Genomic DNA, 57671 nt, shown 5'->3' with positions numbered 1-57671 from the left:
TGCAATCAAAATTAGGTCAGTAAATCAGGATTTTCAAGTCAATATTATGGAGCCAATTCAGCCACAACAGCGCCGCGTCGCCGATCGAGTGTTTCAAGAATCCCTCGATCAGTTGGAGGATATCTTACAAGAAATTTCAACTGAGGAAGAAGAAATCTCACCACTCCCCCAACTGCATACTACTAGTCTCAGTGAAGTCGAACTCGCTCAAGACTCGATCGCTATTGATTTAGCGGCCCTTGAGGACGCAGTTGCTGATATTGAACAATATCTTGAAGAAAAGACAAAAATCCAAGAAAAGTCATGAGTTTAATTCCTGCACAGACGCGATTAATCGCATCTCGACTCTTGACTCATTTGCCGTCGAGCTTCGTATAACATTAAAGCAGCTGCGATCGCCACATTCAAAGATTCTACCCCAGGACTCAAAGGGATTCTGACTTGTTTATCTGCGATCGCTAATAAATCTGCCGACAATCCAGCACCTTCATTTCCCAGTAAAATCAGACTGGGTTTGCGCCAGTCCACATCCCAATAAGTTAAAGTCGCACTGGGTAAGGTTGCCACTACCTGCATTCCTGCTTGTTGACTTTGTTGAACTGTAGCTTTTAAATCTTCGGTTACGGCCGTTGCTAGGCGAAACCATTGCCCTGCTGAAGCCCGAAGAACTTTTGGACTGTCTAAATCTACACTATCTCCACTTACCCACAAACCTGATGCTCCCACCGCCGCCGCACTGCGAATCATTGTCCCCAGGTTTCCCGGATCTTGCACCGTTTCTAAAGCTAGGACTAAACCAGTTAATGGTAGTTGAGTTTGACTATCCCTTCGTTTTGCCGTTGCCACTACACCATCTGGTTGGACTGTAGTAGCGATCGCATTTAATACTTCCTCGCTGACAATTTCGGTGCGATCGCTTTTAGCACAAGCTTCTTCCCAGAGTGACAAGTGGGCTGCTTGCCAATCTGGAGTACAACATACTGTTTCTAGTGGGTAATTAACCGCACAAGCTTCTTCTAACAGGTGCGTCCCTTCCAGCAAAAATAACTGCTGTTTATGTCGCTCCTTGGTGGAGTGGAGTTTGCGAATTTGCTTAACTAGAGAATTTTGTAAACTGGTCAACACTATTTTATATTTTGGATTTTGGATTAATCTAAAATTGGCAATCTAAAATCCAAAATTGATGATATGCGGAACCCGGGACTTGAACCCGGAAGCCTTGCGGCACTAGAACCTGAATCTAGCGCGTCTGCCATTCCGCCAGTTCCGCTGGCACTTGTCTTTATCGACAATTTTATGATTGTGGCGTAAAAATTTATCTTTGTCAAGTAAAAATAGAAAAACTCGTGAAAAATCTGAAATTTTTCACGAGTTTTTCTGCGGATTAGGTCGAATCAAAATATTAACTGAACTGTACAGCATTGATTTTTAGAGAACACTTAAGTTATTTTACTGAGTATTTAATTTTGCTTAAAACTACTACTTATTCGCTCTTTTTTGCTAAATTTTTTTAAATCTCAAAAAGCTTGCTGTCACTCATTCACAGCCTTTATTTTTCCTCAAAAAGCAATTTTTTGATGGAAGATGTTGCCTCAAAACGTGGACAATTTGAATCTTTACTGTAGAATCAAAACCAACTTCAAACATATAAAATACGTATTACTTTTGGAGGTAGGCTTATCAATCCTTCTACCAGCTTACCAGATGCAAAAATTGCTCCCGAAGCAGACTCCTCAGTCTTGCAAATTTGGGGCGGGCATCCTTTGCGAGGTCATGTGAAAATTAGCGGGGCAAAAAATTCAGCACTGGTAATCATGGCTGGAGCCTTGCTTTGTCCAGGCGATTGTCGTATCCGTAATGTCCCCTTATTAGCGGACGTAGAGCGGATGGGTCAGGTGTTATCGGCTTTGGGTGTACGTTTAACCCGGCAAGGCGATATTTTAGACATCAACGCCAGCGAAATTAAAACATCAAAAGCTCCCTACGAACTAGTTACCCAACTGAGGGCGAGTTTTTTCGCCATTGGAGCTATTCTTGCCAGATTGGGAGTAGCGCAGATGCCCTTACCAGGCGGTTGTGCTATTGGGGCAAGACCAGTTGACTTGCATGTGCGCGGACTGCAAGCAATGGGGGCTGAGGTGCAGATTGAGCATGGCATTTGTAACGCCTACGTCCCTGGCAGCAGCCGGAGATTAAAAGGTGCGAAGATTTACTTAGATATCGCCAGCGTTGGAGCGACGGAAAACTTGATGATGGCGGCTACCCTGGCAGAGGGCGAAACCATTATCGAAAATGCTGCCAGAGAACCAGAAGTAGTTGATTTAGCTAACTTCTGTAACGCAATGGGAGCGAAAATCAAAGGGGCGGGGACTAGCAGGATTATTGTTGAAGGAGTCCCCAAATTGCATTCTGTTGATTACAGTATTATCCCCGATCGCATTGAGGCCGGGACATTTTTATTGGCAGCAGCAATTACCCGTTCCGAACTTCTTCTTTCGCCAGTGGCTCCAGAACATCTTATCCCAGTGATTGCCAAGCTGCGGGATATTGGGGTGACAATAATTGAGGATAAGCCTGAACACTTACACATTCTGCCAGCAGAAACCCTCAAAGCCACGGATATTGAAACTCAATACCATCCGGGTTTTCCCACAGATATGCAAGCGCCATTCATGGCTTTGCTGACATTGGCCGAAGGCGACAGCGTAATTAACGAATCCGTCTTTGAAAATCGCTTGCGTCATGCATCAGAGTTGAATCGCTTGGGGGCAGATATTCGTGTCAAAGGTAACGCTGCTTTCGTTCGGGGAGTGCCGAAATTATCTGGCGCACCAGTATTAGGCACAGACTTACGAGCATCAGCCGCGTTAGTTATTGCCGGACTAGCGGCAGAAGGACAAACCACAATTCAGGGATTACAGCACCTCGATCGCGGCTACGATCGACTTGATATGAAGTTGCAGCAATTGGGAGCTAAAATCCTCCGTGTGGGCGAAACATCAGCAGATGCCGAAATCGCTGCCAGCATCACTAGCCTTTCAAGTTGAAATTGATAGGTTGAGACTGACGGGGAAACAAGGGAAGAGAGAAATCTAAACGCCAACTTCCGGCGCTCAAAATTTCGGGGAGACAAGGTAAAATTTTCTCCCCCTGCTCTCCTGCCCACCCTGCTTAAATCGTTATACTAACTGTGGGTGGCTGTTTATTTAACCAGCCAGATTCCATAGTTGTGTTTTTTATAGCTTGTTGCACTATGTCTTTCTTCAAAACCCCTCTAATTGGTTTAAAAGCTGACTCATTTCGTCATCCATTAGACCTGGAAGCTACTAAAACGCTCAAGCAAATCCCAGGCATAGATATGTTGGTGCGAAATTGGCTCGGGCCAATGGCAGAGCAGGTTTTCTATGTAGAAAATATTGCTTCCAGCATTCTGGTGGGTGAAAAACAACTACCAGATTTACACAAGCTATTGTTAAACGCTTGTGAAATTCTGGATATAGAACCTCCCCAGTTGTACGTCCGGCAACATCCGGCTCCCAACGCCTATACTTTTGCTGTGCGGGGTAAGCAGCCCTTTGTGGTGATACACACATCCCTAATTGATATCCTCACCCCAGAGGAAATCCAGGCAGTAATTGCCCACGAGTTAGGACATCTCAAGTGTGACCATAGCGTTTACTTAACCCCTGTAAATTTATTAATATTAGCTGCGGCGATTGTGCCCAATGTCGGAACCTTCGTTGCTCAAGCGATACAGGCACAGCTTTTAGAATGGGTACGTTGTGCTGAGTTTACCTGCGATCGCGCCGCATTACTAGCAACCCAAGACCCGAAAGTTGTGATGTCAGTGTTGATGAAGCTGGCGGGTGGTTCCCCGACTTTAGCGCCACAACTGAATCTCGATGCCTTTGTTGCTCAAGCCCGCGCTTATGATGACATTAGCAAGACCGAATTAGGCGAAATGGTCAAAGCCGCCCGCACAGCCCAATTAACCCATCCAGTGCCAGTGCTACGGGCACGAGAAATTGACCGTTGGGCAAGCAGCACAGAATATCAATCTTTAATCCAAAGTCATGGATTGAAGTCTACAAGTAATGAAGTTGCACCCAAAGGTGGCTGGCGAAACTGGTAGAGTTACTAATGCGATCGCAATTAGGAATATTTCTTCAGATAAGCTCTGGGCGATGTCTACAACATAGACGAGGAGGATAGAGATTTAATTATGCGCTTATCACCTATTTACAAGCAAAAATTAGCAGAAGTTAAACAAGAAGGAATTCAAGAAGGAATTCAAGTAGAACGTCGTAATCTGATAGAGAATTTGTTGCGAGTTCGCTTTGGTTCGTTAGATGCAGAACTAAGAGTAATTACAGAAGCTTTATTGACATTATCTCCAGAGGAATTTACTCCTTTATTACTGCAACTATCCAGAGAAGAATTATTAGAAAGGTTCCTTTAAAATAACTCAGTTACTAATAAATCGAACAATCGGATTAAAAAACATCCCATTGCTTAACCTACAGCCTCTACCATGACAGTTGTACCCAACGACCATCGCTTTCAACCCATAAATCTCTTTGAATACGAAAAGCTAGCAAAAGAGCATCTGTCTCAAATGACCCTCGATTACTATAGCAGTGGTGCTTGGGATGAAATCACATTACGAGATAATCGTGCTGCCTTTGAGCGAGTCAAGTTACGACCTCGGATATTAGTTGATGTTAGCGATCGCAATCTCACTACTTCCATTTTAGGACAACCCCTGCAACTACCTTTGTTAATTGCGCCGATGGCTTTTCAATGTCTAGCCCATCCAGACGGAGAGGTGGCTACGGCTCTAGCCGCCGCATCAGCTGGTATAGGTATGGTATTAAGTACAATGTCCACCAAGAGCATTGAAGAAGTGGCGACTGCGTGTGATAAATTTCCAGATTCTCTACGATGGTTCCAGCTTTACATCCATAAAGACCGAGGATTAACTCGTGCTTTGGTAGAAAAAGCCTATAAAGCTGGCTACAAAGCACTTTGTCTGACTGTAGATGCACCTGTTCTCGGACAGAGGGAGAGAGATAGACGTAACGAGTTTGCTTTACCCCTAGACTTACATCTGGCTAATCTTGCCACCATCTCAGGGCTAGATATTTCCCATGAAAAAGGCGAATCTGGGTTATTTACCTATTTTGCCCAACAGCTAAACCCAGCAGTAACTTGGGACGATTTGGAATGGTTGCAATCTTTGTCTCCACTACCTTTAGTTATCAAAGGAGTTTTACGGGAAGATGATGCTGTGCGGGCTGTAGAGTATGGAGCGAAAGCAATTGTTGTTTCCAATCATGGTGGCAGACAACTCGATGGTGCGATCGCTTCTCTAGATGCCCTAGTTGAAATAGTAGCAGCAGTGGATGGTAAAGTAGAAGTGCTGCTGGATGGGGGCATTCGCAGAGGTACAGACATTCTCAAAGCTCTGGCATTAGGAGCAAAAGCAGTACTAATCGGACGACCTATTTTATGGGGACTAGCAGTAGCAGGACAAGTCGGTGTATCTCACGTCATCTCACTGTTACAAGATGAGTTGAATATAGGGATGGCACTTAGCGGCTGTGCAAAACTACAGGATATTAACCCTAGTTTATTGACCTTACCACGTCTTTAAGTCTTATATTATGGTTATTAGAGCTATGATTCCAAAAAAACTTTGAGAATTAACTTTCAAAGTTGTGACAAAATCCCTTAACTAGAGTATGATAGTTAAGTTGGATGTAATGGGCGGGTGGCGGAATTGGTAGACGCACCACACTCAAAATGTGGCGGCCTTACGGTCATAGGAGTTCGATTCTCCTCCTGCCCACTATCAAGTAAATAGTAAAGAGGTTATAAATTATGCGCCTCAAAACATGGGAATCTCCCCGTAAAGAAGGCAGAAATGACAAAGGGAGAGGTGGTTCTGCTAGGAAGCGACAACTCAAAAAGCAAAGGCAAATGTTACGGCAAAGGCTCAAAGAAGCTAACAAACTAGAGAATAACAAAAATAATAGAGCCGGGGAAGATAAGTTTATCTTCCCCTTCTTTTTTGAGTTTTTATTTCAGAAAGAAATCAAGCTTAGGTATTTTTCAATACATAGACAAAATTGAATCTGTTGTAACATGGGAAGATTACGCTAAAAATTTATTAGCAATTATTTAAAATATACTAACTGAAATTCAACCTCTTAAGCGCATACTTATGTATCAAAATCAGCAAACTGAGTGGCTGATATCTTGACTTTTCCAAGCAAAAATTACGTAAAATATGTTACTCAGTGACAAGTTTTCTATAAGAATTTATCGCAATTGTAATGCTTACATAAACTAATCAAAAATTAATTATGAAGAAAGTATGAATTTTGTCAACCAACCTCTTAAATCCTTAGCTTAAAACAGTAAGCTAGGACACAACAGCAAGTAAATCTAGTATTACTGACTTAAGCCAAAAGTATATTAAGAACGCAATTGCACCTCCACGTGTTAACTTCCAATGATGAGACAAGCCTACAAAAAGTCAGGAGTCATCCAATCCGAATTATTCAATATTTGGAATGGTCTATGTAATCTATGGATTTTTTTCTTGGACACAGGAGTTATTGATGGTGGCAAGAGTGCTTCTACCTACTAAAAAAGTGCTTGATTTTCCTATTACTGCTTTACGCTTTGACCTTCAGATACAAACAATACTGAAGTGGGCAAGTAGGCGTGAAAGCAAAAGTGTGTATGTAGCCAATGTACACATGCTCATTGAAGCTCATTGGAATCCAGAATTTGCTGCCGTATTGCGAAATGCAGATATAGTTACTCCTGATGGTATGCCTCTTGTATGGATGATGCGAAAAATGGGCGCGTCTCACCAAGACCGTGTAGCCGGGATGGATATCTTTCTAGCATTGTGTCAGCGAACTCAAACACAAAATCTTAGTATTTTCTTTGTCGGTTCCCAAACAGAAATTCTCTCTAGGATGCAAAAAAGGTTAGAGAAGGAATTTCCACAGATGAAGATTGCGGCGATGGAGCCTCTACCCTTTCGTCCCCTAACTGAAACTGAAGATGAAGCTTTGGTTAAAAAGATTAATTCTAGTGGTGCCAGTGCCGTCTTGGTATCGCTGGGATGTCCTAAGCAAGAAAATTGGATAGCTCAACATAAGGGTAAGATACAAGCTGTGATGATTGGACTGGGTGGAGTTTTTCCAGTTTATGCAGGAATTCACAAGCGTGCGCCCCGCATAATTCGAGACTTAGGACTTGAATGGCTGTATCGATGGATTCAAGAACCGCGCCGACTTTGCAGCCGCTATGCTAAAACCATTCCACTATTTCTATGGCTGGCTACAAAACAACTACTATCATCAAGTCGGATTGCAGCAGTCTTCCTTCACGAGACTGGGGATTAAGAAAAAGTGAAAAGAAATAATCTAGTTGCCCCTAGCTTTGATATTCAAAGCTAGGGGCAGCTTTTTGAGCTTAAATTTCATCATCAAGTAAAACAGATTTTAGATGCAAAGAAATGGCGACCCTCGTTCATTACTAGACGATACAGCCCAAACGTTGATTCAATACTTCACCCCAAAGCGGTGAAATAGGCTAAATGCAGCGATTCCGACCAATCCATATCCTGGTGTAAGAATACATTATCTTAAATAAAATATAAAAGTACTTGACACAAACCCAGGATTAACTGCTATATTAACTAGAGTAAAGTCGTTGGGGCGTAGCCAAGTGGTAAGGCAGCGGGTTTTGGTCCCGCCATCCCTAGGTTCGAATCCTAGCGCCCCAGTAAATCTAAAGACAGGCTGTCATGCCTGTCTTTTAGAGTTTTTATTAAATTAGTTAAAAATACATCTCAATCAATTTGATTAGTAGGTATTACTTATCTGGTGATTTGAGAGCTTGATCCAGAGTTTGGCGAGCCTGTTCTGCTTTAGATCGCGCTTCTTGGTAACGCACATTAGCTTGGGCAAAATTTTTGAGGACTTTAAAACCTTCCTTGAGTCGAGTAATTTCCTCTTCAGTCACCGAATCATCGGTGAACAGAACGTCAACCGCTTTGCGAATTTCTAACGCTTCAGATCGTGACTCTTGAACTTTTAGCTTGAGTGTAGCTAGGTTACTTAAAACCTGGACAGCTTGTGTAATGGTATCCTCACCGCTAGCAGTATCAATAGGTGACTCTTTAACCTCAATTAATTGTTGAGGGCCAAATCCTTCTTCTAGTTCCGTGGGTAGCTTACCTGCATCCATCAGTTCCATCAGTTGATCCATTGCTTTATCACGGGCTTTGGCTGAATCTTTTCCAGAAACAGTAAGGATAATTTCTGGACTTTGAGCGAGAGTATATTGAACCATATTTGAGCAGAAAATTTGCTGGTTAACCAAGCTGAGGGAAACAATTATAACATGTTGCGTGTCAGGTCATTTGTTGGTTTATCTGTTTCGATGTCGGGTTGCCAAATTGATGTAATTTCATGCTTCATTCCTACCCGTGCTAAGTCGATCAAAATAAAACTTTATACTTAAGAATAGGGTAATAAGTTTCAACAGGAGGGGAGAGCAATGGCTCCCAATCCCACCATCATGCAGGCTGTGGAAAAACTGGGCTACCGTGTCACCGTTGGTGATGTGGCAACCCAGGCAGGATTGAACGTCGCTGAAGCTAATCAAAGCTTGTTGGCCCTGGCATCTGATGCTGGCGGACATTTGCAGGTAGCGGATTCAGGTGATATAGTTTACCTTTTTCCTCAAAATTTTCGAGCAATTTTACGTAATAAATACTTCCAGTTACAATTGCAGGAATGGTGGAAAAAGGTCTGGAGTGTACTGTTTTATCTGATTCGCATTTCTTTTGGAATTTTCTTAACTGTTTCCATCGCTCTGATAACTGTTACTATCTTTATTATCATTACTGCTGCCAATTCAGACCGTAACGGTAATAGTCGGAGCAGTAATTCTGGTGGTGGTGGTTTCTTCTATTTTCCAAATTTATTCTGGTATCTTAGCCCAAATTATGAGACTCACTACCAGGAACGACTACGTGGAAGCCGAGAAGAAAGCAATCTGAATTTCTTTGAAGCCATATTTTCATTTTTGTTTGGCGATGGGAATCCTAACGCCAACTTAGACGAACGTCGCTGGCAAGAAATTGCTACGGTGATTCGGAGTAATCGTGGCGCAGTGGTAGCAGAACAAATTGCCCCATACTTGGATGACATTGGTGAAGGATATACAAGAGAGTACGAAGATTACATGCTGCCCGTTCTGACACGATTTAATGGGCAACCGGCGGTAAGTCCCGAAGGACAAATTGTTTATTACTTCCCAGAGTTACAGGTGAGTGCAGTTAAAAAGCGCCGTCATTCAATCTCACCTTACTTGGAGGAATTGCCTTGGCGTTTTAGTGCCGCAAGTTCAGGGCAAATTATGTTGAGTGCGGGGTTGGGTGTACTAAATTTTGTTGGTGCTTTAGTATTGGGAAGTTTGTTGAGAGATGGCACTGTTGCTGTCCAATTGGGTGGACTAGTAGCTTTTGTGCAAGGAATTTATTGGCTGCTATTGGCTTACGGAGCAGGTTTCTTAGCCATACCGTTATTGCGTTATTTCTGGATTCGGTGGCGTAATCCCAAAATTGCCGATCGCAACCGCGATCGCCTTTCTCGATCGCGGCTATTGGCAGATCCTGATGCACCTTTGCAACAAAAAATCAACTATGCCCAACAATTTGCCACAGAAAAAGTCATTAGTAAGGAAGATTTAGTGTATTCTAGCGAAACTGACTTACTCGACCAGGAAGTTGAGCGTTCTGCACAGATTGATGCTGAATGGCAACGACGGTTAGACGAGTCATAAGCAATTCGCTCAGTCAAAAAATCTGGCTTAAAAAGGAAGTCTAATAGTAAATGTACTGCCTAGCCCTGGTTGACTTTTAACTTGAATACTACCTTTGCGTGCGATCGCTAATCCCAATCCCGAACCGCCAGAGATGCGAGAGCGATCGCCATCAACTCGGTAGATAAGATGGGTTTCCCCTGATTTCTCCACCTTGAGGTTTTGATAGTGCTTGTAATTCTTCCCAAGTGTAGTGACGGGGTAGTTCAATTGGTTTGTCATTGGCTCCTAATCTCAATCCAATTGTTGGCTGGAGTTCTTCAATGAATTCCTCGGTGTAAAGAGCTAGCTGATTACCTGCAACGCCACCAACGATCGCTCCTGCAACCCCAGCGATCGCAGCACCAACTTTACCACCAATAGAGTGACCGAGTGCGGCTCCTGCTATGCCACCTCCCACAGCGCCTAAACTTGTGGCTATGGGATGAGAATCTGTTCCATCTGAGCCGATTTGTTGAGATTCAATCTGCTGTTCATCGTTTGTCATCATGTTCCTCCTTGTGATTTCAAGCGTTCAGCTATGCTATCGCCAACGCGCAACGCATTCGCCATAATCGTTAATGTCGGGTTAGCACCTGAATTTGACGGAAAGAAACTACTATCTACTACGTAGAGATTATCAACATCATGAGTACGGCAATTGATGTCAAGGACTGAGGTTTTAGGATCGTTGCCAAATCGACAAGTACCGCATTGATGAGCAACAGCTTGTTCAGGTAAGTTGGTGCGGGGGTAAAGGCTAAATGGTAGGGCGTGTTTAGCGGAGTGAGGGATTGATTTTAATACAGATGTCCAACGATGGATTAAGCGATCGCTTGCTTCGGTATTATTCAGTGTATATTCAACATGAATCTTGTCACCCACGACGCTAATCCGATTATTTGGATCTGGTAAATCTTCTGTTTGCAACCACCAGCCCACCGATCTTTCCGCAAGCAAATGTCGCTCATACTGAGGAATCAATTTTACAAACGGAGCCATAAGTGGTGGAGCCTCTGCGGGAATCATATCGGCTAGGACATTGCCCGTATTTTGCACCATCCCCATCGGATAAGGAAAATCCGGCTCTCCCCAATAAAAATCGTTGACGGCGATCGTTTTTTGAAAGTTGGCGCGATTCACTTCTAGATGTATGGAAACGATCGCAGTTTCCAACTGTTTCATGAAATTCCGCCCCACTCGATCGGAACTGTTTGCTAATCCATTGGGATGCTTGTCGTTAGCAGACCTTAATAACAAAGCAGCTGAGTTGACAGAACCACAGGCAACAACCACAATATCACCTGCAAACCAATGCCTCTCCCCGGTAATTTCAGTTTCTACACTTGTCACCTCTCGTCCTGATTCGCTGGTGTGCAACCGCAAGACTTTGGCATTAGTTAAAAGGGTGAAATTAGCATACATTTCGCGGGTGGGACGAATGGCATTGACATCCGCATCGGCTTTGGCATCTACGAGACAGGGATATCCATCAAAGGTATCGCAGCGAATGCAGGGGCTTTTGGTGCGATCGCTTTCATTGAGTTTTAATCCTAATGGTAGATGAAATGGGTAATAGCCTAGTTCGCGGATGCCGTCAGCAAGAGACTGCATATCCGGCTCATGACTCACTGGCGGATAGGGATATGGTTCGCTACGAGGTGGTTCGGTGGGATCTTCTCCTTCTTGACCATGCACGTCATACAGCTTTTCTGCCTGGGTGTAGTATGGCTCAAAGTCTGAGTACTTGAGCGGCCATTCTGGAGAAATTCCTCCTTTGTGAATTACCCTTTCAAAATCTCGCTCTCGTAATCTAATCAGAGCGGCACCGTAGAGTTTGGTATTGCCGCCAACCCAGTAGCCTGTCTGTGGTTGAAAGGCAATACCATCTTTGTTATACCATTCCTCATCTGTGTGATAACGATGCTTTTGATAGACCTCCTGTGGACTCCAGTTAGCTTTTTCTCTGGGCAAAAAGTCGCCTCGTTCTAGCACTAGAATTTTTTTACCTGTGGGTGCGAGGCGGTGAGCTAGTGTACCTCCACCGGCTCCCGTACCAATGATGATGATGTCGTAGTGTTCTGTAATGTTCATTAATATATGCAGGAGGTTGCAAATTATTTTTATCTCTGCTTTCTTCTCAGTGTTCTCCGTGCCTCTGCGGGTTGAAAGTGATTTATTGAACCACAGAGGCGCAGAGAACACAGAGAAAAGAAGAATTATTGTCCAAAAATTTTACCCATCTTGAAAGGGCTAGCCCTAACTTAGTGCTTGCTACTAACTTGAGGCGATCGCTGAATCAAATCAACTGTACCACGCCGTAAGTCATCAACAGTTGGCATCTGGTTCAAGCGCATCAATTCTGAGATAGCTGCTGTTTCTCAATAGCGATGGCTGGTTGCAACTGCCAAGACTTGATTGTTTTTGATGTAGAAAGCAATCAAGTCTTGTTTTTGCAAATCCCCATCCACAACTATTTCATCCCAACTTTGGGCGTGTCCAACATAGCGCAACGAAAATTTTAATTGCATTGTCCAGAAAAAGGGAAGCCCTCTAAATTTGACTGCTTTCCCTGCCATGTTCTGGGCTACAATTCGCCCCTGCTGTGCTGCGACTCGCCAATGTTCAACGCGAATTGATTCGCTTGTGCGCCAATCGGGATAATGGGCAATATCGCCTGCGGCGTAGATGCCATCAGCTGCACACAAGTATTCATTCCCCTACATCCGCTTCCCTCACAAACTTGCAACCGAGCCACCATCTACCCGATAGTTAGAACCAACCACAAAGCTTGATTGCTCAGAGCAAAGGAATGCAATCACAGCCGCTACTTCTTCGGGTTTACCACGTCGTTTGAGTTCGATGTGAGGGCGCTGTTCATCAAGAAAACTATCAACTGCCTCATCAAAGCTGACACCCAGTTCTTTTGAGCGCTTTTCCATCATTGCGTCAGTCATTGAGGTGGCGATATAGGCAGGAGAAACTGCATTTACCAGTACGCCATCTTTTGCATAAGCTTTAGATAAGTTTTTAGCAAGATTCAGTACAGCCGCTTTGCAAGCACAGTAGGGTATCTCTTCTGGGTAGGGTTGTAGTGCATCTTCCGAACTGATGAGGATGACTCTTCCCCAACCAGCTTCACGCATCGCTCCGATAAAAGCGCGACAGGTGCGTACCGTCGCCATCAAGTCCACGTCAATTGTCTTATACCACTGCTCATCACTCAGTTCGAGGAAATCTCCCGTAGCACCTGTAATTCCTGCTGCATGAACCAGAATGTGAACTGTTCCGAAACGCTTAAGAATTTGCTCTTTGGCAGATTCAATTTCTTTAGGCTGAGTGAGGTCTGCTTGAACCGGAAATATTTCTCCAAACTTTTTCAGTTCCTCAGCCGCCTGCTGAAGACTTTCTGAAGTCTTATCGACAATAGTAACCTTTGCACCCTCAAGAGCTAGCAGTTTAGCTGTCGCTTTACCAATGCCGGAATCACCTCCAGTAACTACAGCGACTTTACCTTTAAGACCAAGATCCATAAGCTATTTCTCTATTTTTTAAATTATGAACAATTTATGCCAAGCCCATTAATTGAGAAACATTCAGATAATTTTTGCTTGCACGCTTTACTTTATGTCACAAATTTTGAGTTTTCAACTCATCAATGGTATATATCCCAAATGATAAATTCAGCCTTTGGACATAGGTAAACTTGGAAAACAATTGTTTTAACTGAGATTTTTAACTAAGAAATGGGAAAAACTTTGGCATAACCCATTGTGACAAAGGCATTCTCAATCTAAAATTTTAGATTCTACATGTAACTCAGTGCATATTTTGATATATAAAAAATAGGTAAAATCTTATAATTCATTATTTTTAAGCAAATAATTCAATCGATCGGTTATTTCTATAAGCGAAAAAGACTTTTAATAGAAACGATCGCTTGAGTAAATTAACATAATTTATTAATTCAAACATTGTTTTAATACTAATAAACTATATCTATAGTTTGAGGTATATTATAGGTTATTCAATAATAATTATGTTTATACAAAATACCTGAAACATTATACTTAATAGCTAACGACAAACATCTTTTAATAAAAAACATAAGTATACTTTTAGAGCAATTTTGTATTTACTTGAACCTGCTATCTATCGACAGTAACCAAGTTAAATAAGCTAGAGATTATTATGGCTAAAACCATTGAGATTTACGACGATCGCTTGCGTGCTATTGTATCTTTAGATGCTTCACTCCAAAAACTAGCCAACGGTGCAGTTCATAGTGAGGGGCCAGTTTACTTTCACGAAAACAACAGTGTTGTGTGGAGTGATGCTCACGGCAACCGCCTGTTACGTTGGAGTCCTAATGACGATGTGAGTGTCCTACGCGATCCATCTGATTATCAAAGCGGTAATTACCGTGACTTAGAGGGTCGCCTAGTTGCGTGTTCATCTGGTTTGCGTGCCATCATCCGCCGCGAACACAATGGTGAGTGGAAGGTTTTAGTCGATCGCTACCAAGGCAAACGGCTGAACAGTCCAAATGATTTAGTAGTGAAAAGTGACGGTACAATTTGGTTTACCGATCCGCCTTATGGCATCACCGAGCCAAATCAAGGTTACGGTGGCGAACAGGAACAACCCGGAAATTTTGTATACCGCTTTGATTCAGTAACAGGTGAGATTTATCCAGTAGTAACGGATATGGTGCGTCCTAATGGGCTGGCTTTCAGTCCAGACGAAAGCCTCCTGTATGTTTCAGATACAGCTGCGTTTAATATACCTGGGGGGCCTCATGACATCTGCGTGTATGAGGTCGTGGGCGTAGGCGTAGCCCGTCGTAGACATCGCTATTTGACGAATGGCCGTGTGTTTGCAGTCATCGATCCAGGACAACCTGATGGATTTCGGGTGGATAAGTACGGTAATGTTTTTACTAGTTCTGAAGATAGCGTGCAGATATACGCCCCCGATGGGACTCAGTTGGGAAAAATTCTTGTACCGGAGACACCCACTAATCTGACTTTCGGTGGTAAAGAAGGCGAACGCCTTTTTATCACAGCCGGTCATTCCTTATATGCTATCGACCTTAATACCCGTGGTGTACAGCAATGATTTATAAATTTGCGACTGGTGTAGCGATCGCTTTTTTTCTCGGTTCATTTAATTTCCCACAGCTAAGTCCACACTTGTTAAGTTCACTCTCTCCTGTGTATCCTGACGGATTTCCCGGATTGGCACTTTTACTGCTAAGAGTTAGCCTTGGCTGGTTGTTTATATTACATGGCTATCCCAAGATAACGCATCTTCAACAGTGGGCTGAGTCTCTAAAAACGCCTGTCGTTCTTTGCTTTTTATCAGCTGCATCGATGGTAGGTGGCGGAATTTTTCTAATTATTGGATTCCTGACACTTTTAGACACTTTGCCCATTCTCTGCTCAATGATTTTTGCGATATATTTAGACATTTCTGGAAGTAAACCTTTTGTAGCTCAAGATCCATACTTAATTCCAGAAGACCAGTATAAAGGCCCTTTAGGCAAAGGTGAACCACCAAGTTGGGAAAAAGCGTTTATGTACTGCGTCATGCTAATTGCGATCGCGGTTTTAGGCCCTGGTGCTTATTCCCTAGATACTCTCATTTTTGGACAGTAAAGTAGTGAGTGGCTAGGAAAGAGTATACGAATAGCTTGACTCAAGCTTTGAGATTCTGCATTACAAAATTTTACTACATCGGTAATTTTGCACGTATTTCGTCATACCCCCTACATTAGTATAATAAATGTCAATAATCTATGATATTTGATTCATTAACTTAGGAAATCAGCAGTGCTACCAAATAAGCGGACTCCCACAAACCCAACTCAACGCTGGAAAATTTTACAACTTTTTGGACTGGTAAAACACAATCCTATGCTAGTTTCACAGTGGTTTTTATGCTGGGTAGTGGTGGGGACTGTTTGTGGTCTATTTGCAAGTTTGTACTGGAATATTTTGGAACTGATGACTCACCAACTAGAAAAGGTAGAGGGCGTGAGTCTGCTAATTGTTATGCCAATAGCTGGATTAATTGTTGGTTTAGTAATTCATTTTTTAGGCAATCCTGGGGAAATTGCTGTCATTGTCGATAATATCCATTTTCGTGGTGGACGTTTGGATATACGAAAAAATCCGGCAATGATTCTTGCTTCTTTGGTGAGTATCGCTGCTGGGGGTAGTGCAGGGCCAGAAGCGCCATTAGTACAGATTACAGGTTCTTTTGGTACATGGGTAGGCGATCGCCTCCGTCTCCAGGAGGAAGACCTGAGAACCATGAGTTTAGCAGCAATGGCGGCTGGCTTTACCGCTTTATTTGGCGCACCATTAGGTGGGGCAATGTTTGCGCTAGAAATTCTTCACCATCAGCATATCATCGAATACTACGAAGCTTTAATGCCAGCTATTGTTTCTAGTTGCGCTAGTTATTTAGTATTTGCCTTCATCACCCATTTGGGAATTGCCCCCACATGGCATTTTCCCGAATATAATTTACAGAACATTGATGATTTTGCTTGGGCTATCCTATTCGGAATCATTGGCGCTGTTGCAGGCTGGATTTTTATGGCTATTTTTCAAGGCTGTGACAGACTGTTGGCGATACTTCCCATTCCTATTTATGTACGCACCACATTAGCAGGATTGGGCTTAGGTACTTTAGCAGCCTTCTTACCCCTAACCCGCTATTTCGGACATGAAGAATTAGAGTCAGTCTTAACTACTAATTTTTCAGTTGTTTTTCTCTTAATTTTAGCCTTGGGTAAGATGGCATCTATCAGTATGACAGTCACAGGTGGGTGGCGTGGTGGTTTCATTATTCCCTTATTTTTTACTGGTGCTTGTATTGGTAAAGCCATTGCAATTTTAATTCCGCAGGTGAATCCTGCACTAGCTATGATCTGTACAATGGCAGCTATTAATGCAGCAGTAACGCGTACACCTATAAGTACAACTTTGTTGTTATCAAAACTGACTAATTTTAGCCCTTTTACTCCAATCCTTTTTGCTAGTTTGATTGGGTTTTTTCTCGCACCAAAAGTTCCCTTAATAGCTTCTCAACTTAAATCACAGCAGTCTCTTGAGGAAATATAAATGTCGCAAATATTATTTTAATTGGTATTAGTTTTGAAACCGCTTAAGTAAGTCGGCAGAAAAAATGATAACTATCTAACGAAAAGTTAAATAGGACTGTACTCGTTAAATTGGAAAGGTTTGTACTACAAAAACCTTTTATCGAGATTGCTGAAAATATACCTAATATTCTCTCACGATTAGTAATCAATTAGCAAAATTGTATGTCCGTCAGGGTCTTTAACTAAACAACCTTGCTTGTAAGGCAATGAGCTATTTGTAAACTGTACAATCCCTGGTGATATAAACTGAACTCCATTCTGCCGCAGTATCTCTACCACCTGCTCAATGTCATTGACAACAAGCTCAATTTGCATGTGTGCAATATCGCAACTTTTCCAGTCACTCGGTATAGGACGACCTTTTCCAGGCACGAGATAGTCTAGCAATTCAATCCCTAAGCCGCCTTGAGCGGGTCGCAGTGATGTAATTCGGACTGTGGCTCCTGGCAAATTATCTAAGCTCGTTTGGGTTGCACGCCAGTTAAGATTGCGGCTATCGACTTGCATTCCTAGGAGGTCGCGGTAAAAGTATATATTCTCCTCGGTGTTAGAAACTGCGTAGGCGTAGCCCGTCGTAGACATCGCACTATGGTCGATTCCCAAAAACAAGCGATTCGTGTCCTGATGCCACTTGTCTTGTCCCTTATCGGTAGGAAACCAAATTAACTCTAAATCATGACCATCAGGGTCTTTAAACTTAAAGGCGCGGACACCACCAGATGTTTCATTATCGGATAGGATTGTCTGCGGAGCAACTGAAATGGGTTCAATCGGAAATGAACACACTTGTGCATAAGCGCGATCCATATCACTCACCACAATTGCGAAATGTTGAAACCAAATGTCATTACTTTGAGAATCTTTGGGGATGGGTTTTCCCTTAATATTGAAATACTCCATCAACTCGATGAGTTCATCACCTAGTTGCAAGGTGACGATGCGAATTTTTGCCTCAGTTATTCCTTGCAAGTCGCTGTAATCTTGTCCTTCAACTGTGATATCAGAAACTAATTTAAACCCCAGTGCTTGCGTGTAGAAATCAACAGAGCGGTCGCAGCTTGTCACCGTTAATCCAATAGCTCGAATTTTTTGTACCTGTACAGAGGTTTTACTAGGCATATTCATCAACCAATGCTCCTTTTACCAATCTCTACTCCCCTTTATCTTCATCTCCCAACATTTTCAGTAATTTTCTCGCAGCGAGAAGACCCACGACTCCTGCACCGACTATTTCCACCGCTTGCACCACTTTTTTCCCGACATCATGAGGATCGAGGTGGTGGTGAAAAATCTCTTCATCCACCCATTCAGTTGTGGCTTTGAAGTCATGAATTGCTGTTGGTAAGAGCGTTAAATAAGTGCCTTGACGGATTAAATGCGCGGTTTCGCCTGAAACTTCAAAAACATTGAAAAGGTTAGCAGCAGCATGATTTATCCCTAATTTCAAAAGGGTTCCTCGGATGTTAACCTTAACAGGTTTGAGTTCTTTCCCAAGAGCGATCGCTTTCAAATTATGGGCAATATTAGCTCCTTGCTGATAAGCTACTTGAGCCGTAGGTGGTAGCGAATTATCCTGAACTGCTGCACAATCACCACCGACAAACACTTCTGGAAAGTCAAGCAGTTGCAAGGTGGGAGTCACTAAGGGGCGATCGTGACGATCCCGATGTTCTTTAGGAATTGGCAAGTCTTTAATTAGTGGATGGGTAGAAGTGCCAGCAGTCCAAACTGTAGTATGTGTTGCTAATGTCTCTATTTTATCCTTATGCTTATATTGAATTGAGTTAGCAAGAATAGCAGTCGCTTCAGCTTCCACAATTATCTCTATTGGCACAGCACGTTTCTTCAATTCCCGTTCTGCAATTTCACGCAATGGGTTATTAATATCAGCATCGAGGATTTCTTTACCATGATTGAGCAGTACTACGCGAATTTCACTTGAATTACCTCCCAAGGCGCTATACCAATGTGGGAGAAAATCAGCTAAAGTGGCTGCCATTTCCACACCACTAGCACCACCACCAACTACGACTACTGTTAATAGTTGACGGCGTTGTTCTGAATCTTCAGCTTTAATTGCTTTTTGTAAACAGTCACGTAAATGTCTCTCAAGAGCGATCGCATCTGCTTGCGTCCAGAAAGGAAAGGCATTAACATTCGCACCCTCAACCTGATGATAGCCAGTAACACTCCCCAAAGCTAATACTAAGTTGCTGTAGTTATAGGAGTTTCCTGAAGTTAATTTGACTTCCCGTTGATGCAAGTCTATCGATTCTACTGTATCTTGCACAAAGATGACACCACTACCTTTAAGTAGTTCCGAAAAACGCGGGACTACCTGAAAATGATCCATCTCGCCATCGAAATATTCATATAGTAGCGGCTTAAAGCAAAAACGCTCGTCTTTATCAATCAAGATAACAGAACGAGGATAATGTTCGTGAGCTAGGTGTAAGGCTGTAAATAGACCGGCAAAACCACCGCCGACAATCACAGTTTGATAAACTGGGCTGTTCATAAAATCCCTCGTAAATCTTGTGAAATTAGAATATTTAATTAATCAAAGCTTTGCTAGATGAATAAAAACAAAGCTATCACAATAGCGCTGAGGAACACAGCCAATGCAATAGCGTATTCAACTCTGCGACTAAAAAATCCGACAGCAGCAATCAGAGCGATCGCTAGCCCAATAATGCCAACATATTGCTCTTTTTGTAACCCGCGTGCAATTAGTGGGTCATTACCTGGTGCTGGAGTTTCTTGAATTGTTTTTGGGGCGCGTTCTGAGGCTGGGATCTCTTGTAAGAATAAATTCATCAAATTACTCCTTAAAACAATGGGATTTCTGATTTTTTTTATGTCCGCCAAAGATAGATAAGCGAGAAAAGAAAGACCCAAACTACATCAACAAAATGCCAAAACAGAGTAGTCGCACTTGTACCGAAGTGAGTCTGATTATAGTTGCCTGGAATGAATGAGCGAATCAGCATAATTATCTGAAGCACAACACCAGCCAGAACGTGTAGACCGTGGAAGCCTGTTAGTAAGTAAAATGTCGAACCAACTAACCCTGTAGTAATCTTAAAATCGAGACTTTTCCACTCAATTAACAGACCAACTAAGAAGTAACTTCCCATTGCAATCGTTATCAGCCATAGCCAGCGAAATTTACTAAGTTGATTACGCTTGAGGGCATTTTCTGCTGGTTGAATGACAAAGCTACTAGAAAGTAATACTACCGTATTAATAACCACAAGTGTAGACAATTCCGGCCCAGAAATACCCGGTGGTAGCCAGTTATTAGTAGTCAGTCGTAGAGCAACATAAGTAAAGATAAAACTCAAAAAGATAATGCTTTCTGACAGCAGGAAAATGGTAAATCCGAACATTCCTTTACCATGATGATCTTCATGAGTACCGCCACCACTTGGTAGGAAGCGCTGTAACCAATTTGGCAAGCGTCGCCGCCACAAATCAAAACGGATAGGACTTTCATCTATATGACGACGTTGCATAATTCTAGGGACTGGGGATTGGGGATTGGGGACTGGGAATTGGGAATTGGGCATTGGGTATTCTCCTTGTCCCCTTGTCCCTAGTCCCTAGTACACCACGGCGTAAATAAAGCTACCATTTCAAATCAACGAAAGGCTTACGCTGTATTCATTTTGAATTTTGAATTTTGAATTTTGAATTCCGCCTTGCGGTACTAGTGTCTTCACTCACTGTTATCGGAATTTACGATTACTGAGTACTTTGGATTGCCGTAGTCATAGGGAGGTCTTGTCACAGTTGGAATCTCCTCAAAGTTATCTCGCGGAGGTGGTGAAGAGGTTGTCCATTCCAATCCAGTAGCGTGCCAAGGATTGTCAACTGCCCTCGGCCCGTAAAGCCAAGAGCCTACTATGTTAGCAATAAAAGGCAGCGTGGATGCTCCGAGCAAGAATGACCCCAGGCTAGCAATGATGTTCCATCCTTGATACTGTGGGTCGTAGGAAGAAACTCGGCGGAGCATCCCTTGTAAACCTAATGGGTGCATAGAAAAGAAGGTGATATTGGCAGGAATAAAGGTCAGCCAGAAATGCAACTTGCCCCAACCCTCAGCATACATTCTTCCAGTTATCTTGGGAAACCAGTAGTAAATTGCCGCGAAGATTGCCATTGTGATCGTGTTAAAAACGATGTAGTGGAAGTGTCCCACAACAAAGTAGGTGTTATTAACGTGGATATCAAATGGCGTGGCAGCAAGCATTACACCAGTAACACCACCAAAAATAAACATTGCTGCACCTCCCATTGCAAACAGCATTGGTGTCTCTAGATGTAGCTTGCTTCTCCAAATGGTGGCAGTCCAAGCGAAGGCTTTAATTCCAGTGGGTATGGCAACTAACATTGAGGTAGCCATGAAGGTCATCCGCATCCAACCAGGGGTAGCACTAGTGAACATGTGATGTACCCAAACGAAGATGCTGATGAAAGCAATACCTAGTGTGGCGATCGCAACTGACCGATAACCAAATAGGGGATTGCGAGAAAATGCAGGCAGTATCTCAGCAAAAATACCGAAGGCTGGTAGTGCCATGATATAAACTGCTGGGTGCGAGTAGAACCAGAATAGATGCTGATAGATGATGGGATCGCCATTCCCATCCGGTTTAAAAAATTGTGTACCGAAGGATAGGTCAAGTAACAGTAGTATTAATGCAGCTGTCAAGGCAGGCAAATTAATCAGTTGCAATAACTGGGCACTGAAAACCGACCAAACAAACACAGGCATCCGAAAAAATGTCATCCCTGGGGCCCGCATCCAAAAGATGGTGGTAACAAAGTTGACAGCCCCCATGATAGAAGAGATACCGATCAGCACTAGGCTGACTATCCATAAGAATTCACCGTTAATGAACTGATCGCCTGGAATTTGCAGACTAATTGGTGGATAAGACCACCAGCCAGATTGTGCAGTCCCGTTTGGGAGGAAAAAGCTAGATAGTAGTAGAAGACCTGCTGGTGGCAGAATCCAAAAGGATATGGCGTTAAGCAAGGGAAAAGCCATGTCCCGCGCTCCAATCATTAGCGGCACTAAGTAGTTAGAAAGACCTGCATTGAAGGGAATAATCCACAGGAAAATCATGATTGTCCCGTGCATGGTGAACAAACCGTTATAAAGCGGGCGATCGACCAAATTTGATTCCGGGGTGAGCAACTCAGCCCGAATCAGCATTGCCAATAGCCCGCCAATCAGGAAGAAAATGAAGGTCATCACCATGTACTGAATTCCAATCACCTTATGATCGGTGTTGAAGCTGAAATATTGCCGCCAAGTATTACCCTGCTGGTTCTGCGATTCTCGATCCCCGGTAATCTCTTGACTAAAATCATGTGTCATTATTTAGCTTCCTTTTATTGGCAACTTCAGGTTGAGCAGGTGTGACGGTGTACCAGCCGCTATTAAACAATGTTTTTGGTGGTTGGATATTTTCGGCAACTGCCTGATTTACTGGAGTTTGTTCGCTAGTAGCAGTTTGCGTGAGCCACTGATTATATCGATCGAGGGATTCAACGTATACATCCGTTTCCATTAAGGCAAAATAAGTACCGCTAAATTGAGAATCTTTCAGCCGATATTTGCCTGCACGAATGGGTGTTAGCACAATATCAATCTTGCGCCCTGGAATAATATCCTGCTTTAAACGAAACTCAGGGACATAGAAACCGTGGATTACGTCTTGGGCTTGCAGATTTAAGCGAGTAGCGCGATCGATCGGCAGATGCAATTGATTGCTAGTAACATTATTTGGGTAACGAAAAGACCAATCCCACTGCTTAACGAAAACATCAATAGTTTCAGATGCAGGTTTTGGAACATCGCTGATGTTTGCGGCATAAGCGGGTGCAGATTCTAGAGGTGTATGCAAATGCACGATTTGTTTGAGACCTAAAATATCTAATTGCTGATAAATATTGAAGCTTTGGAAAGCAATCCACACTACTAATAAAGTTGGGGTTGCTGTCCACAATATTTCTAGCCTTGCATCACCTCTAGAGGGGTGTCCTTCGGTGTAGTCTTCTGGGGGGGCGCGATGGAAGGCGATCGCATACACGATAACGCCAATTAGCCCAAGGAAGATAAATGCTCCAATTGAGACTAAAAAGCTAAACAAATCATCTACCCGTTGTGCTTCTACTGTAGCTTGGGGAGGCATCCAAGAAAACGCCTGTTGCCCAATCCATCGACTGACAACGAGCAGTACTGCTACATAAAAGGCTATCAATACATATTCAAAAACACTAAACATAAAATTCGATAAATTCTCGTTTAATTATTTGCTGTAAACATTTTTAGAAATAGTATTAGCAGCAGTAACATGAACCCCAAATTCCTCTCCCAATTGCGCCCCCAAAGTTCCGTGAACGAATAATATACCTAGTATTGCAATCCCTGCTAACAAGTAACTCCACTGCACCTGTCTGGAAGCATCCTTACGCCAGCGATAGCGTTGCAAACCTCTCCATACAGTCATGGCGACAACGATCGCCAATAGCAAAATGCCACCCAAACCATGTAAAAGCATCGTCCAACCAGCACTCAACCCCCAAGCACTTTTTTGATCGACTGGCGGATTTGCCAACAGTAGTTCAAAAAAACCAGCCGCAACCGTGAAAAATGTGATAACTGCTGCTGCTATGAGATTGTACCAGCCGACATCAAAAAAGCTAGAACGGATGGCAGTCAATCCCAAAAATTTGAAAATTGGTTTTTCTAAAGAAAACAACACTCCTGCTATATCAAAAATGATGGCAATGATGAATAAACCCAGTGTTAGATGCACTAACTGCGGATGTACAGGAATCTCGTAGGGTAATCCGTTAGCACCCAACCGCAATCTCAACTGCTCAATCAGTTGCGAGTTCATGGTGAAACTCCTTGTTTCATGGCTTGAACTACAGGCTCGACGTGCAACCCATACACCCAAAACAGTTTGCTCCCCAAATACACTTGCAAGAATACTAGGCAGACTAACAATGTTGTAACACCCAGGTAAGCAGGCGGTACTTTTCGGGGGTTGCTGTTGCGAATCACAAAACGCCAAGCTGCGATCGCTGCAACAATGGCGGCCAGCGACCAACCCAAGACGGTATGATAATTCAGTGTTGACTGGGCTGCTTTCTGGACTTGTGCTAGTCCTGCTTCAAATTGACCAAAGATCACCGCTAAGAAAATTGCGATCGCAGCAACAAACATATTCCAGAAACTAACCTCAAACAAACGCACGTTGCGGGTGAAATATCCCACCACATCACACACGAAAGAAAAAAGCACCATTGCGATTACGAAATGGACAACGATCGGGTGTAGAGGGTCAGGGTATGGTAAATTTTGGTTATTCAGAGACAGAGCAGGCATCGCTTTTTCCTTCATAAATCTAAGTATGTAGATGCTATCCGCCTAATGCATCATTCACATATTGTCAACAATACTACTGCTCAAGCCGCTGCTAAAGTCAGTAAAAAAGATTTAAAAATTGTGATGCACTGAAATCTTTAAAGTAAATTACTAAATCAGGACTTTCTCTTGTTTACTATTTTTTAGTAATTATTTTATCAAACCTTAAAAATCATTAAAATCACTATAATTTTCGTTTATTTTATATCCCAACTAATATTAAGTCAAAGTTTCTCTGAATATACCATAAATCTTTGTTTAGATGGACATAACCTTTAAATTTATGATTCAACCAATCTTACAAATAAAGACATACTGTTGTCACAGAAATGACAACTATTTAAAGTATTGTTCAGGAAAACAATGTACGGTTTATCTTTCTCTGGATAGATTAGTAAAATGCTAGAGTTATCTTAATATAATAAAAAGTTTTGTTTATTTAATCGATATTTTACCGATTTGGTAATCTAAATCAGCTAAGGCAATACTATGCCAAGAAAGCAAAAATATCATATCATGCAAGTATTCAGCTACTTACAAAGAATACACTTTTTAAAAGTATCGAAAGCATTATGAGCTATTCCCCTTACCTGCTTAAAGGTCAAAAAGCACTTGTGACAGGTGGTAGTTCTGGCATTGGTGAAGCTATCGCTCGCCATTTAGCTACATCAGGTGCAGCAGTAGCCATCAACTACCATTCTGAAGCCGAAGAAGCCCAAAAAATTGTTGATGATATTAAAGCTAATAATGGAGAAGCATTTGCTATTCAAGCCGATGTCAGCAAAGAAGACCAAGTAAAAGCAATGTTTAGCAAAACGCTCCAAGAATTTGGCACTATCGACATTTTAGTAAGTAATGCAGGTATTCAAAAAGACTCACCTTTTATCGATATGACCATTGAGCAATGGAATGCAGTTATTGGGATAAATCTGACGGGACAATTCTTGTGCGCGCGAGAAGCCGCAAAGGAATTCTTGCGTCGAGGTGTGAAGCCTGATATTTCATGTGCGGCAGGTAAGATTATTTGCATGAGTTCCGTGCATGAGGTCATTCCTTGGGCAGGTCACGTTAATTATGCTACTAGTAAGGGTGGTATTAATATGATGATGAAAAGTATTGCCCAAGAACTTGCCCCTCACAAAATTCGCGTTAATAGTATTGCTCCTGGTGCGATTAAAACCCCAATTAACAAATCAGCTTGGGATACTCCAGAAGCAGAAGCAAAGTTACTAAAACTGATTCCAGCAAAACGTGTAGGAAATGTTGAAGATATCGCCAAAGCAGCAGTTTGGCTAGCTTCTGATGAATCTGATTATGTTAACGGTACAACACTATTTGTAGATGGTGGCATGACCTTGTATCCAGGATTTACGGAAAATGGTTAAAGACAAGACTAGAGGCTAGTAACTATAGCAAGCCGATTTGAGTGATTTTTTTCAAAAACCAAAGATGAGTCCTAGAGTCAAGCTATCTTATACCTTCTGATAGTTTACTTTTAACTATCCGAGGCGACATTGTAGGGGGGATGCACCTAAGTTTCTGGATAGCTGGTTATTCACGCTCATGGCAACTGATTCATCTAAAAAAACAATCTTTGCGGCGATGGGGTCTAATTTAGCGATCGCTATTACTAAATTTATTGCCGCCTCCATTACTGGCAGTTCCGCTATGATCTCAGAGGGGATTCATTCAGTTGTAGATACTGGCGACCAACTCGTACTTTTGCTAGGACTTCACAGAAGCCAAAAACCAGCAGATGATAGCCATCCCTTTGGATACGGTCAAGAACTTTATTTCTGGACTTTTATCGTTGCTATCCTCATCTTTGCCATTGGTGGCGGGATGTCAATTTATGAAGGAATTACTCATTTAATTAACCCTAGCCCTTTAGAAGATCCAATATGGAATTATATTGTATTGAGTGTAGCAATAATATTGGAGGGTTTTTCTTGGACTGTGGCTTTAAAAGAGTTTTTGCCGACTAAGGGTAAGCAAAATTTTTGGCAAGCAATCAAAAACAGTAAAGACCCAACAGTATTTACAATATTACTTGAGGATACTGCTGCAATTTTAGGTTTATTCGTTGCCTTGATAGGAATCTTTTTAGGGCATTTATTTAAGAATCTTTATTTTGATGGAATAGCCTCGATTATTATTGGCATAATCTTGGCTATAGTCGCAGCGCTACTAGCTAGAGAAAGTAAAGGATTATTAGTTGGTGAAAGTGCTAATCCTCAAACTATAGCTAATATTCGTTCTTTGTCAAAAACAGAACCAGGGGTACAAGAAGTGATTCGTGTGCTAACAATGCAGCTTGCTCCCCACGAAGTATTACTCAACCTGGAAATCCAGTTTTCTAAAAATCTTACCGGGGAGGATATAGCATTAACTGTGGAGAGTTTAGAAACAAAAATTCGCCAAAAATATCCTGAAATAAAACAAATTTTTATTGAAGCCAAGTCTTTAGCTGCCACTCGCAAATACTCTCAACCTTTGCAATAAATTTTAATTACATAAATATCAAATACAGCGTTTCCAAATAGCAATCAAAGCCGATCGGCACAATAAATTATGGTAAAGATTATTGGTCAAGGACAGGCTTTTGGTTCACCGGGTATCGAGCCTCGATGGACTCATGCGAACAAAGATGGAGTCGGAACAGCTTACTCTACCTCTAGTCATGTTTGGTTTACTATCTGGAACGGTATTGTTACTGAAGTCTATCATCCTACAGTAGATCGACCCCAAATTCGGGATTTACAGTACCTCATTTCTGATGGTAAAAGCTTTTTCCATGAAGAGAAACGCCATCTCAAATCAAAAGTAGAACATTTGTGGACTTACGGTTTGGGATACCGCATTACTAATTCCGATCCCGATGGGCGCTATACAATCGTCAAAGAAGTTATTGCTGACCCGCATTTCTCCTGTATTTTACAGCACACAAAATTAACAGGAGAGCGCGATTTTCTCTCCCAACTCCACCTATATGCTTTATGTGCGCCGCATCTGGAAGTTGGAGGTAGAGGTAACAATGGTTACGTCATAGAAGTTGCTGGTCATCAAATTCTAACGGCCGAGAAAGAAGGATCGTGGGTGGTGCTGGGTGCAACAGTTCCCTTTAGCCATCTTTCCTGTGGCTACGTCGGTGAAAGTGATGGTTGGACAGATTTGGTTGACAATTTCCAGATGGATTGGGAATTTGGTCAAGCTGTGGATGGCAATATTAGTCTGACAGGAGAACTAAATCTGGATGGTGGTGATGAGTTTACTTTAGGACTGGCATTTGGTAGCAATCTGCATAATGCGATTTCTACGCTATTTCAGTCGCTTAATATTCCTTTTGAACAGCAGAAGCAACAATACAACGAACAGTGGAAACGATCGCGCCGCAATATCCGACCCCTAGAAGATGTTTCTGATGACGAAGGTAAGTTGTATCACAGCAGCATTAGTTTGCTTTTAGCACATGAAGACAAAGCCTATCCAGGTGCTTTAATCGCCTCCCTTGCCATCCCTTGGGGTGAAGCCAAAGATGACGAAGACCAAGGGGGATATCATCTTGTCTGGACGCGGGATATGGTCAGTAGTGTAACAGGTTTGATAGCTGCTGGCGAAACTGAAACAGCAGTGCGATCGCTGATTTATCTGGCCACGAGTCAGCAGCAAGATGGCGGTTTTCCCCAAAATTTCTGGGTTGATGGTAAACCTTACTGGACAGGCATCCAGCTTGATGAGGTAGCATTTCCCATTCTGTTGGCATGGTTATTGCACCAGCAGAATACTTGCTTAAACTTTGATATTTACCCCATGATTTTACGGGCAGCAGGTTATTTAATTCGTCACGGCCCAGCTACCCAACAAGAACGTTGGGAAGAAAATAGCGGTTATTCACCATCAACACTAGCATCCAATATTGCCGCCTTAATTTGTGCCGCTCAATTTATTCGCGAACGTGGTGATGAAACAACGGCAGAATTCATAGAAGAATATGCTGATTTTTTAGAATCTCATATCGAAGCTTGGACAGTTACTACTGAAGGAACTTTAGTTTCTGGCATCAAACGCCACTATATTCGGATTACCCCTACAGATATTAATAGTCCTCAACCCAACGAAAATCCTAACCAAGGAACTATTTTTATCAGCAGTCAATCTCCTGGTGAACTAGCAGAATTTCCCGCGAAGGAAATTGTCGATGGCGGGTTTCTACAATTAGTACGCTATGGAATTCGCAAGCCTGATGACCCGATTATTGTTGATTCTGTCAAAGTAATTGATGCAGTTTTAAAAGTAGATACACTTGCTGGGCCTTGTTGGCATCGTTATAATCACGACGGCTATGGACAGCAAGAAGATGGCAGTCCTTACACTGGTTATGGTAAAGGACGCGCTTGGCCTCTGTTGACAGGAGAACGAGGACATTATGAATTAGCTGCTGGCGGCGATGTCAAAACATATATCAAGGCAATGGAAGGATTTGCTTCAAACACTTGTTTGCTAGCAGAACAAGTTTGGGATGAAGCAAATCAACCTGAAAGCCACATGTATTTAGGAAAACCAACAGGTTCCGCAATGCCTTTAATGTGGGCGCACGCAGAGTATATCAAGCTGCTACGGTCAAATCATGACGATCGGGTGTTTGATTTGATTCCAGATGTGGCGAATCGCTACCTAGGCGAAAGACAAAAGTGTAAATCATTGGAAATTTGGAAGTTTAACCGTCAAATTGACAAAGTTAAAAAAGGTTATACATTACGAATTCACGCTTTAGCATCTTTCCAGTTGCATTGGTCACAGGATAATTGGCAAACAGTAAAAGATACGCCTTGTACTGCCACAAAATTAGGAGTGAGTTTTGTAGATATCTCTGTTTCTGATAGCCAAGAACAGCCAATCAGCTTTACCTTTTTCTGGATTGAAAGTAGCAAATGGGAACAGTGCAATTATACGGTTGTAGTTGAGTAGGAGCCAATAATTTTATGCAGAATAACCAATCAAACAAACCGACAATTGACTACTGGCACGTCTGGACTGACCACGACGGTATAAGTCACCAATCCCGTTGCCAAATTGAGGAATTTATAGAGAAAGGCATAGCCCCTGATACCTCGCCACAATGGCTTTCTAAATTGAAGCAGTCTGGTGCCACAATTACCTTTACTGTGCTACCCGTCGGATGGGTTGGCAACTGGCATGAGAACCCAAAGCCTCAATGGATCATACCTCTATCGGGAAGCTGGTTTGTGGAGACTATGGACGGACAGCGAGTAGAAATGGGCCCTGGCGAGATTTCATTTGGAGAAGACCAGGGTACGAAAGCGGACGCGCAAGGTAATAAGGGTCACTTATCTGGAACAGTAGGCGATGCGCCAGCTGTTCTGATAATGGTGCAACTTGAAGAAACTCCGACTTTCGAGCAATCTTGTCGATTTAAGTAACTATCCTTATGCGCCAAGAGTTTCACAAATTAGGTGCGTTTGTCCTGACTTCTAAGCCGTTAAGGGTTCTTTGGCGGTATGTTATCTGTTTTTCCTCCCCCTAAATTTGCTCCTAACCCGAAGTGTCCTGTCTCAAAACACTTAGACTTGAGCAGCGACCACCAATCATTCATTTGTCAACCCTTCTAATACGTAGTCATAGGGAAGCCAACCATAGCCCCCTTCACCCCAATCGGTTCCCCAAGAGTTTCTGATTAGCAATTTTAGCGCTTGAAAACTTTGACCAAAAGAATAACAAAAAGGGGTTGGTTCCTCATCAAACTTTTCTTCCGTATAGGGCCAGTACTCTTCTAGTGGTACGCCAAAAATGTAGAGATATAGCACTGATATGTCTCTACAAGGGTTCTGGAGAACGCATATTTAATTTATGGAGATGTCTAATAGCAACTCCTCTGTTTGTAGCTGTACAAAAGTACTCTTGACCAACTCAGCAATCTCTATTCGATTCCCACCGGGATCGCGGAGGAAAAACCGCACGCATCCTGGAATTGGTCTTTGATCGGGAATAATTTCTACCCCATGTCCTTTTAGATGTTCCTCAAAGGTATTCAAGTTATCAACTTGGAAACAATAATGTCGCCTAGATGCTTGGTTATTGGCCTTTTTTTCTGTACTAATGTGTAGTTCAATGTCTCCCAACTTGTACCACGCTCCTGAATCGTTTTGGACTATCTCAGGTCTAGGAATTTCAGTCAATCCCAAAACTTTGCTGTAGAAAGACAGCATTGCATCCTCCACCTCAAGAGGATACGTTACCTGAATATGATGAACTGCTTTAAGTGTCATAAATTTTTCTCCTAGTTTGAGTTAAATTTGGCAACGCTACAATCACTTTTTGCAGTAATAGCGGCGTATTTCTAAAATTTTTCTGTTCCAACTTATCAAAAACCTATGGGACAAGCTTTCCCATACTGATGCGTTCTTCAACGAGATAGCCAAGTTTTCTATAAAACTCAACTACTTCTGCATTGGAAACACGAACTTGGAGATTGATTTTGAGGCATCCCATTGCGATTAACGATCTCTCTGCATGTTGTACTAATTACTACTAATATATTAATGCTTGTACTGAGAACTGACTGCAACTGTGTACAGCCAACCGCGATGTCCGTCATATCCTGCCATTATCGTGCCTACAATTACAGAGTTAATCTCAGTAACAAAAAATAACTCAGGCTGTACAGCAAGCTTCTGATTACCAATTTAGGGCTACTGTGTGACGGGTTATTAGGAAATAACTCATCCCACAGAGTACTGACTGATTCAGCATCAGATTCTTGGTATGGTCTGATATTCATCTACATCTGTAAATCAAAGGACTTGCCTTTGCCCATTGTTTGTGAAATACTACTCTTTAAATTACGGTAAATCAATAGATTTTAAGTAGTATTCTATAAAACTTACCATAAAAAATTTCGTCCTGAAAGCAATTACAGGCTAATCTCTAAAATGACAAACACAGAAATTCGCACCGCTCAAGTTAAAGTCCCTAACGGAGATTTGCAAATTGATGCTTATTTAGCTGAACCAGCAAAACAGGGAACCTTTCCAGGCGTAATCGTAATCCAGGAAATTTTTGGGGTTAAGCTGTTGCGTATTTAATTTGTATATGCGATGCGGGCAAGATGCCCGCACTACAATAATTTTACGTTTTCGTACTATACAATTTAGCTGCACATCAGCTTAACATTCACATTCGGGAAGTTGCGGAGAAATTTGCCAAAGATGGGTATGTGGCGATCGCACCGACTTTATTTCAACGCACCGCCCCCGGTTTTGAGGGTGGATATACCCCTGAAGATATCCAGCTAGGGAGAGGGTATAAAGAACAGACAACAGCAGCAGAAATATTGAGTGATATTAAAGCTGCGATCGCTCATGCAGGGTGATGAAGTAACCTATAGTGGTCGTCATCTGAAAGTTAAAGGTGCAAAACTCCAATTTCCTCCCGTACAAAAGCCTTACCCTACCTTATATTTTGGTGGTTCTTCAGATGCTGCTCTCCAAGTTGCTGCCAAACATATCGATGTCTATTTAAGTTGGGGTGAACCACCAGATCGAGTTGCCCAAAAGATTGCAAAGGTACGCCGATTAGCCGGAGAACAAGGTAGAACAGTCCGCTTTGGGATTCGGATGCACGTTATAGTCCGGGAAACTACGCAAAAAGCTTGGGATGCAGCTAACGAACTGATTCAGTATGTGGATGATGAAGCGATCGCTGTTGCCCATCAGAGGTTTGCTCAGTCTGAATCAGAAGGACAACGCCGTATGGCACAATTAGACAATGGCGATCGCCAAAACTTAGAAATTAGCCCCAACTTATGGGCAGGTGTTGGCTTGGTACGTGGAGGTGCTGGTACTGCTTTAGTTGGTGATGCAGACATGATTGCAGCCCGAATGTTGGAATATGCAGATTTAGGAATTGATACTTTTGTTTTTTCAGGTTATCCCCATCTTGAAGAAGCCTATCGAGTTGCAGAATTACTGTTTCCCCGCTTACCATTACAAACTCCTGGATTGGCATTAGCGCAGGAAGTTACAAGTACATAGTGTATTTTATGATTGCACGCATACTAGCATAGACTTTTACAAGAATCAAGCAGTAAATAAAGCCATGTTTCTAAGACAAGTTTTCTATCTATGGTTGGTATCAGAAAGTCTTATTACAGATAAATTTAGGAAAATTTTCTACAACTGTTAAGTAGCTAACGCCAAGTAGTAATAGTCCACTTATTAATGCTTCATTCTACAGAGACTATTTTTGAACTTCTAGCAAAGAAAGAGGCAGATTTACTAATAGCGGTGGTTCTTGTTGCAGAGATAGTTGCCACCAGCCGACATCGTGCCACTCACAAAATTTATACCCAATTCTGCAAAATACACTTACAGGCAAAAAACCGACAGCCTTATGCACAGCAATACTTCCTGGATTAAGTAAAGCGATCGCAGCAAAAACGTTGTAAAATCCTTAGAGTTGTAGCAATCCAAAAAGAGAAGCGTACAGGCATAACTTTCATTAGCTAGTCTAATTGCAGCCTTCACAACAGATCCGTTTTAGGCTAAAATCAATCATCCAAATTCAACATACTCAATAATGCTTCCATCAGGATGCATCGCTCGCATATTGACTCCAGTGGGAACTTTGTTAGGTTCGGCTAGAATCACTGCACCCTGCTGAATAAGTGCTTCTTTAAAATCATTGAGTGAGTCAACGAGAAATGTTGCATGTGTACTCTTGAATGAAGAGAGTGCTTCCGGCGAACCAGCAATTAAAAGAATAGAACCCACACCCGCGAGTTCCAACTCAGCTTCGGAATATTGAAACCACAACCAACATTTTTCCGTAAAGAGATTTTCATAGAAAGCGATCGCCTCATCCAAGTCTACCGGACTAAGATAGACTCTAGTTAATACTTTAAGAATTTGCATTGCAAACTGTCTATTAGGCAGCTAGTGTATTTTATTTTGCTTATTCGGCAATCATAGTTAACTAAGATTGATCGATAAATAGCCTATATTCAACTTAAAAAAGGTCTTCAACTCTCTGTTCATCTAGTTCTTGATAACATTGTTTGCTGTCAATCAAAATACATTTCATTTCTACTCCTTTAGCCCCACATCAGTCATCTGTATAGCTATAACCAATATATATACATAAATTTTGCATCAGTACCTAGCTTAAGGAGTATGTCATAGAGAATAGCAGGAAGAGGCTTTCTGATGCCATGTTGAATCAGATGCCTCTACAAGGAAAGATAGGTGTGATACTCCCATAAAATTTAGGTCATACTGAATTAGTGAAGCATAAGATGTAGTTTAAATAATTGCGGTAGCGAGTTCGCGTACTTCTGCAAATAAGCAAGCTAGGCGCAGCGTCTCGTTGAGAGCATCATTATGAATTACAAATTACGAATTGTTTCAACTTTTTTCCCTGTGCATAAATAAAATAGTTATCTGTCAACTTTACCTCAACCTGAAAGCCGGCTTTTTGTAGCTTATCCTTAAGTTCATCAGGCTGATAAAAAATTTTGACAATCTGAAATTCTTGACCATCATTTAATTTCCGGGTTTTATATATGTTTCCGTCATCTTCCAGGGTATGATTGTTAGCTGTGGATGTTGGTTCAAAGCAAGAGTCAATGATAAATACTTGTCCTCCAACGCGAACAGATTGATAGACTTTTGTCAAAAATGAATCGAGCAAATTTGGCGGTACATGAGATAGCCAAAAGGCGAAGAACACCAAATCATAAGCTGCGTCAGGTTGCCAAGTAAATAAATCAATTAGGTGATATTCAACACTCAGTGAATTTAACTTCGAGCGATTAATTGCAATCACTTCTTCAGAGGCATCGATCGCAGTAATCTTTTTACCGATCCTTAAAAGCTCCTGCGTCCAGATACCTGTTCCAGATGCTAACTCTAAAATATCATCCACCATGCCAATTTGGTGTAATGTATTTTTGATCGCAGCTATTTCATTAAACCAGCGCTGGTTGATTTCTGGACTGCGATCGTAGCGTCCTTTTCTATAGAACCACTCATCATATTCATTGGCTCTAGCACGATAGTACTCAATCTGTTGTTGAATAATCCGATCTGTCATCGCGTCCTTTCCGATCCGATTGAGTTTAGATTTGACGTTGCTATGACTTTTTGGGAAAACTTTTTCTTCAGCGAATAAACTTGCATTTCAGCTTTAATTATGTGATATTTTTATCATTCCATAATAATACGGCAAATCAATAAACTTATCGGAGATTTACCGTTAATTTGCTGAAGTCTGATATTTATTTACCCCTGAAAGCAGAGTGAACATGTTGACTAAGTTCTCTTCAAGTCGATTTTTGGGTATGGTTTTTGCCTTCCTTCAAAGGTTCAAACAGCAAAGAATCCGCACCTTTTCCCTATTGTTTGCAGTCGGACTTGGCTTAACTTTGGCTGTCTCTGCTTGTTCTCCAAGCGCAAGTAACAACTCTGGAACAACTCAGACAACTAGTCCCAGCCCAGTAGCTAGCGGCACTACAATTCGTATCGGCTACCAGAAAGCGTCAACAGTCCTCTATGCGCTGAAGGCGAGAGGGGAATTAGAAAAAGCCTTTGCAGCTTCAGGATCTTCCGTAACTTGGTCAGAATTTCCGGCTGGCCCCCCACTCCTAGAGGCATTGAATGCAGGCAGCATTGATTTTGGCTATACCGGAGAATCACCACCTATATTTGCTCAAGCTGGAGGTGTTCCTTTAGTTTATGTTGCCTACGATCCTTGGAGTCCCAGGGCTGAAGCCATCCTCGTACCCAAAGATTCACCTATTAAAAGTGTGGCTGAACTCAAAGGCAAAAAAATTGCTTTTGTCAAAGGTTCTAATGCTAACTACCTATTGCTGAAAGCACTGGAAAAGGCAGGGGTGCAGTACAGTGACATCCAACGAGTAACTCTTACTCCCGCCGATGCTCGTGCTGTCTTTGAAAGAAAAAACGTTGATGCTTGGGCAATTTGGGATCCTTACTTAGCCGCAGCAGAAGCAGCAACAGGCGCACGTACTTTAGCAGACGCGACGGGATTAGCTCCCAATCGTGGTTATTATCTGGCTGCAAAATCTTTTGTTGATAGTAAGCCGGATGCCTTGAAAATAGTTTTAGAGCAAGTGAAGAAAGTTAGTAATTGGGCAAAGAATAATCATAGCGAAGTTGCTAAATTTCTTTCCCCTGCTTTGGGTATAGATGTTCCAGTATTGGAAATAGCAGAAAAGCGACGTGATTATGATGTACTTCCGCTCACAGAGGAAGTAATTACTAAACAACAAGAGGTTGCAGACACCTTTTATAAAATTAAATTGCTCCCTAAAGAAATCAAAGTTAAGGAAGTTGTTTGGCAAGGGAAAGTGGACAATTCGTAATTCAAAAATTACGAATTATATTCCAGTATCATGGCATAAATAGCTAAGTAAGTAGACGCTAATATTTTGAGGTGTATTAAGAACTTGAATAGTTGGTGGTGCGTTAGCCTACGGCATAACACACCCTACTTAAAATTTATATTTCTTCATATACATTGAATCTTTTTCGCCAACTTACTTATATAGGAATCCGGTTTGATTTCTGAAAAGATACGTAGTAACGCACCAAACCCTTGATAATGGTGCGTTACTATTGACGTTGATGGAACACAGCATAGCAGCCATAGCACCAGGTACTACCCCTGGTAGTTTTCCTCAAGTAGCGGGATTAGCCTTTAGCTTTGACCCAGATTTGCCAGCAGGTAAGCGTGTCAAGTCTCTTGCTATCAAAGATGGCAAAGGTAAAATTGCTGATATAGTAGTTAAAAATGCAGAGTTAGTAGGTGATGCTAATCGCATCTTCCGCACTGTTACCCTCAACTTCCTCGCAACTGGTGGTGATGGCTATCCTTTTCCCAAAACAGAACGGGTTGATTTGACATCAAAAGATGTTGATAAGAGCGAACGCACAGGTTTAGCCACTTTTGCACAAGATGGTTCCGAACAAGACGCATTAGCAGAATATCTGGCCGCTAACTTTAAGCAGATTCCATTTGCTCAAGTAGATGTGCTACCAGCTGAAGATACTCGCATTCAAAATCTTAAATTCCGTAAAGATATGGTGTTATCAAAAGTGAATTAACTATTATCCTATTTAATTCAGTCTATTTACGAGGTAAATTCTATGGCAATGGTTCTGGATAAAGTAGTTCCTTTTGGGAGGTCAATGGATGAATATATAAAAATATTTAATTTAACAAATTTAGATTTAAATAAAAGAATTATTGGAATTGGGGACGGGCCAGCAAGCTTTAATGCAGAAATGACACGTCATGGTAAAAGTGTAGTTTCTGTTGATCCACTATACCAATTTTCCGGTGGTGAAATATTGCAAAGATTTAATGAAGTGGTAGATAATATCATTAACCAAGTCAGGGCTACATCAAATGATTGGGTATGGAGCTATCATAAATCTCCAGATGATTTACGACACAATCGAGTCAAAGTTCTTCAAGAATTTCTGTCTGATTACGAAACTGGTAAAAATAGCAACAGATACACAGTGGGTGAATTGCCAAAACTGGCATTTAAAAATCAAGAATTTGACATAGCTCTGTGTTCACATTTACTATTTTTATATTCAGATCATCTCGATTACAATTTTCATCTGAATTCTGTAGATGAAATGCTACGTATTGCTAAAGAAATCAGGATATTTCCCCTCATAACTTTAATGTGGAAACATTCACAACATTTAGATGAAATAGTTAAACATTACACTTCGAGAGGTTACAAGATAGATATTGAAAAGGTTGAATACGAACTTCAGCCTGGTGGAAATAAAATGTTGAAGATAACAAGAAATATTGATAAAGTTCATAATTATTAATTGTATTAAAGGTTGTTTGATAAGCTAATGAGCATTTAAGTTGCATAACACCAGGGCTGAAGCCCTTACTACAAGCGAATCAGTCTGGAAAAATGAATGACGATTAGCTTATCATGTCCGGCAAATTACTTGTGATATGTCATTGCGAGTGCAACGAAGTGGAAGGAAGCAATCGCAAGGCTTTTGGGATTGCTTCACTTTGTACCCTTCTCCTTCGGAGATGCTACGCGAACGGGAACACCAAGGGCGAACGCAATGACAATTGTTTAACCGGATATGATATGAGAAGTGTTTTATTCGATATTAAATTTATAGCAAAAGCTACTTTAAAGAATGAATTATTTTCAATCCCTATATAAGTAACTATTCTCGCCTAAGCAAGAATTATTTGCTCATTTTGTAGCAGTTATTCAGAAGTTACGACTTTTACAAAAGGTCTATTAATCACAAACTAAATTCTGCTGCATTATCCGCATCTGCATCCTTACCCATAGCAGTAGGTTTAAATTTAGAGCCATGAATTAATTCACCAAAGGCAATTCCTGGATTTTGGTGAAGAATATTCAGTACACTCATAAAATCCCGCACAATTTCCCCTGGTGTGAGTAATGCTTCTGCACCCAAACGATGAATAATTTCTTGTACAAACTCCTTTAACTCACGATTTGTCAAAGTTTGTTCATAGCCAAAATTGAGTGCATGAATTTCAGCTAAACGTTGCAGAAGCGTCAATATTTCTGTTTCACTCAACGGATTTAGCCGAATCACTGGCCCTAAATGTTCCTGAACGCCAGATTGTGCAACAAAACGACTTTCTTTTGTGCGTCTTTGCCAAGCTTGATCTGCAAAAAGTCCTCGTTTGGGGTCTTCTAAAAATTTGGTTGTTCCACCAACAACAATGCCAAGATGTTCTGCTTTACATTGCATGGTATCGTTAAACATTGCGAGGAGTCGATTATAATTTTTTTCCCGCGTTACCGTAGTAGATATTTGATATAAATGTACGGCTTCATCAAATATAATTAACAGTCCTTTATAACCAATTTCAGCTACAAATTTAGCAAACAGTTTGATATAGTCATACCAACTATCATCATCAATAATGACGCGCACTCCTAAAGCTGCTTTGGCCTCAACTTTAGTCGTAAATTCTCCACGCAACCAGCGCATCGCCGCATTTTTTAAATTATCATCATCCAATCGGTAGCCACGCCAATAAGCGATAATCACGCTACCAAAATCAAAACCATGAACTAAGTCTTCAATATACTGAACTACTTCCCTAATTTTTGATTCAACTTTGTCATCAAAACCATCGTCATTGGGGCGCATTCCAGTTTCTTTAACTACTTCTTGTTGAATTTTATTAATCCATCCTTCTAAAATAGAGACTAAAGCACCACCATCAGGACGAGTTTTTGTAGCTAGGTGGCTCATTAATTCCCGATAGGTGGCTACACCTTCATGGTTGCTTCCAGCTAATCGACGTTCAGAGGATAAATCAGCATCAGCGACTACAAAACCTTGCTCCATAGCGCGGTTACGAGTTAGTTGCAGTAAAAAACTTTTCCCAGAACCGTAGTTACCAATTATAAAGCGAAATGCTGCTACACCTTCTGCAATATCATCGAGATTTTGTAATAGGCTTTTTAGTTCTTTTTCTCGACCTACTGCTATGTATTCAACCCCAACTCTTGGTACTACCCCCGCACCAAGGGAATTGATTAAAGCAGTGGAGATTTTTTTCGAGATTTTGAGCTTTGCCATGTATTACACTTCACTCTATTCTAAACACAGAAGCACGCAGTAAATAGGGAAGAGACATATCCACCTTACTACTAATCTGACGACTGCAATCATACTTTAGTTTGACGATGCATGTTTAGCTAGGAGACTTTCATGCATGGCAATCATTTTTTTTACATAGATAATATACTCAAAGTAAACTTCTGGAACTTCCGAATCTGAGTTAATTATTAATTCCCCAATAATATCATTTGCCCGTTCATTTATAGAATCGATTAATAGATTTGGCATAGTTATGTTTGCTTCGGCAATTTTTTTAATGGCAGCTTTGGGATTATCTTGTTCGACTATAGCTTTTAATACTTGTAGTTCGTATATTGGGAGATTTTCTGAAAAATGAGTCCATTCTTCAGGTATATTTTCTGATGTATCAACTTCCAAACTGTCTACGACTGTTGTAGTTTCCATTATTTCAGAAAAAGGAAACAATTCAGTCTCATCTTCTTGGGAATTATCAGCCAAAGGTTCTAGATTAAATGTTTCTATTTGTTGAAGTAATTCCCATACTTGATTTTGCAATGAATCTCGTTCTTCTTGTAATAATGAAATTTGGCCTTGCAACTGCTGTAATTCAACTTTGTGTTCTGCTAGTTGGATTTGTGAAGAATTCAGGATGGCTTGAATATTTTCTCTTTCGGTTTTTGTCGCTATCAGCAATTGATTTTTTTGGGTTGTCTCAACTTCTAACTCTTGAATTCCAATTCGTAGTTCGTATAGTTTTTCTTCTAATTGGGGTTTGAGTCTGCCTAAAAGAGTTAAATTGCTTTCAACTTCTTGTTTATCCTGCTGGAGTTCAGAAATTTGACTTTGCAACTGGGTAATTTCAGCACGGGATACATTACAATTCGACTCTAGACGGCGCTTTTCTGCTGTGAGGACAGAAAAAGCATTGTTTAATTCTGTTTGATTTTTATGCAAGTTATTGATTTCAGTTTGCAGACTATTGATTTCTGTTTCTAACTGTTTTTTTTGTCCGGCAACTGTTCTCAATTCTCGATGTAAACTATCTCTTTGGTTACGGCTTTCTGTTACTTGATTTTGTAGTTGTTGGGACTCAGCGTATAATAAATTATGATGTTCTTCGATTTGATTAATTTCTCTGACAACACGAGCTTTCAATCCCTCCATTTCTTTAATTCGCTTGCGGAGAGAACCTAAAACAAACATTTCATAATTTCTCCGTCGCTTATCTACGAATAATGCTGCTGCATAGATAGTAAAGGCAGTAATTAAACCTGTGAGAAAGGCTTTATTAAAATCCCAGTTTGGGACGAGGCTAAGTCCAAAACTCACACTAAAGGCAACTATTCCTAGTATAAATCGATTGCTGATACTTACTGATTGCATATTGCTGGTTTTTAGCGTAGTCAAGTTGTCAGAATAAGTAGCTCTCATATTAATTTATAATTCATAGTTCCTAATGAGAATATACATAAAACAATACTTACTAAAGAATGGTTTATATCTGTTGTTTTGTAAGTAAGAAAAAAGTGCGAGCGTAAAGTAAATAATTCTAATCAGAAGTGTTAGATGTGTCCTTATTTGAGTTAAAGAGTCTTAAATCTGCTTTTAAAAAATCAACAAACTGCCGGGCTGTGCGTCCAGAACGACCGTTGTGACGAGTTGCCCATTGTAATGCTTGAAATTCCAAATCTTCTTGGGTAATATTAATTTCAGCTTGTGCAGCTAGATGTTGTACAATCTTCAAATAAGTTTTCTGGTCGGCTGGTTCAAAGGTCAAAGTTAAACCAAAGCGATCGCTAAACGAAAGTTTCTCCTGCATCGTATCCCAAGCATGGATTTCGTCGTTATCCTTGGGGGTAGGTCTATCCACAAAAAACTCCCGAATCAAGTGGCGGCGATTGGAGGTAGCATACACAACTACATTTTGCGGCCGCGCGGTTAAATTACCTTCTAAAACTACCTTGAGCGCTTTGAAGGCATCATCATCTTCTTCAAAGGAAAGGTCATCGACAAAGATGATAAATTTTTGTGACACACCTCGTAAATGTTCCACAATTTCTGGTAAGTCTTTTAAATCAGATTTTGTCACTTCCAACAAGCGGAGGCTGCGTTGGGCTTTGCCCTTGCCGGAGGCATCGCTATATTCATTCAACAAAGATTTTACTAAAGAAGATTTGCCAGAACCACGACTACCGTAAAGTAATACGTGCAGTGCCATCTCTCCTGATAGTAAAAACTCTGTATTTTTTAGCAAAGCATCTCTTTGAGACTCGTAACCTACAAGCGCACTCAGCTTAACTGGATCGAAATGCCGGATACCGATAAACTGCCCACCTTGCCAGCGTAAAGCGCGATATTCTGCAAATAAACCAGAGCCACATTGCCGATAATAAGCCGCTAATTCTTCTACAGCATCACCCCAATTATCTAATTCTTGTAGATATGTAGCGAACTTTGTCTCTACTCCTACCAATTCTTGCTCTTTATACCACACTACTGGCGAAATGGGCATGTGAGCTACATTTTGTATCCACTCACTCAAAGAAGCGCTGCTACATTCATAGAGGCTTTGCAATATTTGTAAATCATGCTTAACTGCTGCTACTAAAGCTGGGGGCAATTCTTCAAATTCTCGTGTTTCAGCCAGCTTTGTAAAAGGATTCTTAGAGAAGAGAAGTTGAGTAATTAAATAGTCTTCCCAGTTTTGATTTTTGGCCGCTAAAGCGTTGAAATAACTACCGTATGCTTGGAGACAACCCCGGGCATCGGCATCAGTGTAACGTATAGCTTGCAACAGTTCTAGAAATGCTATCCCCACTTCGCCTTGGAGAACAGACTGGTAAAGTAAAAGTGATGCTGCTTGACGCTGGAGATATTGAACTTTTGTATATGAGGAAGTACTTGCTATTGGCATCGCTTGGTTATCCATCAATCAACAGTGTGGTATAGCTATTTAGCTATGGTAAATTGTCTGCTGACCTTGGCAGTAAAGTCAAAATCTACAGATGTTTTAACAATGAATTTAAGTATAATTGCTGCTTTCGCATACGGCATCTTAGCGATCGCTGGTGGCATTATTGGCTATACTCAGGCTAGAAGTAGGGTTTCACTGTTAAGTGGTAGCATTAGCGGCTTATTACTAATACTTGCCGCCTACCTTCAACTCCAAGGACAAACCTGGGGTTCGATTTTAGCAGTGTTAGTTACTGGTGTTTTAGTGGTAGTCTTTGCATTTCGACTAGCTAAAACACGCAAGTTTATGCCGGCGGGATTAATGACGATTTTGGGAATGTTGTCCTTGGTGGTGATGGTGAATCAAATGGTGGCTTTAAAGTAGCATCAGTCTCCAAGCAATACCACCTTCTGTTTTTCCAAGGGTATGCATTAACAAAGCAAGCCGATGCATTGACAAAGCAAGCCGACGCATTAACAACGCAAGCCGACGCATTAACAACGCAAGCCGACGCATTAACAACGCAAGCCGACGCATTAACAAAACAAGCCGACGCATTAACAACGCAAGCCGATGCATTAACAATGCAAGCCGACGCATTGCTATTGCATGGTATTGCGAAATTTAATTCGCTACGAATTAATAAAATGCTGTACTTAGCGCAAAATCTGGTCAATCATCCGGTTCGCCTGGGAAGCATAACCGCCCCCGAATAAATTGAAGTGATTTAAAATGTGATACAGGTTATAGAGTGTTTTTCTCTGCTCATAGCCTGCATCAAAAGGAAAAACCTCGTTATAACCTTTGTAAAAAGCTGCGGGGAACCCACCAAATAATTCTGTCATAGCAATATCAACTTCGCGATCGCCAAAATAAGTGGCTGGATCAAAAATCACGGGTTCTCCTGAGGCTGTACACCCAGCATTTCCGCCCCATAAATCGCCATGTACTAAAGAAGGTTGCACCTGATGCGCCAATATTTCAGGCATAGCTGCTAGTAATTTTTCTTCCTGGGGGAAACTTCCTCCCCGTCGCCTTGCCAACTGAAATTGATAACCCAGGCGATGTTTAATATAAAATTCTGTCCAGTCTGCTGTCCAAGTATTGATTTGGGGCGTGGAACCAATGGTATTGTTAATTTTCCAACCAAAACCTTGATTACTGCTAGCTTGATGCATCGCCGCCAACTTGCGCCCCATGTCTTCCCACAAATTGCTGTTACCGTTACCAAGTTCTAACCATTCCAGAGCGATGTAGCTAAAATTTTCAGCTACACCCCAGCAAATAGGTTTGGGGACGCGAATACTAGCTGTTGCTAGCATTTCCTTTAAACCCAATGCCTCAGCCTCAAACATCGCAACTTGGGATGCTTGATTAAGCTTGACGAAGTAGGTAATCTCACCATTGGAAACAGCATAACCTTGGTTGATACATCCGCCACCAACCGATCGCCGTTGCTGACTCTGAAATTTTTCGCCAGTCTCCTGGCTAATATGAGTATCGATTTGAGTCCACATAATTAAATTGGGGAGATGAGGGAGCAGGGGGAGCAGGGGAAGAAGAACTATTGATTAATGCCCAATGCCCCATGCCCCATTTTTAATTTACGGCTTGACGACAACTACACCATAAGCCTCTGGGGAAAGATACTCTTTGGCTGCTTGCATCAAATCAGTTGCATCTTGACTCTGAATATAATCTGGGTAGTTAAAGGCGGGTTCTAAATCTCCCACTAAGGAATGATAGTAACCATACAACCCAGTGCGATCGCTTGGTGTTTCGTTGCCAAAAATAAATCTGTTCGCTACTCGCCGCCGTACACGGGCAATTTCTGACTCTGTGACTAACTCAGTTTGGACTTTGCGAATGTGTTGAGCGATCGCATCCTCTACTTCAGCTAAATTTTCCACTGCACATTTAGCTGAAATATAAAATGTCCCTTGCAGCTGATTGCTCATATTGCTCACAGAAATTGCAGTAACTAATCCCCGTTCTTCTCGTAAATCCCTCACCAACCTTGATGTCCGTCCATGTCCCAAAACTCCTGCTAAAACATCCAGTCCATAGGTGCGATCTAACTGCGCCATTCCTGGAACCCGCCAAAGCATCACTAGCCTTGCTTGCTGGAGACTTTCATCTGTAAATTCTCGACGGACAATTTCTGTAAATGGTGATTCAGGGTTGAGTGCTGTTAGCGGTAGCGGGGCGTTTAGCCCGTGGCGATTGGGGATTGGGGAGTACTGAGTTTTATTGGCTTTTGTAAATCCTTCAGCAACGATCGCAATTAATTCTTCCACAGGTAAATTGCCCACAGCTACAGCAGTAATTGACTGGGGTTGATACCAAATATCATGAAAATCCCGCATCTGCTGGGGTTTAAGTTCAGAAATTACCGATTCTGGCCCCAATACCGCCCGGCGATAAGGTAGCTCACTATAGGCTGTCTCCATTGCTCGGCGAAATGTCCGCCGTTGGGGATTATCCTCTGAACGCCTAATTTCTTCTAAAACTACTAATCGCTCGCGTTCAAAAGCATCATCAGGAATACTAGCATTTGATACTACATCTATTTGTAGTGGAGCAAGCTGGGCAAAATCTTTGGGGGCAGTGGTTATATAGTAATGAGTATAGTCTTGGCTGGTAGCGGCATTGGTAACAGCACCCCGTTCTTCAATTCGACGTTCAAACTCACCGCTAGCCAGTCGTTCTGTTCCCTTAAAAATCATGTGCTCTAAAAAATGAGCCATACCGTTAATGGCATCAGATTCTACGGCTGAACCAACTTTAATCCATAAATTGAGGTTTACAGCTTCAACTGGCATCTGCTCCGCAATAATTGTCAAACCATTGGGTAACTGATGCAGTGTTGGGCTATGAAGACGAGTAAATTTCCGCAGGGTTGAAGTCATTGCTACTTGTGTGAGGAGCTATGTTACTTCTTTATCTTATCCGCGACGGAAAATCTATATAAAAATACCTCTCCCAGGGAGAGGTTCGGCAAACTAACGAGAGTAAGGATTATCAGTAAACCACAAACTTTTAAAAATCAACGTAAAAACAAGGGTTTCAGCCATCGACAATTAGGAGTATTCACCATTGGTCTTAAAAGGATCTTAGAGCGATCGCTTAAAGGTAGCTAGGGGTATCGTAAGTCCTAGCTAAAAGATTCGTTTTTACAGATAATAAAAACACATCTATCTAGAGGATTAATTGTTTATATATCAGAAGTTAGAAGCAAGTATGATACATCCGGCTGGCTACACCTACGTCATTAATTGAGATCCGCCTATTGGTTTATATAGTTAAAGCAAAAAGGATGATTCCCATAGCAAAGACATTAATGTTACTCATTTATATATTCATCGTTAAATACAACCAACTTTGTGATTATTCAAATAATATCTAAAGATTTTTGATATTAGTTCTCTAGATAGATCGGGAATTTTATAGACAAACTTTAATATGAAATAGTCAAAAACAAACAAGGCAGATTTCCACGAAGGAGAAATTCAATGACTAACATTATTGCTTGGTTGGTTTTAGGTTTAATTGCAGGTGCGTTGGCTAAGTTATTTTATCCAGGAACCCAAGGTGGCGGTATTCTCTCCACGATTGTACTAGGAATACTTGGAGCTGTAGTCGGTGGTTACTTGGGTCAAGCTTTACTCGGAAGTAGTTCAGCCGCCGCCGCATCTGTAGGAGCTTTGTCCCTTGGAAGCATTTTATTTGCTGTCCTTGGTGCTATGTTATTGATTTTCCTTTGGGGTATACTGACTCGTCGGGCTGTGTAATAACCTCAAATTAACTGACAATTTTGGGAATCACTTCTAGCTGCAAAAAACCGATAAAATGACATTAGATAAAGAGCGAATAACTGTAGGAGTGTTCGCTAGATGTTCAGATGCACAATTGGCACTTCAGGAACTCAAAGCTTCTAATTTTCCAATGCACAAGGTTTCTGTAATTGCCCGGAATGTGGAAGAACAAAGTGATATTGCTGGTGTTGAAGTTAAAGAACGCACTAGCAATACATCTGGAGAAGATGTTGATGAAGTCTTCAATGGTGGTGCTTTAGGCGATCTTAGTGGCTTATTAGTCGGTCTAGTCCTTTGGGTAATTCCTGGTATAGGCCGAGTCATGATAGCCGGAGCAGAAGCAACAGCGATCGCTACTACTTTAGCAGGTGGTTTGCCTAGTATATTCCTAAATTTAGGAATTCCCAAAGAGGAAGCACGGGGTTATAGCGATCTCGTCTGTAAAAGTTACTATTTGCTGATAGTAACCGGTATAGACATAGAAATCCGTCTTGCTAAGAGGATTTTTAATCGCCGCGATATTCAACAACGAGGACAACGAAGTGTTAATGAGCCATACTTAACCCCAAATAGTCGCTATAGACATGCTATTGGTGTTTTTTATACGCGCCAAGATACGGAAAGAGTCCTTACTGAATTGAGAACTGCTGACTTTCCGATGAGTCAAGTATCAGTAGTTGCTAAAAATAGAAGCAGTCTAGGTGATATTTGTGAAGGGAATCTCAGGAGTTCTCAAGATAACTACACAACTCTCGGAATTCCTAACGATCTAGTTAGATATTATGACCAGCAAGTGGCCCTTGGTCATTATTTAGTAGTCATAAAAGGTACTGATATTTACATAGCAGGTGCAAGAGCTATTTTAGAAAGTAACAAAATCCAACATTTTGGTATATACAGCCAATCTGAGCTTAATGCAGCTAGAAGCGATCGCCAGACTACAAACTTCTAGTTAAATATCAATTTAGAATGTTATATAAAGCACATAAAATCCTAAGGGAATATTGTTTTTTGAAACTCTTGTTTTCTACCATAATGCCCCTTGTAAGTAGGTCGGCGCAATTAAAGCTAACTGGCGACGGCTGTCATTGGTCAGGGCTTTAATGCTATTTACGGTTCGTAACATATTTGGTTGATTTCTATCAACTTGCTTAAACATAATCTTCCGGTTAACACGTATAGGAATATACAATAATAGTGATTTCGTGTCCATTAGCAAAAGCCACTATATAGGACTCCTATTTGCATCTTGTTCAAAAATCAAATAGGAGTCCTATAGTGTCGAGAGGATGATGACATTGGATGATATCGTATTATGGTTCGCAATCAATAAATTGTGCCTTTGGGACTTTGCATAATTTTGGTCTTACTAGGTCAATGACTGCAATCATAAAAACCACCATTTTTTAGTAAAGTCTAATGTATGTTAAATTTATAAATAATCTAAGAGTAAGCGATCAATATTCACCGCCAAATTAAATTAAAAAGTAAATTTGTTACTCCTGTTGAAGAAAGTTATGCTATCTAAAAGTTTAATGTTTGCTAAATTATAAAAATGCTAGAGAAAAATATTTATATACTTATATTTAAAATCACATCACATTTATAAAAGGATTAAAATGCGATCGCTCGTCTTTAGAGTCCTAAAAACTAGCGATATCCGATGATAGCGAAATATCTTACATTTTTTTGGATAGTTAAAACAAAATCATAACAGAATTAATTTGAATACCTGCCTGGAATAATGTTGAACCGTTTGAAGATTGGAACCAAGATTGGAGTAAGTTTTGCCCTGAGTTTGGCAACTCTGACCGCCATTGGTCTAATCTCCTACCAAAGTACCAACGATCTAATTGAAACTTCAGTCAAAGAAAACCATACCTACCAGGTGCTAAGTCAACTTGAAGACCTGAACTTGCAACTGACCAATGCTGAGACTGGGCAACGTGGTTATGTAATTACTGGAAAACAGAGCTATCTGGAACCTTATAATGCTGCCATTAGTGTGTTGGAGCAAAAAGTCAGGGAACTTCAGAGATTAACAGTAGATAACCCCAACCAACAGCGACGACTGGATAGTTTACAGCCACTAATCGCTCAAAAGCTGGCTGAACTTAAAGAAACCATTGACTTGCGCCAAAATCAAGGCTTTGAAGTTTCCCAGAAGGTTGTACTGACAGACCAGGGTAAGCAAGTGATGAGTGAAATCCGCAAAGTAATCTTGGCGATGGAAAATGAGGAAAATGGACTCCTGAAGCAACGTTCTCAAAAAGCACAAGCAGCTGCCCAGCAAACCATCGCTAGCATTGTCCTTAGTATTCCCCTATTTTCTTTGCTCTTGGCTTTGATCGGATTCATCCTGACCAGACATATCTCAGTACCGTTGAAGCAAGTTTCTGGTTTGGCAGAAAAAATGGCGGATGGGGATTTATCGGTGAGTTTAGCAGATAGCGATCGCCTAGATGAAATTGGCGTGTTGACGCGCACCTTCAACCAGATGATCGTTAATCTGCGAAACACAACTCAAAAAAATGACGAGCAAAACTGGCTAAAGTCTAACTTAGCTGAATTTACCCAGATGCTCCAAGGGCAGCGCCATCTGGAAAGTGCAACTAGCTTAATATTGTCGAATTTAGCACCATTGGTTGGGGCATCGCAGGGCGTTTTTTATGCGATGGCCTCTATAGACGACCAGCCAGTGCTGAAGTTGCTGAGTAGTTATGCTTACAAAGAACGAAAAAATCTAGCAAATCAGTTTCGCTTGGGCGAGGGATTGGTGGGACAATGCGCCCTAGAAAAACAAAGAATCCTCCTCACAGAAGTTCCTAGTAACTATATTCGCATCAGTTCCGGCTTGGGAGAAGCACCACCGTTAAATATTATTGTTTTGCCTATACTGTTTGAGGCGCAGGTAAATGCTGTAATTGAACTTGCCTCTTTTGGGCCTTTTAGCCATCTGCATCTGATATTTTTAGAGCAATTGAGTGAAAATTTGGGAGTATTTTTAAATAACATCGCTTCACAATTGCAAACCCAGCAACTACTTGAAGAGTCTGTTGCTTTAACAGAAGAACTGCAAACTCAGCAAGAAGAACTACAGCAGAGCAATCAACGGCTAGAAGAGCAGGCGCACGAGTTGGAAGAATCACAATTTATTGTCAAGCAGTCTAACGAAGAATTACAACAATTAAATGAGGAGCTAGAAGAAAAGGCGGAATTGTTAGAAGTTCAAAATCGGGAAGTTGCTCGCAAGAACCAGGAAGTTGAACGAGCAAGGCAGTCTTTTGAAGAAAAAGCTGAACAACTGGCCTTATCTTCCAAATATAAGTCAGAATTTCTGGCGAATATGTCCCACGAATTACGGACACCGCTAAATAGTTTGTTAATTTTAGCAAGACTCTTATCAGATAATTCTCTTAACAACTTGACCGATAAACAGGTAGAGTACAGCCGGACTATTTACTCGGCTGGCACTGATTTGCTGGAGTTGATCAATGACATTCTAGATTTAGCAAAAATTGAGTCGGGTACTATGTCGCTCAATATTGAGCAAATTGCTTTTGCAGACTTGGAAACATCTCTAGAACAGACTTTCCGACAAGTAGCCCACAATAAAGAACTCAGTTTTACTATTGAACTGGATGATAAGTTACCTGCGACAATTTCTAATGACTCCAAACGTCTGCAACAAGTACTGAAAAATCTCCTAGCTAACGCCTTTAAGTTTACTGAAAAGGGAGGTGTGAAGTTAGAAATTAGCATGTCTTCTGATGGAACCCAAGTTGATAATCCCATGATTGCTTTTGCCGTTAGCGACACGGGTATAGGCATTCCAGACGAGAAGCAAAAGATTATTTTCGAGGCATTTCAGCAAGCAGATGGCACAACCAGCCGCAAGTACGGCGGGACTGGCTTGGGTTTGTCCATCAGCCGCGAATTGGCTCAACTGTTGGGAGGGAGAATTGAACTAGTCAGCCAAGCAGGGCAGGGAAGCACCTTCACTCTCTACTTGCCCAAGCGACAGGAAAAGAATGGTAAAAATACTCTTACATCCCTGGAGCCAACACCAACCACTATCCGCAAAGCATCGACGATAAAAAAAGTGCCTCTGGTCGAAAGCAAACCCACAACTGTGGACACTTCTCCATCTGCGAAAGTATCTACTACCTTCCCCCACGAAATTCCAGATGATCGGGAAATAATTCAACCGGGCGATCGCGTTTTGCTAATTATCGAAGATGATGATAAATTCGCCCGTATCTTACTAGATATGGCACGGGAGCAGGGTTTTAAAACCATTGTTGCCTTACAGAGCAAACAAGGTCTAGTACTCGCGCAAGAGTTTAAGCCCGATGCCATTATGCTCGATATTTATATGCCAGAAATGGATGGTTGGACGGTTCTGGATCGTCTCAAGCACAAGCCAGATACCAGACATATACCAGTACATATACTTTCTGTGGATGAAAGACAGCAACGGGGACTACAGCTAGGAGCGATTACCTATCTCCAAAAACCGGTTTCTCCAGAAGCGCTAACTCAGGTATTGACTGATATTAAAGGCTTTATTGAGCGTCAGGTTAGAAATCTCCTGATCGTAGAAGATGACCCAGTACAAGCCCAAAGTATTATCGAACTGATTGGTAATGGTGATGTCCAGAGTACAGCAGTGGGTACGGGGGCAGAAGCACTGTCGATTTTGCGATCGCATCACTTTGATTGTATGGTACTCGATCTCGGTCTGCCCGACATGAGCGGGTTTGAACTAATTGAGCAAATCAAGCAAGAACCTAGGCTGTTGAAACTGCCGATCATCGTTTACACCGGCAAAGAACTCAGCCGACAAGAAGAAACCCAACTGCGGGGACTAGCAGAGACAATTATTATTAAAAATGTGCGATCGCCAGAGCGGTTGTTAGACGAAACTGCTCTATTTTTGCATCGGGTGCAAGCAAATTTGCCCCCACCAAAGCGTCAGATGCTAGAGCAACTACACCAAAACGATCCGGTGCTGACTAATCGGAAAATTTTGATTGTAGATGATGACCTGCGGAATATTTTTGCCCTGACCAGCTTTTTAGAAAGCTATCAAATGCAAGTACTGTTTGCCGAAAATGGCAGAGATGGCATAGAGATGCTGCAAACTAATCCTGACATTAATATAGTATTGATGGATATCATGATGCCACAAATGGATGGTTACGAAACCACCCGTGCCATCCGTCAGCGACAACAGTTTCGCTCCCTACCAATAATTGCTTTAACTGCCAAAGCTATGCCAGGCGATCGCGAAAAGTGCATCGAAGCTGGAGCCTCTGACTATATCACCAAACCTGTAGATACTGAGCAACTGCTTTCACTACTCCGGGTTTGGCTGTATCGGTAAGGGAATGGGGAGAGAAAGAGTTTTCTGTAATCTCAGTACAAAAATTTGAGGTATTTAAAAACCCACACGTAACCAATTAAAGGGTACAGTGTGGGTAATTGATACCTATAAAGATAACGTGAATGACGATTTAGCGAAACATACTACTAACTGAAGTATCTTCATGAATCCGCCAAATGGTTTCTCCTAAGAGATTAGCCACTGACAGCACCACTAGTTGGGGAAAACGATTACTTTCTGGTATGGGGATCGTATTGGTGACAATTACTTCCTCAAACAAACCACTAGACAATCGCTCCATCGCTGGTGGAGAGAATACCGCATGAGTTGCACAGGCATATACCTGACGCGCTCCTTCTTCACGTAGTAATCGCGCCCCTTCTGCGATCGTGCCGCCTGTGTCGATCATGTCATCGACCAACACTGCCGTTTTGCCTCTAACATCGCCGATGACATTTAACACTTCTGCAACATTATGTGCCTGACGACGTTTGTCAATAATTGCCAGTGGCGCATCATTCAGTTTTTTGGCAAATGCTCTCGCCCGTGCTACACCGCCAACATCAGGAGAAACAACTACAACATCGGGCAGTTGTTTGCTTGCTAGATAATCCAGCAATACTGGCGAACCATAAACATGGTCAAAGGGGATATCGAAATAACCTTGAATTTGCGCCGAGTGCAAATCCATTGCTAGAACGCGGTTAGCACCAGCTTCAGTGATCAAGTTAGCAACCAGCTTGGCGGTGATTGACTCTCGTCCTGCTGTTTTGCGATCGGCACGAGCATAGCCATAGTAGGGAATTACTGCCGTCACCTGTCGCGCAGAAGCTCGACGACAAGCGTCAACCATAATCAATAATTCCATCAAATGATCGTTCACAGGTTGACAACATGGCTGGATTAAATAGACATCACAACCACGAATAGATTCTTGGATTTGAACGTAAAGTTCTCCATCCGCAAATCTTTTGCGAATCATTGGCCCCAAGTCCATGCCCAGATAACGAGCGACTTCTTGAGACAGTTGGATATTGGCAGAGCCAGAAAACAGCCGCAGGCGATGATTCTCGGTCAGTCCTGTTGCAGATGGTTGCACTTTGAAAGTTGCAGAACTGAGCACAGCAGATCCTCTATGTGCATTCATAGTAATATTATCATTAGAGATTTAATAGATTTAACCGAGAAATTGCCTAAAAAAACACTTGCGAGTTTTATTGAAGCTTCCATACAAAATTAAAACATCTTTCCATAAAACGATCGTTCGCTAACTGTCTAATGTTCTTGGCAAGCAAACTATTGATTGCTTAAGGAGCATCTAATCCGTCCACTAGGTCTATAGTTCAAGTTTTTTGGGGTGAGGTAAATAACCCCAATCTCTCAAAGATTGGTGTGATAGATTGCTTATTCTAACTACCTCATTTATAAGTGACAGGAAAGCATTTACAACTTAAGTAATATTAAAGTTTGTTTTTAGATACGTGTTGAACGCTTGTGGCTAAGTGTGCAACACGTATCTAATTATATTCTACGATCCTAGCGGTAAATAAATAAACTGGCAGACTTAATTTTTAGTTTCAAGCCGGAAGCCACGCCCGAACGGTACTATTAAAGTCTTAAATCCTTTGCCGTCGGTCTTTTCGGAGCGGATAAGGTTGATAAGTCTTTCTTTAGGATTTGACTTCCGTCGATCTTGCTGGTCTAGTCTCACTAAAATATTTTGTAAATATGACAGGATGCTTAATCTACAATATATAGTTGCTATATATTTGTAGCTAAAAATTTTAGCAAATCACCAAGCCAAGTTTTGCAACACAACCGTATTTGATGGCTAAATCAATTGTTTCAACAAAACGCCTCAGCAGTCAGTTTATTAGCTGGTTGCTTGAAGAAAACAGACCAGATAAGGAAGGATCGTACCGTCGTAAGGAAGAAGCACATCGCCAGCATTCTTGGTGGCAGGTCATGTGCTTGACTGGTGTAGATTATTTCTCAACCCTTGGCTATCAACCTGGTATTGCAGCACTGGCTGCTGGCGCTCTTTCTCCTATAGCTACCCTGATTCTAGTTTTGCTGACGCTGTTCGGAGCGTTGCCAATCTATAGACGCATTGCTGCCGAAAGCCCTCATGGTGAAGGGTCGATCGCAATGTTAGAGCGTTTGCTCCCTTGGTGGCAAGGTAAATTACTTGTGCTGTGCTTACTTGGCTTTGTGGCAACCGACTTTATTATTACCATTACCCTATCGGCTGCTGATGCTACAGCCCATATAATCGAAAATCCCCTGATCCCAGATTGGTTTCACGGTCAAGCGATCGCAATCACCCTAGTATTAGTTGCATTACTAGGCGCAGTTTTCTTGAGAGGTTTCCGAGAAGCAATTGGAATTGCAGTCGTGTTGGTGGGAGTTTATTTGCTGTTAAACTCCATAGTCGTTAGCGTTGGTGTGTATCAGATTTTAACTCACCCAGGAGCGATCGCTAACTGGCATACGGCACTTTTTGCCCGCCATTCCAACCCTTTGATACTAATTGGTATATCTCTGCTCATATTTCCAAAGCTAGCACTAGGATTGTCAGGCTTTGAAACTGGTGTCACCGTTATGCCCCTCGTCAAAGGTAGCAGTAGTGACACTTCCCAATATTCCAAAGGACGGATTCAGAATACACGTAAGCTGCTGACTACTGCTGCTCTGATTATGAGCTTCTTTTTGCTCACCACCAGCTTTATAACCACTCTACTGATTCCAGTTGCAGAATTTGCATCTGGAGGCAAAGCTAACGGACGAGCCCTGGCTTATTTAGCACATCTGTATCTCGGTAATGGCTTTGGCACGATTTACGATGTCAGTACTATTTCCATTTTGTGGTTTGCAGGTGCATCTGCAATGGCAGGGCTGCTGAATATTGTGCCTCGTTATCTACCACGGTATGGTATGGCACCCAATTGGGCACGAGTAACGCGACCTTTAGTGTTGGTGTACACAGCGATCGCTTTTGTTGTCACAATCATCTTCAAAGCAAGTGTAGAAGCCCAAGGTGGGGCTTACGCAACTGGTGTGCTTGTATTGATTACCTCAGCAGCCTTTGCCGTAACCTTATCAGCCCACCGTCACAGAGAGAAGCGGGCAAAACTTGTTTTTGGGATTATCACACTGTTATTTTTATATACTACTGTTGTTAATATCATCGAAAGACCAGAGGGGATTAGGATCGCTGGATTTTTCATTGGTGCGATCATTTTTACCTCACTAGTTTCTCGTGTTTGGCGTTCAACGGAACTGCGAGCAGAACGGATCGAAGTTGACGAACTTGCCGGTCAATTTCTTGCGGAAGAGAGCCAGGGAGCAATACGGCTAATTGCAAATAGGTTGAATACAGGCGATGTCCTAGAGTATTTTTTAAAAGAGAAAGAAGTCCGCGAGGATAACCATATTCCAGCCAACGATCCAATTCTTTTTCTAGAGATTCAGGTATCAGATGCTTCCGAGTTTGCGGATATCATCAAAGTAAGAGGGGTGCAAGTTGGTGATTATCGCATTTTAAGGGCTGAGAGTGCAGCAGTACCTAATGCGATCGCGGCTTTACTGCTTTATATTCGTGACCATACAGGTAAAATTCCTCATGCCTACTTCGGCTGGGTTGAGGGCAACCCCATACAATACTTACTGCGTTTTATCTTGTTTGGTGAGGGTGATATTGCTGTAGTCACCCGTGAAGTACTCCGTCGGGCTGAAAAAAATCCCCACAAACGTCCTGGCGTTCATGTTGGGGGTTGATTAAGCATCATAAATAATTGAGCCGCCTTGGGAAAAACTCAATATACTAAGCACTTTTTTCTATTTTTTTCTTGTGAATCGATATATTTTCATATAAGGCCAATCAGCCTCACCTTGTAGTTTATATAAATCACTCATTTCTGCTTGAAAAACATCTCTAAATTCCCAATAAAATTCGCGGTTAATTATCACAAAAACTGTATCTGCATTGTTTGTCGCTATACTAACTTTTTCTCCAATATTTTTTCCCTTCATAATTTTCCGAATATAATCTGGTGCATATATGGTTGATGAATCTCCGTAATATTTTAGTAATCTAGGCTGCCCGTATAACAATACAGATTTTGCAGATTCATTTCGATTTTGTAGCAGATAGCGAACAGCCGAACGGTAGTCATCTTTTGAATAGGCGGGATTGGAATAGTATTGCCAATTTGAAGAAACATTCATCAATAGCAAAGAAACAGTAGCTAACTTTGGAATTTGAGAGACTAGAGAAACTTTATTCTGGCGCTGATAATTATGTAAAAAAGTTGATGGAATCAAAATGAAAATTGGTATACATAGATAAAAAGAGTGGCGAGGTAGCCAATTAATTTTGGTTGCCAAGGCAAACAGCAAGGTTAGTAAAAATGATGTTACTAAAAGCGATGTGAAAAAGTAATCAGCCTGTTGATATCTTTTCCTCTTGCGGTGTCTTGATAGACTTTTTACTAAAGCTAAAAAGATGACTGTAATGACAATAATAAATATTAATAACTGAGGCCAGTAACCAAGTAAAACATTTATCTTTTCTGGATCGCGTAATTTCTCCAGTGGCGGCCCATAGGATGTCCCGACTAATATACCGTAGAACACAAAAATTATGTTTGTAATTATAGGTAATCCAGTCCGAGTAACTTGAGTAGCAGTTGGATCGGATGCAGCTGGTGATGATAAGTAGAACCAAAGCATTGGAGAGGAAAAAACTACCGGAGGTATCCACCATCTGAGCAATTCTTTTAAGTTTCTATAAATAATTGCATGAGATAAACAAATTGATGAACTAAATATAATTGTCAAAATACTGCCAAAACTTCCTATGGCCGTAAAGATACCAAAAAGCAATTGGGGAATAATTTTATTCCTCTTATCTACAGTAATTGCATAACTAAAAAAATATATTTGAAGTGAGGTTATAAATATTAATAATGCGTAAGGTCTGGCATCTTGGCTGTAGAATACGCTAAAAGAACTAACTGCTATGATCGTAGACGACCATAAAGCATGTTTTCTTCCATAAACACGTAGACTCGTAAAAAATATGGCAATTACTGAGCCGACTCCTAGTAAGGATGAGAGCGATCTAATCGCAAATTCACTATCTCCAAACACTGAACGCCAATAGAATAAGACCAAATAATAAAGTGGTTGGTATTTATCACCAGCTTCTCGATTTACAATGTTGGATAAATTTTCTTGAACACTTGTAGCATCAGATAAAGCTAGACTCCAGCCTTCATCAAACCAAAGACTTTGATTTTGCAATAAACAGAAACGCAGAAATATGCTAATTATGATAATAATAAAAACAACAAAATAGTATTTTGACTGTTTCATAAAAATCTCCAAAGCACTGGTACATTAGATATACAACTTTCTAATCATCAAAATCCCACCCTATCGTTCAGTAAGAGATTGTAATCATTGTCTCTATGTTGTGGTGGGAGGAATGTTATCTATGGAGACTCTATCACAGGAATGAGTATTTTGTTGTCTAGACGATCTAGTTACTACACTAAACCTTTAAAATCTCTAGCAGATGAGTAGGTAGATTAGCATGAGTGAAACTATAGAAACGATTTTCAGCAAAATCATTCGTCGGGAAATTCCCGCCGATATTGTTTATGAAGATGATTTGGTCTTAGCATTCAAAGATATCCATCCCCAAGCACCTGTTCACATCCTCGTTATTCCCAAAAAACCCATTCCCACGCTAGCTGATGCTGAATCTCAAGATCATGCTCTGTTGGGGCATCTTTTGTTAACCGCCAAACGTGTTGCAGAAGTTGCTGAATTGAAAAATGGTTATCGAGTTGTTATCAACACTGGTGACGATGGTGGTCAGACAGTCCACCACTTACATGTGCATATTTTGGGAGGACGGCAGTTGAACTGGCCCCCTGGTTGATAAAAGTGGATGAATTGTGTCTTTAGACACAATTCATCCGTAAAACAAATCACTGTTATAATCAATTCCTATTTAATATTTCTTTACAACTCTCAATTTTGCTTCTAATGTAATAGACATAGGTAAGCAAATTTGCTTATCGAAATCATAAACAACAAACCGCACTTATAAAACCATGACAGCAACCTTACAACGCCGCGAAAGCGCCAACGTATGGGATAGATTCTGTGAATGGATCACCAGCACCAACAACCGGATTTACATCGGTTGGTTCGGCGTAGTCATGATCCCCACCTTGCTAGCCGCCACCGCTTGCTTCGTAGTCGCCTTCATCGCCGCACCACCAGTAGACATCGATGGTATCCGCGAACCCGTAGCAGGTTCCTTAATCTACGGAAACAACATCATCT

General features: G+C 41.5%; 52 protein-coding genes, 3 tRNA genes and 5 pseudogenes. 29 read left to right on the top strand and 31 right to left on the bottom strand.

From position 1 onward, the window contains the following. Nucleotides 1–46: 46 nt before the first annotated feature. Nucleotides 47–307, top strand: coding sequence for a hypothetical protein (locus CDG79_RS09500; protein ID WP_094341932.1), 261 nt, complete (start codon nt 47–49; stop codon nt 305–307). 23 nt (nt 308–330) lie between these two features. Here CDG79_RS09500 and CDG79_RS09495 read toward each other — a convergent pair whose 3' ends face one another. After that, nucleotides 331–1125 (bottom strand): TrmH family RNA methyltransferase, encoded by a 795-nt coding sequence (locus CDG79_RS09495; RefSeq protein ID WP_094341906.1) that lies wholly within the window; start codon nt 1123–1125, stop codon nt 331–333. 64 nt (nt 1126–1189) lie between these two features. Next, nucleotides 1190–1270 (bottom strand) — tRNA-Leu (locus tag CDG79_RS09490). Nucleotides 1271–1679: 409 nt separating this feature from the next. Between CDG79_RS09490 and murA the strand changes: the two genes are divergently transcribed. From murA to CDG79_RS09450, 8 genes are all read left to right on the top strand, one after another. After that, nucleotides 1680–3047, top strand: a complete 1368-nt coding sequence (gene murA / locus CDG79_RS09485; RefSeq protein WP_094341905.1) for a UDP-N-acetylglucosamine 1-carboxyvinyltransferase — start codon at nt 1680–1682, stop codon at nt 3045–3047. A gap of 206 nt (nt 3048–3253) precedes the next feature. After that, nucleotides 3254–4132 carry a M48 family metallopeptidase gene (locus CDG79_RS09480; protein WP_094341904.1) on the top strand — a complete coding sequence of 293 codons (879 nt, stop codon included), beginning with the start codon at nt 3254–3256 and terminating at the stop codon, nt 4130–4132. A gap of 90 nt (nt 4133–4222) precedes the next feature. Then, nucleotides 4223–4459, top strand: coding sequence for a hypothetical protein (locus CDG79_RS09475; RefSeq protein WP_094341903.1), 237 nt, complete (start codon nt 4223–4225; stop codon nt 4457–4459). A 72-nt stretch (nt 4460–4531) separates the two neighbouring features. Then, on the top strand, nt 4532–5653 hold the full coding sequence (locus tag CDG79_RS09470) for an alpha-hydroxy acid oxidase (RefSeq protein WP_094341902.1): 1122 nt from the start codon (nt 4532–4534) through the stop codon (nt 5651–5653). A gap of 111 nt (nt 5654–5764) precedes the next feature. Continuing rightward, nucleotides 5765–5848: transfer RNA gene (locus CDG79_RS09465), tRNA-Leu, on the top strand. A 32-nt stretch (nt 5849–5880) separates the two neighbouring features. Then, nucleotides 5881–6132 carry a hypothetical protein gene (locus tag CDG79_RS09460; RefSeq protein WP_094341901.1) on the top strand — a complete coding sequence of 84 codons (252 nt, stop codon included), beginning with the start codon at nt 5881–5883 and terminating at the stop codon, nt 6130–6132. Between the two features lie 491 nt (nt 6133–6623). Further along, on the top strand, nt 6624–7421 hold the full coding sequence (locus CDG79_RS09455) for a WecB/TagA/CpsF family glycosyltransferase (protein ID WP_094341931.1): 798 nt from the start codon (nt 6624–6626) through the stop codon (nt 7419–7421). A gap of 311 nt (nt 7422–7732) precedes the next feature. Continuing rightward, nucleotides 7733–7804, top strand: a tRNA-Gln gene (locus tag CDG79_RS09450). An 89-nt stretch (nt 7805–7893) separates the two neighbouring features. Here CDG79_RS09450 and CDG79_RS09445 read toward each other — a convergent pair. Beyond that, nucleotides 7894–8373, bottom strand: coding sequence for a hypothetical protein (locus CDG79_RS09445; RefSeq protein WP_094341900.1), 480 nt, complete (start codon nt 8371–8373; stop codon nt 7894–7896). 207 nt (nt 8374–8580) lie between these two features. Between CDG79_RS09445 and CDG79_RS09440 the strand changes: the two genes are divergently transcribed. Further along, entirely contained in the window at nt 8581–9870 is a 1290-nt protein-coding gene (locus tag CDG79_RS09440) for a hypothetical protein (protein ID WP_094341899.1), read from the top strand. Between the two features lie 27 nt (nt 9871–9897). Here CDG79_RS09440 and CDG79_RS09435 read toward each other — a convergent pair. The 5 genes and pseudogenes from CDG79_RS09435 to CDG79_RS09415 form a co-directional block, all read right to left on the bottom strand. Continuing rightward, a pseudogene (locus tag CDG79_RS09435) lies at nt 9898–10032 on the bottom strand (ATP-binding protein); the annotation flags it as partial. Beyond that, complete coding sequence (locus CDG79_RS09430; protein WP_223278074.1) at nt 10022–10399, bottom strand: hypothetical protein; 378 nt, start codon at nt 10397–10399, stop codon at nt 10022–10024. The gene CDG79_RS09430 and the pseudogene CDG79_RS09435, both read right to left, overlap by 11 nt. Further along, complete coding sequence (locus CDG79_RS09425; RefSeq protein WP_189524938.1) at nt 10396–11982, bottom strand: GMC oxidoreductase; 1587 nt, start codon at nt 11980–11982, stop codon at nt 10396–10398. Before CDG79_RS09425 ends, CDG79_RS09430 begins: the two co-directional genes overlap by 4 nt. A gap of 287 nt (nt 11983–12269) precedes the next feature. Next, nucleotides 12270–12596, bottom strand: a complete 327-nt coding sequence (locus tag CDG79_RS09420; RefSeq protein ID WP_223278073.1) for an oxidoreductase C-terminal domain-containing protein — start codon at nt 12594–12596, stop codon at nt 12270–12272. Nucleotides 12597–12623: 27 nt separating this feature from the next. Next, nucleotides 12624–13421: an SDR family NAD(P)-dependent oxidoreductase gene (locus CDG79_RS09415; RefSeq protein ID WP_094341897.1), complete on the bottom strand. Its 798-nt coding sequence runs from the start codon at nt 13419–13421 to the stop codon at nt 12624–12626. 658 nt (nt 13422–14079) lie between these two features. On the opposite strand from CDG79_RS09415, the gene CDG79_RS09410 reads away from it, so the two are divergent. From CDG79_RS09410 to CDG79_RS09400, 3 genes are all read left to right on the top strand, one after another. After that, entirely contained in the window at nt 14080–15006 is a 927-nt protein-coding gene (locus CDG79_RS09410) for an SMP-30/gluconolactonase/LRE family protein (protein ID WP_094341896.1), read from the top strand. Continuing rightward, nucleotides 15003–15545: a DoxX family protein gene (locus CDG79_RS09405; protein WP_094341895.1), complete on the top strand. Its 543-nt coding sequence runs from the start codon at nt 15003–15005 to the stop codon at nt 15543–15545. The genes CDG79_RS09410 and CDG79_RS09405 overlap by 4 nt, the downstream gene beginning before the upstream one ends. 174 nt (nt 15546–15719) lie before the next feature. Continuing rightward, nucleotides 15720–17018, top strand: a complete 1299-nt coding sequence (locus tag CDG79_RS09400; protein ID WP_189524937.1) for a chloride channel protein — start codon at nt 15720–15722, stop codon at nt 17016–17018. 179 nt (nt 17019–17197) lie between these two features. On the opposite strand, the gene CDG79_RS09395 is transcribed toward CDG79_RS09400, so the two are convergent. From CDG79_RS09395 to CDG79_RS09360, 8 genes are all read right to left on the bottom strand, one after another. After that, complete coding sequence (locus CDG79_RS09395) at nt 17198–18184, bottom strand: VOC family protein (RefSeq protein ID WP_223278072.1); 987 nt, start codon at nt 18182–18184, stop codon at nt 17198–17200. A gap of 25 nt (nt 18185–18209) precedes the next feature. Next, nucleotides 18210–19577: an NAD(P)/FAD-dependent oxidoreductase gene (locus CDG79_RS09390; RefSeq protein WP_094341894.1), complete on the bottom strand. Its 1368-nt coding sequence runs from the start codon at nt 19575–19577 to the stop codon at nt 18210–18212. Between the two features lie 53 nt (nt 19578–19630). Next, nucleotides 19631–19876, bottom strand: coding sequence for a hypothetical protein (locus CDG79_RS09385; RefSeq protein ID WP_094332327.1), 246 nt, complete (start codon nt 19874–19876; stop codon nt 19631–19633). 38 nt (nt 19877–19914) lie between these two features. Then, entirely contained in the window at nt 19915–20574 is a 660-nt protein-coding gene (locus tag CDG79_RS09380; RefSeq protein WP_094341927.1) for a cytochrome c oxidase subunit 3, read from the bottom strand. A 203-nt stretch (nt 20575–20777) separates the two neighbouring features. Beyond that, nucleotides 20778–22445, bottom strand: coding sequence for a cytochrome c oxidase subunit I (gene ctaD, locus CDG79_RS09375; RefSeq protein ID WP_094341893.1), 1668 nt, complete (start codon nt 22443–22445; stop codon nt 20778–20780). Further along, nucleotides 22435–23355: a cytochrome c oxidase subunit II gene (locus tag CDG79_RS09370; protein ID WP_094341892.1), complete on the bottom strand. Its 921-nt coding sequence runs from the start codon at nt 23353–23355 to the stop codon at nt 22435–22437. The genes ctaD and CDG79_RS09370 overlap by 11 nt, the downstream gene beginning before the upstream one ends. A 24-nt stretch (nt 23356–23379) precedes the next feature. Beyond that, nucleotides 23380–23973: a DUF2231 domain-containing protein gene (locus tag CDG79_RS09365; protein ID WP_094341891.1), complete on the bottom strand. Its 594-nt coding sequence runs from the start codon at nt 23971–23973 to the stop codon at nt 23380–23382. Next, nucleotides 23970–24464 carry a DUF2231 domain-containing protein gene (locus CDG79_RS09360; RefSeq protein WP_094341926.1) on the bottom strand — a complete coding sequence of 165 codons (495 nt, stop codon included), beginning with the start codon at nt 24462–24464 and terminating at the stop codon, nt 23970–23972. The genes CDG79_RS09365 and CDG79_RS09360 overlap by 4 nt, the downstream gene beginning before the upstream one ends. Nucleotides 24465–25075: 611 nt before the next feature. Between CDG79_RS09360 and CDG79_RS09355 the strand changes: the two genes are divergently transcribed. From CDG79_RS09355 to CDG79_RS09340, 4 genes are all read left to right on the top strand, one after another. After that, nucleotides 25076–25888, top strand: coding sequence for an SDR family oxidoreductase (locus tag CDG79_RS09355; protein WP_094341890.1), 813 nt, complete (start codon nt 25076–25078; stop codon nt 25886–25888). Between the two features lie 178 nt (nt 25889–26066). Further along, the gene (locus tag CDG79_RS09350) at nt 26067–27005 is read left to right on the top strand and encodes a cation diffusion facilitator family transporter (protein ID WP_094341889.1); all 939 of its coding nucleotides are present in this window, start codon (nt 26067–26069) and stop codon (nt 27003–27005) included. 69 nt (nt 27006–27074) lie between these two features. Beyond that, nucleotides 27075–29471, top strand: coding sequence for a glycoside hydrolase family 15 protein (locus tag CDG79_RS09345; RefSeq protein ID WP_094341888.1), 2397 nt, complete (start codon nt 27075–27077; stop codon nt 29469–29471). A 14-nt stretch (nt 29472–29485) separates the two neighbouring features. Beyond that, nucleotides 29486–29944 carry a cupin gene (locus CDG79_RS09340; RefSeq protein WP_094341887.1) on the top strand — a complete coding sequence of 153 codons (459 nt, stop codon included), beginning with the start codon at nt 29486–29488 and terminating at the stop codon, nt 29942–29944. Nucleotides 29945–30109: 165 nt separating this feature from the next. On the opposite strand, the gene CDG79_RS42205 is transcribed toward CDG79_RS09340, so the two are convergent. The 3 genes and pseudogenes from CDG79_RS42205 to CDG79_RS45430 all read right to left on the bottom strand — a co-directional run. Then, nucleotides 30110–30328 (bottom strand): hypothetical protein, encoded by a 219-nt coding sequence (locus CDG79_RS42205; RefSeq protein WP_189524936.1) that lies wholly within the window; start codon nt 30326–30328, stop codon nt 30110–30112. Nucleotides 30329–30364: 36 nt separating this feature from the next. Continuing rightward, nucleotides 30365–30790, bottom strand: coding sequence for a VOC family protein (locus tag CDG79_RS09335; RefSeq protein WP_094341886.1), 426 nt, complete (start codon nt 30788–30790; stop codon nt 30365–30367). A gap of 103 nt (nt 30791–30893) precedes the next feature. Then, nucleotides 30894–31034 (bottom strand): annotated as a pseudogene (locus CDG79_RS45430) (GNAT family acetyltransferase); the annotation flags it as partial. A 419-nt stretch (nt 31035–31453) separates the two neighbouring features. Here CDG79_RS45430 and CDG79_RS09325 point away from each other — a divergent pair. Next, nucleotides 31454–31884, top strand: a pseudogene (locus tag CDG79_RS09325) (dienelactone hydrolase family protein); the annotation flags it as partial. A 43-nt stretch (nt 31885–31927) separates the two neighbouring features. Continuing rightward, nucleotides 31928–32554: pseudogene (locus tag CDG79_RS09320) on the top strand (LLM class flavin-dependent oxidoreductase); the annotation flags it as partial. A gap of 205 nt (nt 32555–32759) precedes the next feature. On the opposite strand, the gene CDG79_RS42200 reads toward CDG79_RS09320, so the two are convergent. The 3 genes from CDG79_RS42200 to CDG79_RS09305 all read right to left on the bottom strand — a co-directional run bounded on the left by CDG79_RS42200 (nt 32760) and on the right by CDG79_RS09305 (nt 34610). Further along, the gene (locus CDG79_RS42200) at nt 32760–32918 is read right to left on the bottom strand and encodes a hypothetical protein (RefSeq protein ID WP_189524935.1); all 159 of its coding nucleotides are present in this window, start codon (nt 32916–32918) and stop codon (nt 32760–32762) included. Nucleotides 32919–33073: 155 nt separating this feature from the next. Further along, nucleotides 33074–33433, bottom strand: a complete 360-nt coding sequence (locus tag CDG79_RS09310) for a VOC family protein (protein WP_094341883.1) — start codon at nt 33431–33433, stop codon at nt 33074–33076. A gap of 463 nt (nt 33434–33896) precedes the next feature. Next, a complete protein-coding gene (locus CDG79_RS09305; RefSeq protein WP_094341882.1) occupies nt 33897–34610 on the bottom strand; it encodes a class I SAM-dependent DNA methyltransferase in 714 nt (237 codons plus the stop codon). 211 nt (nt 34611–34821) lie between these two features. On the opposite strand from CDG79_RS09305, the gene CDG79_RS09300 reads away from it, so the two are divergent. The 3 genes from CDG79_RS09300 (at nt 34822) to CDG79_RS09290 (ending at nt 37390) form a co-directional block, all read left to right on the top strand. Then, nucleotides 34822–35901: a sulfonate ABC transporter substrate-binding protein gene (locus tag CDG79_RS09300; protein ID WP_094341881.1), complete on the top strand. Its 1080-nt coding sequence runs from the start codon at nt 34822–34824 to the stop codon at nt 35899–35901. Between the two features lie 253 nt (nt 35902–36154). Next, complete coding sequence (locus CDG79_RS09295; protein WP_223278071.1) at nt 36155–36643, top strand: 5'-nucleotidase C-terminal domain-containing protein; 489 nt, start codon at nt 36155–36157, stop codon at nt 36641–36643. Between the two features lie 42 nt (nt 36644–36685). Beyond that, on the top strand, nt 36686–37390 hold the full coding sequence (locus tag CDG79_RS09290; RefSeq protein WP_094341879.1) for an SAM-dependent methyltransferase: 705 nt from the start codon (nt 36686–36688) through the stop codon (nt 37388–37390). 444 nt (nt 37391–37834) lie between these two features. On the opposite strand, the gene CDG79_RS09285 is transcribed toward CDG79_RS09290, so the two are convergent. The 3 genes from CDG79_RS09285 to CDG79_RS09275 form a co-directional block, all read right to left on the bottom strand. Continuing rightward, nucleotides 37835–39157, bottom strand: a complete 1323-nt coding sequence (locus CDG79_RS09285) for an ATP-binding protein (protein WP_094341878.1) — start codon at nt 39155–39157, stop codon at nt 37835–37837. A gap of 96 nt (nt 39158–39253) precedes the next feature. Then, on the bottom strand, nt 39254–40543 hold the full coding sequence (locus tag CDG79_RS09280) for a tellurite resistance TerB C-terminal domain-containing protein (protein ID WP_189524934.1): 1290 nt from the start codon (nt 40541–40543) through the stop codon (nt 39254–39256). Nucleotides 40544–40709: 166 nt separating this feature from the next. Beyond that, nucleotides 40710–42089: an ATP-binding protein gene (locus CDG79_RS09275; RefSeq protein WP_094341876.1), complete on the bottom strand. Its 1380-nt coding sequence runs from the start codon at nt 42087–42089 to the stop codon at nt 40710–40712. An 87-nt stretch (nt 42090–42176) separates the two neighbouring features. On the opposite strand from CDG79_RS09275, the gene CDG79_RS09270 reads away from it, so the two are divergent. After that, complete coding sequence (locus tag CDG79_RS09270) at nt 42177–42497, top strand: TMEM14 family protein (RefSeq protein WP_094341925.1); 321 nt, start codon at nt 42177–42179, stop codon at nt 42495–42497. On the opposite strand, the gene CDG79_RS42195 is transcribed toward CDG79_RS09270, so the two are convergent. The 3 genes from CDG79_RS42195 to CDG79_RS09255 form a co-directional block, all read right to left on the bottom strand. Beyond that, nucleotides 42489–42713, bottom strand: a complete 225-nt coding sequence (locus tag CDG79_RS42195; protein WP_189524933.1) for a hypothetical protein — start codon at nt 42711–42713, stop codon at nt 42489–42491. The two genes, CDG79_RS09270 and CDG79_RS42195, sit on opposite strands and share 9 nt — an antisense overlap. Nucleotides 42714–42769: 56 nt before the next feature. Next, nucleotides 42770–43630, bottom strand: a complete 861-nt coding sequence (locus tag CDG79_RS09260) for a fructosamine kinase family protein (protein ID WP_094341875.1) — start codon at nt 43628–43630, stop codon at nt 42770–42772. Nucleotides 43631–43717: 87 nt separating this feature from the next. Continuing rightward, nucleotides 43718–45022, bottom strand: a complete 1305-nt coding sequence (locus tag CDG79_RS09255; RefSeq protein ID WP_094341874.1) for a M16 family metallopeptidase — start codon at nt 45020–45022, stop codon at nt 43718–43720. A 603-nt stretch (nt 45023–45625) separates the two neighbouring features. On the opposite strand from CDG79_RS09255, the gene CDG79_RS09250 reads away from it, so the two are divergent. Both CDG79_RS09250 and CDG79_RS09245 read left to right on the top strand, forming a co-directional pair. Continuing rightward, complete coding sequence (locus CDG79_RS09250) at nt 45626–45904, top strand: GlsB/YeaQ/YmgE family stress response membrane protein (protein ID WP_094332884.1); 279 nt, start codon at nt 45626–45628, stop codon at nt 45902–45904. A gap of 58 nt (nt 45905–45962) precedes the next feature. Beyond that, nucleotides 45963–46880 (top strand): hypothetical protein, encoded by a 918-nt coding sequence (locus CDG79_RS09245; RefSeq protein ID WP_094341873.1) that lies wholly within the window; start codon nt 45963–45965, stop codon nt 46878–46880. Nucleotides 46881–46955: 75 nt separating this feature from the next. Here CDG79_RS09245 and CDG79_RS44765 read toward each other — a convergent pair whose 3' ends face one another. Next, on the bottom strand, nt 46956–47087 hold the full coding sequence (locus tag CDG79_RS44765; RefSeq protein WP_262985785.1) for a hypothetical protein: 132 nt from the start codon (nt 47085–47087) through the stop codon (nt 46956–46958). 585 nt (nt 47088–47672) lie between these two features. On the opposite strand from CDG79_RS44765, the gene CDG79_RS09240 reads away from it, so the two are divergent. Next, nucleotides 47673–51314 (top strand): response regulator, encoded by a 3642-nt coding sequence (locus CDG79_RS09240; RefSeq protein WP_094341872.1) that lies wholly within the window; start codon nt 47673–47675, stop codon nt 51312–51314. A gap of 130 nt (nt 51315–51444) precedes the next feature. Here the strand turns inward: CDG79_RS09240 and CDG79_RS09235 are convergent, their stop codons facing one another. Further along, a complete protein-coding gene (locus tag CDG79_RS09235; RefSeq protein ID WP_094341871.1) occupies nt 51445–52461 on the bottom strand; it encodes a ribose-phosphate pyrophosphokinase in 1017 nt (338 codons plus the stop codon). Between the two features lie 680 nt (nt 52462–53141). On the opposite strand from CDG79_RS09235, the gene CDG79_RS09230 reads away from it, so the two are divergent. Further along, nucleotides 53142–55091 (top strand): amino acid transporter, encoded by a 1950-nt coding sequence (locus CDG79_RS09230; RefSeq protein ID WP_094341870.1) that lies wholly within the window; start codon nt 53142–53144, stop codon nt 55089–55091. 60 nt (nt 55092–55151) lie between these two features. On the opposite strand, the gene CDG79_RS09225 is transcribed toward CDG79_RS09230, so the two are convergent. Continuing rightward, nucleotides 55152–56690, bottom strand: coding sequence for a glycosyltransferase family 39 protein (locus CDG79_RS09225; protein WP_094341869.1), 1539 nt, complete (start codon nt 56688–56690; stop codon nt 55152–55154). A 220-nt stretch (nt 56691–56910) separates the two neighbouring features. On the opposite strand from CDG79_RS09225, the gene CDG79_RS09220 reads away from it, so the two are divergent. Beyond that, nucleotides 56911–57261, top strand: a complete 351-nt coding sequence (locus CDG79_RS09220) for a histidine triad nucleotide-binding protein (protein ID WP_094341868.1) — start codon at nt 56911–56913, stop codon at nt 57259–57261. Nucleotides 57262–57436: 175 nt separating this feature from the next. Further along, nucleotides 57437–57671 (top strand): annotated as a pseudogene (locus tag CDG79_RS09215) (photosystem II q(b) protein); the annotation flags it as partial.

It is taken from the genome of Nostoc sp. 'Peltigera membranacea cyanobiont' 232 (assembly GCF_002245985.1).
Taxonomy (GTDB): Bacteria; Cyanobacteriota; Cyanobacteriia; order Cyanobacteriales; family Nostocaceae; genus Nostoc.
Note: the sequence above shows the minus strand (reverse complement) of the source record. Positions and strands in the feature narration are given on the sequence as shown.

Bases quoted from the DNA above. Each gene is read 5' to 3' on its own strand.
- CDG79_RS09500 (WP_094341932.1), top strand. From the start codon at position 47: ATGGAGCCAATTCAGCCACAACAGCGCCGCGTCGCCGATCGAGTGTTT.
- CDG79_RS09480 (WP_094341904.1), top strand. From the start codon at position 3,254: ATGTCTTTCTTCAAAACCCCTCTAATTGGTTTAAAAGCTGACTCATTT.
- CDG79_RS09475 (WP_094341903.1), top strand. From the start codon at position 4,223: ATGCGCTTATCACCTATTTACAAGCAAAAATTAGCAGAAGTTAAACAA.
- CDG79_RS09470 (WP_094341902.1), top strand. From the start codon at position 4,532: ATGACAGTTGTACCCAACGACCATCGCTTTCAACCCATAAATCTCTTT.
- CDG79_RS09460 (WP_094341901.1), top strand. From the start codon at position 5,881: ATGCGCCTCAAAACATGGGAATCTCCCCGTAAAGAAGGCAGAAATGAC.
- CDG79_RS09455 (WP_094341931.1), top strand. From the start codon at position 6,624: ATGGTGGCAAGAGTGCTTCTACCTACTAAAAAAGTGCTTGATTTTCCT.
- CDG79_RS09445 (WP_094341900.1), bottom strand. From the start codon at position 8,373: ATGGTTCAATATACTCTCGCTCAAAGTCCAGAAATTATCCTTACTGTT.
- CDG79_RS09440 (WP_094341899.1), top strand. From the start codon at position 8,581: ATGGCTCCCAATCCCACCATCATGCAGGCTGTGGAAAAACTGGGCTAC.
- CDG79_RS09430 (WP_223278074.1), bottom strand. From the start codon at position 10,399: ATGATGACAAACGATGAACAGCAGATTGAATCTCAACAAATCGGCTCA.
- CDG79_RS09425 (WP_189524938.1), bottom strand. From the start codon at position 11,982: ATGAACATTACAGAACACTACGACATCATCATCATTGGTACGGGAGCC.
- CDG79_RS09415 (WP_094341897.1), bottom strand. From the start codon at position 13,421: ATGGATCTTGGTCTTAAAGGTAAAGTCGCTGTAGTTACTGGAGGTGAT.
- CDG79_RS09410 (WP_094341896.1), top strand. From the start codon at position 14,080: ATGGCTAAAACCATTGAGATTTACGACGATCGCTTGCGTGCTATTGTA.
- CDG79_RS09405 (WP_094341895.1), top strand. From the start codon at position 15,003: ATGATTTATAAATTTGCGACTGGTGTAGCGATCGCTTTTTTTCTCGGT.
- CDG79_RS09395 (WP_223278072.1), bottom strand. From the start codon at position 18,184: ATGAATATGCCTAGTAAAACCTCTGTACAGGTACAAAAAATTCGAGCT.
- CDG79_RS09390 (WP_094341894.1), bottom strand. From the start codon at position 19,577: ATGAACAGCCCAGTTTATCAAACTGTGATTGTCGGCGGTGGTTTTGCC.
- CDG79_RS09385 (WP_094332327.1), bottom strand. From the start codon at position 19,876: ATGAATTTATTCTTACAAGAGATCCCAGCCTCAGAACGCGCCCCAAAA.
- CDG79_RS09380 (WP_094341927.1), bottom strand. From the start codon at position 20,574: ATGCAACGTCGTCATATAGATGAAAGTCCTATCCGTTTTGATTTGTGG.
- ctaD (WP_094341893.1), bottom strand. From the start codon at position 22,445: ATGACACATGATTTTAGTCAAGAGATTACCGGGGATCGAGAATCGCAG.
- CDG79_RS09370 (WP_094341892.1), bottom strand. From the start codon at position 23,355: ATGTTTAGTGTTTTTGAATATGTATTGATAGCCTTTTATGTAGCAGTA.
- CDG79_RS09365 (WP_094341891.1), bottom strand. From the start codon at position 23,973: ATGAACTCGCAACTGATTGAGCAGTTGAGATTGCGGTTGGGTGCTAAC.
- CDG79_RS09360 (WP_094341926.1), bottom strand. From the start codon at position 24,464: ATGCCTGCTCTGTCTCTGAATAACCAAAATTTACCATACCCTGACCCT.
- CDG79_RS09355 (WP_094341890.1), top strand. From the start codon at position 25,076: ATGAGCTATTCCCCTTACCTGCTTAAAGGTCAAAAAGCACTTGTGACA.
- CDG79_RS09350 (WP_094341889.1), top strand. From the start codon at position 26,067: ATGGCAACTGATTCATCTAAAAAAACAATCTTTGCGGCGATGGGGTCT.
- CDG79_RS09345 (WP_094341888.1), top strand. From the start codon at position 27,075: ATGGTAAAGATTATTGGTCAAGGACAGGCTTTTGGTTCACCGGGTATC.
- CDG79_RS09340 (WP_094341887.1), top strand. From the start codon at position 29,486: ATGCAGAATAACCAATCAAACAAACCGACAATTGACTACTGGCACGTC.
- CDG79_RS09335 (WP_094341886.1), bottom strand. From the start codon at position 30,790: ATGACACTTAAAGCAGTTCATCATATTCAGGTAACGTATCCTCTTGAG.
- CDG79_RS09310 (WP_094341883.1), bottom strand. From the start codon at position 33,433: ATGCAAATTCTTAAAGTATTAACTAGAGTCTATCTTAGTCCGGTAGAC.
- CDG79_RS09305 (WP_094341882.1), bottom strand. From the start codon at position 34,610: ATGACAGATCGGATTATTCAACAACAGATTGAGTACTATCGTGCTAGA.
- CDG79_RS09300 (WP_094341881.1), top strand. From the start codon at position 34,822: ATGTTGACTAAGTTCTCTTCAAGTCGATTTTTGGGTATGGTTTTTGCC.
- CDG79_RS09290 (WP_094341879.1), top strand. From the start codon at position 36,686: ATGGCAATGGTTCTGGATAAAGTAGTTCCTTTTGGGAGGTCAATGGAT.
- CDG79_RS09285 (WP_094341878.1), bottom strand. From the start codon at position 39,157: ATGGCAAAGCTCAAAATCTCGAAAAAAATCTCCACTGCTTTAATCAAT.
- CDG79_RS09280 (WP_189524934.1), bottom strand. From the start codon at position 40,543: ATGCAATCAGTAAGTATCAGCAATCGATTTATACTAGGAATAGTTGCC.
- CDG79_RS09275 (WP_094341876.1), bottom strand. From the start codon at position 42,089: ATGGATAACCAAGCGATGCCAATAGCAAGTACTTCCTCATATACAAAA.
- CDG79_RS09270 (WP_094341925.1), top strand. From the start codon at position 42,177: ATGAATTTAAGTATAATTGCTGCTTTCGCATACGGCATCTTAGCGATC.
- CDG79_RS42195 (WP_189524933.1), bottom strand. From the start codon at position 42,713: ATGCGTCGGCTTGCATTGTTAATGCATCGGCTTGCGTTGTTAATGCGT.
- CDG79_RS09260 (WP_094341875.1), bottom strand. From the start codon at position 43,630: ATGTGGACTCAAATCGATACTCATATTAGCCAGGAGACTGGCGAAAAA.
- CDG79_RS09255 (WP_094341874.1), bottom strand. From the start codon at position 45,022: ATGACTTCAACCCTGCGGAAATTTACTCGTCTTCATAGCCCAACACTG.
- CDG79_RS09250 (WP_094332884.1), top strand. From the start codon at position 45,626: ATGACTAACATTATTGCTTGGTTGGTTTTAGGTTTAATTGCAGGTGCG.
- CDG79_RS09245 (WP_094341873.1), top strand. From the start codon at position 45,963: ATGACATTAGATAAAGAGCGAATAACTGTAGGAGTGTTCGCTAGATGT.
- CDG79_RS44765 (WP_262985785.1), bottom strand. From the start codon at position 47,087: ATGTTTAAGCAAGTTGATAGAAATCAACCAAATATGTTACGAACCGTA.
- CDG79_RS09240 (WP_094341872.1), top strand. From the start codon at position 47,673: ATGTTGAACCGTTTGAAGATTGGAACCAAGATTGGAGTAAGTTTTGCC.
- CDG79_RS09235 (WP_094341871.1), bottom strand. From the start codon at position 52,461: ATGAATGCACATAGAGGATCTGCTGTGCTCAGTTCTGCAACTTTCAAA.
- CDG79_RS09230 (WP_094341870.1), top strand. From the start codon at position 53,142: ATGGCTAAATCAATTGTTTCAACAAAACGCCTCAGCAGTCAGTTTATT.
- CDG79_RS09225 (WP_094341869.1), bottom strand. From the start codon at position 56,690: ATGAAACAGTCAAAATACTATTTTGTTGTTTTTATTATTATCATAATT.
- CDG79_RS09220 (WP_094341868.1), top strand. From the start codon at position 56,911: ATGAGTGAAACTATAGAAACGATTTTCAGCAAAATCATTCGTCGGGAA.